Below are 49,143 nucleotides of genomic sequence, written 5' to 3'. Positions count from 1 at the left end.
GGAATCATCCACCTTTTTACGTTCCAAAACCTGGATGATATGCCAGCCGAAACCCGATTTTACCGGCTTGCTGATTTTATTGACGGCCAATTCATCCATAGCCTTCTCAAATTCGGGCACCAGTTCGCCGGAGTTTACCCAACCCAGATCACCGCCTTTAATGGCGCTTGCGGCATCCAGAGAATATTGTTTCGCCATACGGGCAAAATCCTTCCCGGCTTTTAATTGCTGATACACATTAAAAGCCTGTTTTTCAGCCTCGGCAGACGTCATACTTGCATCTTGCTTGAGCAGTATATGCCGTACATGGGTTTTAGTGACTTCGTGTTTTTGCGGTGCGCCGCCAATTTCTATCAACTTGATCAATTGAAAACCGTTTCCGGTACGCAACGGTCCAGCCACGTCGCCTTTTTTCATTTTAACGACCTGGCTGGCAAAAATTTCCGGCAATTCCGCGAGGTTGCGCATACCCAGATCACCGCCTTCCAAAGCAAATTCACCACTGGATTCGGCAATGGCCAGACGGCTGAAATCCTCGCCTTTTTTTATTTTAGCCAGTAATTCACGGGCTTTTTGCTTCGCTTTGTTTAACTGCTCCGTAGTAGGCTCCTCGGGCAAAGGGATAACAATATTCTGCAACTGATAAGTATATTGCGCCTTGTCCTGGTACTTGGAAGATTTCAGGAAATCCTCGACCTGTTGCGAGGAAATAGTGATATCCTTGCCCACAGCCTTTTGCTGCAGCCGGCTGATTAATATTTCCTTACGAAGGCTCTCGCGATACTGTTGCCAGTCCATGCCGGTCTTGCTGATTTCCTGACGCAGTTCCGATACGGAAAGATGATTGGCTGCGGCAATTTTATCAATAGCCTCATTAAGCTCGGTGCTGTCGATAGCCAAATTATTCTGTTTCGCCAGCTGTAATTGCAAATCAACGTCAATTAAATGCTGCAGCACTTGTTTACGAAGTGTATTCTCCGGAGGCATCTCCATTTTTTTGGCGATCATTTGCTTGCGTAACAAATCCACCTGCGAATCCAGTTCACTTTTCGTAATAACACCATCATTGACTAAGGCTACCACGCTGTCCAACGGTTGCGAAAAGACCATTGTCGGTATTAATAAAGCCAACATTACCATTCGCTTCAGCATCTACTATTCCTCTAATTTGTCTTTTTGCCCGCATTTTGGGTTAATTCTACTCATAATACAAGCAACTTTGTTCATAGTACGTCATCAACTGCATTATTTACAATCAAAATGATTCCAAATAACTCCATCTTACGCCAACAAACCTGTTGATGGCTTGCCTAATCTAGCACAATTACCGTCTGTCAGTGATGAAAACCATCGAGATAACCTGGTATATAGGTTTGTATCCTGCTCGCCGGATCATTGTTACCTACCGATCCCAATCCTTTCAAAAGAAATTGCAAATAAACGTTGTTATTATATTGCGGACGCAATTGATTGTTTAAGCTTCGAAAAGTTCGTCCTCCCATTAACCGGACAGCCCAACAACAGCTGTCGTATTGCAATCCGAGAAAAGACATCATTTCATACTGCTTGCTGACATTGTAACTATACGCTCCCAAGCTGCTCCACTGCTCATTAAAAGGCCATGCGTAAGCCAGCGTTATCTGGTTCAGGGAATTATCCTGTATATTATTACTCGAAGCGACCTGAGTGATATCGCCATTGACCAGATAATTATATCCCAGGCTGATAATATGATTGATTTCGGGCTGATAATGAAAATTCAGATGAGCATTGTTGGTGCTATGAGTGTAGGGATCCCAAATATAATCACCGATCACCGACCAGGCCGAATTGAAGCGATAGACAGCTCGGGAAGCAATGGGTGAGGATTTGGCCAGCGGCGATAAAAAGCCCAGTGTATCCGGGTTTTCAACGCAATAACCCGAGGCACTCTGACAAAGCAACACGTTTCTGTCCGCGAAATAACGAATCTGACCCACCGCCAGGCTCGCTTTTTCCACACCGCTTTCCTCAGAAATCCATCTTGTGGTCACCGCATAAGCAAGTTGATTAGCATCACCAATACGATCGTAACCGGAAAACCGGTTGGTTCGGAACAACTGATCCGTATTAAAAATCATATACGCCGAGTCATAAACCGGTATGTTTGTCTGATTTTTAAACGGCACATACAGATAATACAGTCGTGGTTCCAGTGTCTGGATCAAGCCATGATTCAAAAATCGGGTATAACGTTCAAAAAATAGTCCGCTGTCCAAACTGACTCTTGGAATGGTTCGGCTGAAATGTTCATTGGCTATGCTGCCCATGTCAAGCGCATTATAATAACTTCCGGTAAGCATCGTTGTGCCGGCAATATTGCGCCCCGCACTTCGGACATCATAATAATTTTGCACCAGCTCGACCGACGGTGTTATGTAACCCCAGGGTTTATTCTGTGGTAACGACAAGACGGGATTGAAATAATATCGGGGCCCCTGGGGTTGAAGAAGAACATGGTTTGGCCAATTGAAATAATCAAATTGGCCATGGAGAGTCAAATTACCGTTGAACGGCAAATCATCATAACTGCCGATAGCCAATAATTGCGGCAAGCGCTCGTAAATATCGCTAATCGGCGATAAATTCACAGGCTGCAACGTTTGATAACTTTGCACCATGCTGCGAAATAACCAATGATCCGTAGTATAGGAGATATCACCCTGACGCAGCAATTGCCGTTCGGTGAGAAGCGCTAGGTTCGTACTGAAATCCTGCAGATAATAATCATCAGATACCTGCTGGACGTTAATATTCATCCGCAAACCAGGATAAAACTGTGTCGCGTTCTGCACCTGAAAAGACCACCGGTTGTTTGAATTGCCCTGCAACTGCGGAAATTCCAGGCTATTATCGTTCAGAAATTTCTGATAGGCGCGATCGTCAGGCAAAAAATTGCCGCTTATAACACCGGCCGACTGCTCGGTTAGAAAGCGGAACTGCCCTCCCATCATCAAACCACGACGAGTGTAGACATGCGGTATCAGAGTCGCGTCATAATTAGGGGCAATATTCCAGTAATATGGCAGGGAAAAATCTACCCCTCCCACGTTCGATGATCCAACCACCGGCATTAAAAACCCGGATTTACGCTCCCTGGATGTGGGAAAACTTAAGTACGGCGTATAAAAAACAGGAACATTTCCGATCAGCAATTTAGCATCACGAGCAACTCCCGTCGCGCTGGCCTGATCCAGTTTGATGGACTTCGCTTCAATATGCCAGGCTCTATCCTGTGGAGCGCACGTGGTATAAGTGGCTTGTTGCAATAAATAATCCTTATTGGCAAACCGCTCAATCAAGCTGGCTCTCCCCCAGGCAGGCAGTACGGCACCTGGTTTTAGCGAGGTAAACCGATACAACACATCTTCCACATGTCCCGAGCGATCCTGCGGATTAATACTGGCTTTTCTGGCTATCATGAGCCGTCCGGGCTCCAGATATGTCACTTCCCCCAACAGTTCAATTTTGGTCACCTTATTGGATTGGGCGTCACGATAGACATAAGCGGTCTGGGCATTCACCACCCGCCCGGTCTGACGCACCTCCACATTGCCGGCCAGTCTGGAGCGTCCCTGCTGGTATAATGACACGTCATCAGCCAGGATATTCACCTCATCCTCATCGCTGAGCGGTGCAACATCCAGCGGTTGATATGTGCCCAGACATAACGACTGATCCGGATTGGGCTGCCAGCCTAAACATTGGGCAATTTTAGCGCGACGATCGTCATCCAGATCGATATTGCGAGGAATAACGCAGGCTTGCACCGGTTCGATGACCGTAGCACCTGCGCGCAAGGATTGGTGGTACAGCATGGTGGAAAAACAAACGGCAACAATACCAATAGCCGGGAGCCATTGCCGTTTAATGACCGAATTCAATCTCAAAATAACGCCCTTCAACCGCATTGGCAGCCGTAAAACGAATTGTCGACAAACCCTGATGTTCACCGTCACCAAAATACCTTATGATCCTGGAGCACAACGTGCACGGAATTCAAATCATTAGCCTGGTTTGGCCAACCGTCTGTTGACATTTGCTTTTTCGCAACGAAAATGATGCCGAATTACGGTAATGAAAGCAAATACCAACAGCCCTAAACAGGCATGTTACGTAGTCAAGCTCGGGAGTATAACATGCAAAATCGACAAAACGCACTGAACAAATGGCTTAAGGAAAACCTCCATGTTGACCATTTTTCATTGACACCGTTAACCGGCGACGCCAGCTTCAGACGCTATCTACGCCTGCGTTATTCCGGAGTCAGCCGGATTGTTATGGACGCGCCGCCGGACAAGGAACCTTTGCGCCCTTTTGTTTATATTGCCGACCTGCTGCGTCAAGCCGGTGTACATACCCCTGAAATTTACGCGTATGACAATCAGGCGGGATTCGCATTGCAGGAGGATTTTGGCGACACACTTTTGCTGAGCTGTCTAAACTCCGATACCGCCGATGCCTTGTATGGTAAAGCCATGGATACTCTGACCCTGCTGCAAGCCTGCCCGACAAGCGACGACCACAACACGCTGCCTGTTTTTGATCAACCATTCATGATGGCTGAAATGGAATTATTCAGAACATGGTTTGTGAAAGGTTATCTGCAATTAACTCTGGATCAGCAGGAAGAGGCACTGATCACCCAAACGTTTCAAACGATAAGCCAGGACATTGCCCGGCAACCGCAAGTTTTTATCCATCGTGACTATCATTCACGAAATATCATGATACTGGAAAACGAGCGTTCTCCGGGCATTATCGATTTTCAGGATGCCATGCTAGGTCCAGTCACCTATGATTTGGTATCCTTGCTGAAGGATTGCTATATACAATGGCCGCGCGAACGGATCAGCCGCTGGATCACCGACTTTTACGAACAGGCACCGCAGGCAAACCAAATGCCCCTGCCTTTGTTTACCAGTGCCTTTGAACTATGCGGATTACAGCGCCATTTAAAAGTTTTAGGTGTGTTTTCACGCCTGTATCTGCGTGATAACAAACCTGATTATTTAAAGGATTTACCCCTGACGCTTCATTACGTTCGGGACAGCCTGGAATCCCGCCCCGGTTTTCAACCTTTTTATCAATGGATGCAAACGAGGATCCGATTACCATGAAAACCGCCATGATTCTGGCCGCAGGTCGCGGAGAACGCTTAAAACCACTGACAAACAGCATTCCCAAGGCCATGTGCGCCATTCAGGGAATACCACTTATTGAATATCATGTTAAAAATCTGGCGAAAAGCGGGTTTCAGCGCATCATTGTCAATCACGCTTATCTGGGCGATCAGATCCGCAGGTATCTGGGAGACGGAGGAGCGTGGGGCATTGATATTTGCTATTCTCCCGAACCTCCAGGTGGGCTGGAAACCGGTGGCGGCATTTATAATGCGTTGCCCTTACTGGGAGATCAACCTTTCCTGACGGTGAACGCAGACATCCTGACCGATTATGATTTCAGCGCCCTCACGATTCCGGACTCATCGCTCGCCCATCTGATACTAATCAATAATCCTGTCCATAACGCCGGCGGCGATTTTGATTTTGGTCATGATAACCTGCTTACCAATAACCGGCGTTACACGTTTCTTGGCATTGCCTGTTATCGTCCCCAGGCTTTCTCGCGCTGTCGTCCGGGTCGGTATTCCGTAACCCCGACTCTCCGCACTCTCGTGGATGAAGGCAGCGTCAGCGGCGAATTGTTTGCAGGGCACTGGCTGGATATTGGATCGATGGCTCGCCTTAATCAGACTAATGAATACGGTTTCAAGTCATGAACATCCTCTTCGTGAACATTCGGGCTTTGTATACGATAGAGCAAGAGGCCGGCTTTTGAAAGCCTGCACCAGCATCGCGCCCTTGTGTCGCGGACAAACTGCGGCACTAGGCTCTGTGAACCAAAATTTTCACAGCTGCAAATGCGGCTAATTGGCGCCATTGTGTCTTTGAATTCGTTAAATAGAGCCCGCTATTCGCCTCATTCAAAGACACAATGGCACTCAATTATCCACATTTTTGCTTTGCGAAAAAATTGGTTCACAGAGCCTAGGGCTGGGTGAATAGTTCGGACGAATTACCCTTTCATGCCGGTACCGGCTGACGGTTCTTCCGGTTCGTTCTTCGTCTCCGGGGCGGTAGTTCCCGTTGTTGCGGCTGTAGATGCCGCCACTTTCTCTTTGGGCGCTTCCCGAGGCTTTTGTTTTGGAAATTTGTGCTCCTGAGCGGTAAAGGTAATTTCCTCGCCTTTCAATTTGCCCTCCAGAAATTTCTGGAAACCTTCCTTGGGATCATTAATCTGCTGGGAAACCTTTTTGGTATCCGCTTTGACAGGGTTTCCTGCCTTGTCTTTCAGTTTTTCACCATTACTGTCGCATTCATAGATGATACTGCCTTCACTGAGGTACCCCTTATCCGCAAGCCAGGCGTTGAAAATTTTGTCCATATAGGCAATCGCTTCCGAATTCTCCTCGGGATCCAGTGATTTCCCATCCACACTATAGCCTCGAACCAGTTGGGCGATATCACTAATGGCAAAATCCATTTTGAGCGCGCCTTTAACCTGCTCTTTCAGTGACGTCAGGGCATTTTTGGAAATATTACCCTGCATGTTCCTGAAATCACTGCCAGCCGGTGCTTCGCCGGCCCAGGTATCTCCAATCGGCGTCATTTGAAAATAAACGTTTTGTTCAAACTCACGGACCGTCTTGCGAACAGCCGCGGATGATTCGTAAATTCCCTTACCGGCTTTTTTTAATATATTTTCAAATTGCTCGCGAGAATAGGTGGCTACTTCCGGAGTTTTTTTCGCAAGTTCGAAAAGTTTCCTCAGATCTTCCTTAGTCGGTAGATAGATTGTTGCCTTTGCCATTTTACAAACCTCGTCTGGTATATAAATAAAGTATATACGGTCAAGCTTTCCTTAACATTAACAAAGGTAACCTGGTGCCGGTTTTACTCAGGCAACCAGGATCCTAATCAAATGGATTGGGCAGTTTGTCGGCCACGGAAGCATATTTTTTATTACGCATGGATTCAAAGGTAAATTCATCCACCTGCATGGCATCCCAGCAAGCATGCTCGATGGCCACCAAATCATCCATGTCCTGCTGCGACAATTGCCCGTTACTGACTTTCTCAGCCAATTTTCCAGTAAGTGCTTGAAACTTATATCGTTTGAGATCAATGATTTTTTTGTAGAGATCGCCTTTTTCAATCAACATTTGCAAGGTATTTTCCATTTTATCAACGGGTTGACGACGATCGCCGGACAGGTAAACGCGCTTTTTAACAGCGTTACGATAATGGTTATTCCCCATCATGATTTTCGCCAGTCGATGATCAAGTTTATCGCAAGGGTAGCGCATGGTCTGTCCCAGAGGGAAGGCCAGCAGGCGCATGCAAACCCCCAGAAATCGTTGTGGAAAATTAGCGCACAACGCCAGCAAAGCTTGTTGCGCATGATAAAAACAATAACGCACCGCCCACTGGGCATGTACTTTCTCATCCGTATTTTTGCCGTGTTCCTCGTAATTACGCAACGCCCCCATGGCCATATAAAGGTACGACATGCCGTCGGCCAGACGCGCCGATAGCCGCTCCTTGCGTTTTAAATCACCGCCAAGAACTATCAGGGACAAATCAGCCATCCAGGCGTAAGCATGACTCAAACGCGCCAGACGTTTGTATTCTCTTTTCAAATCATTATCCGGAGCCTTGATAAAAAGGCCGCCAGTCCATCCGGAACAGATCGTTTTGGCAAAATTACGCATAAAATAATGAATATGCTGCCAGAGCAGGGTATGAAACGCGGCCTTGTCTTTCCGGGAAATGGCGTAAAACTCCTCACGCACGAAAGGATGGCAAGCCATGGAGCCCTGACCGAAAATCAAGAGATTACGGGACATGATGTTGGCGCCTTCCACGGTAATAGATACCGGCACCCCCAGATAAAAAGAGGTGAGGTAGTTACGCGGACCGACAACAACCGCCCGCCCGGCATGAACATCCATCGCGGCATTGACCGTTTTTCTCGCCAGTTCGGTGTTAAAATATTTGGTGATTGCCGAAGCGACGGACGGCTTTTTGTGTTGATTAACGGCAGCAACCGTCAACAGGCGGGTTGAATTAATCAGATAGTTTAACCCGGCGATTTCAGCAAGCTTTTCCTGTACCCCCTCAAATTGCCCGATCTCCACATTAAACTGGCGACGTATGCGCGCAAAGGCTCCAGTGGTTAAATAAGCGATGGTGGAAGACGCCGCGCCCAAAGCCGGTAAAGAAATGGAACGGCCTATGGATAAACATTCCACCAGCATATGCCAGCCGCGACCGGCATTTTTCTGGCCGCCGATGATGGTGGAAATGGGCACTACGATATTGTCCCCGCGCAACGTTCCATTCATAAACGGTTGCTCCGCCGGCAAATGGCGGTTGCCGATTTCAAGATTTTCCGTATCTCTGGGAATCAATAAACAGGTGATTCCTTCCTCGCCTTCTCCTTTCAACAGGCCATCCGGATCTTTCAGGGTAACCGCAAGACCAATCAGGGTGGCAACCGGGGCTAAGGTAATCCAGCGTTTGTTCAGGTTATTAATACGCAGACACAGCGTTGTTTTACCATCTACTTTCTTTTTAATAACGGTGGCTTCAGACTGGATAGACGTGGCGTCACTGCCCGCGCCCGGCTCGGTTAAGGCAAAGCAGGGGATATCAATGCCCTTGGCCAGATTGGGCAGATACTGTTTCTTTTGCTCGTCGGTACCATAATAATGCAGCAATTCACCGGGCCCCAGCGAGTTAGGTACCATCACGGTGACAGCAGCTACTCCGGAACGGCTGGCAATTTTCATGACGACATCAGAATGCGCACGCGCCGAAAATCCCTTACCGCCAAACTCCTTGCTGATAACCAGACCCAAAAAACCCTTTTCCTTTAAAAAAGTCCATACGTTCTCTGGCAAATCCCCTTCCTGCATGACAGACCACTCGTCCAGCATGCCGCACAACACCTCGGTTTCATTATCGAGGAATCGCTGCTCTTCTTCCGTCAGTTCCGTAGAAATAGCATGGAGCTTCTCCCAATCGGGAGAACCGGTAAAAATATCCTGCTCAATCCATGTATCGCCGGCGTTTAACGCTTCCTCTTCGGTTTTGGTCAGTTTGGGAATGGATTTTTCCGCACGCACGTATGCAAAATTACTGATGGCGGCACGTACCTGTTCCACGCGGATAACCACATCAATGGCAATCAGAACCAGTGCGATGCTTAAGGTAGGCAGCCAGTGCATGCCCAGCAAGCCGGTAGCCAGCAGAAGATAGACCACGCTGCCGATTTCCCATACGACAGGTTCCATAGCGCGGTAGAGCACCACAAGAGTAAACGCGAGATAAATAATGAATAACAATGTGAGCATGGTAATCTCTTCCTTTGTATTGCGTAAAACAGCGAGATAATTGTTGTATAGAGCTTAGGCTCCGTGAACCAAAATTTTCACAGCTGCAAATGGGGCTAATTGGCACCATTATGTCTTTGAATTCGTTAAATAGAGCCAGCTATTCGCCTCATTCAAAGACATAATGGCACTCAATTATCCACATTTTCGCCTTGCGAAAAATTTGGTTCATGGAACCTAGGCTCCGTGAACCAATTTTTTTCCGATCGAAAACAAGGCAACTATTGTTGCACAGCAAATAATAATTTCCTGTAGCCCGTCATGAAGGCGCAGCCGTAATGCGGGATAACCTTCCTAATTGGCACATCAAACCCGCAATAGGCCACAGGCCTCCTTACGGGCTACGGCTTTTCCGCAAAAAAATGGTGCGAAGAAAATTTGGTTCACAGAGCCTAGTATATACCGTTAACGAGGTATATTGCGAGAGAGAAAACGCATCAAAACAATGAGTTTTCTTGCGACGGGTTCGTCCTTTTCAACTCATCGCTTGCCTCAACGACCGGTTGCTTCGACTGAATAATATTCTCGGGTCTGGAAAAGAAGCCGTTTCTTGAGCTTGCCAGGCTGCCTGAATACTCATGAGGTCCAGGTATCATGACGAATGATTTGATGGCCTCATCAAAATCCACCATGCTGTCCATCAATCGTTCATGCTCGTCGGAAACCGGTATAGTACTCTCCCGTTCCATCAAGATAAAACTGGACGACATGAGGTCAATGGATTTACCGACCGATTGCGACATAATATCCATTTTGGCCGATCCCTCTTCAGGCGATGAACGCCCGAACAGGCAGCCTGCGCCAGCCACCAGCCTGAAGAAACCACTGACCAGATAAGTACCGTACCCCTTGGATGACTCTGCAGCCACAGAAGGATGCGTTTTGGCATAATAGGCCGCCATGTCGACCCGCCCGTTCGCATCGAGGGAAGGTTGTTCCGGCAGCACCTCTATCGGTAACTTGCCCTTGCCTTTGTCCACGCGGTTCCCAATCCGTTCCGGCGCAGGTTCATCCTCATGGATACTCTGCCCGATTTCATTGATCGTCTTGAGCGATTGATACAGGTTTTTAATATGCTCATAGGCCGCTTTATAATCGTTCCGTGTATTCCTGTAGGCCTCGGTATTACGCACGTCATTGAAAGACAACTGTCTATCCAGCTCGTCGCGAGCGTCATCCATGGCTTCTTCCAATTCCGCATAAGCTTGTTCCAGATCTTCGGGTAGCATTGCCTCCGGATGATTCAATTGTTCATCCACCAACCTTTTCATGGTCTGCAAACGGGTTTTTAATGTGTCCAGCACCGCTTTTTCTGTCGTGATCGCCTCCTCGGAAGGATAAACCTTGATTGCCTCGCGAATACGTTTGAGAGGCACCAGGGCCAGCAGGGTGGTCGCTTTAGCCACCAGATAATCGGTAAACACAGTTTTTAAGGCTGCCAACCCTATACATTTTAAGGTCACCAGCGTTATCAGACCGATTTTTTTGGGCACGGAATAATCACGATTATTGGCAATGTCATTGAATTCCTTACGGTGATACCAGATTTCAAAGCCAAGCTTCACGGTGAAACGGATTGCTGCAACGACCGCCAGCGCGACCAGCCCGTAAACGCTCGCCGCACTGCCTACCGCACCGGCGATGCCAAGTGCGGTAAACAGCGCTTGCGTCACACCGCCGCCCGCTAACAATGGGGCAATCACTGACGCCCAGAAAGCCACCAGGCTGATTCCCTCATAGAGCATGGCGCCAATTTTATAAATCAGGCGCGGGTAATTGTTTTTTGATTTGTCGTACTCCACCGCAGCGACGGTACGCCCTAATTGCCGCTCTTGCTCATTATCTTCTAACCGGCGCTCACGTTCAGAGAACGCTTGCCCAATCCTGGTTTGAGTGCTGCCTAACACCTCCTGCAACCGTTGCAAATAAAGCCTGGATGCCGTTTCGTGCGCCGGTTTCAGATTGCGCATCAACGTTGCGGGGGTCGTTGATTTAGGATGAAGAACGATAAAGCTTTCATCCAGACCGGCATCATGAATGGAAACGGTTTCATCTTCCTTATCCTCGGGTTTGGTCATTTCCATTTGCTGAAGAACCCGGCTTAACAATTCCAGTCCCTGCTGCTGCAATTCATCTCGCATCCCCGTTCCCAGCTTTTCGGAAGCGTCAAACGCCATAAGAAGAAAACGATTGATAAGCGCCATACGGATCACCATGTCATTGCCCGGATCACTGAAATCCAGATTGCTTATCAGAAATTGCAATTGATTGTTTGTCTCTTCCAGTTGATCCGCCTTGTGTTCCTTTTTAAACAGTTCCTTGTCAAAGTCCTCAAAAGCCCTCACCAAATCATCGATTTTGCTCTCGGAACCGCCTTCTTCCTCAGGATGGTCGAGCAATGCCTTAAACAGGAAGCGCAGGCATTCATCAGTCTTCATCTCAGGATTTCGTTGTTTGATGGCCCGATACTGCAAATAATACATGGCAAAGGCATCACGTTTTTCAGGCGCAACGTCACCCCGGTTTTCAGCCATGGCGTATTCGTAGGCCCCGGCTTCAACTGATTTTTGAATTTCGATGCCCAGAAGCGGGTAGAGACGGTTTCTCGCCGCTTCCACGACCTCTTCGGCTTTATCGGCTACGATGCCGCCGTATTTCTTTTGAAGAGACTCCAAAGCTCCTGCAAGCAAAGCCTTCGACGGCCCACTCTGAAAAACCTGAAAAGCTATTTCTCCCAGAAAAGGGTAAGGAAACAGTTTGACGACCGTATTTTTATCAATATTGCCAATAAGGTCCAAAGCGGCTTTGTTGACAAAATTCTGGCTCCAGTCCCACAGGGATTCGCCGCCGGTTCCAAGGCCGATGAGCTGGTTAACAAGCTCATCCATGATTTCTTCCTGACGGGGCATGATATTGGCAAGCGCCAACGGATCACTTAACACCGGCATTAATTCCGGGACAGGATGATCATTCAAATCGTTAACAAATTGTTGCTGCGCTTCATAAATGACACCCAAATCCGTGTCTTTTAAATAATAAGTCAGCAAATTATCCAGAAAATGGCTATCAAAATTGTCGCTTTCCGACGGCCAGACATGCCAGGCGAAGCGAACGAGCTTGCCGGGCAAGGACAACATAGACATGTCAGTCAGATTTTTCCTGGCCTTCTCCAGGTCTTCGCCATTGAGCAGGCTCTCTATACCTTGAGCGAACTGATCCGGATAATTTTCAATACTAAAGCTCAGTTCATCAAGCTTGGCTTTAAGAACTTCAATGTATTTAATCTTGTTAGCACACAAGCGAGATAAATCAGATCCCTCTTCACTCAACTCCTGCAACAATTTACAGGCATCCAACTGTCGTTCCAAACCGCTACTGATTTGTTCAAGCACCGGTTTTACGGTGTGTAACGAATGTTTGATGGTTGCGATTAGTTTCTGATGAGGCGTTTCGCAAATTTCCCATGCGGGTGCTTTTGCCTTGCCGGATGAAAAACCATTCAAAGCGGTTTTCAAGGATTTTGCCACGTCAAAGGGAGGTTTGATGGCCACAAATTCGTCACTGTCCCCAAAGCAGTCTTTGAGCTGGCGAAACTCTTTGGATGATAATAAAACTCCTGACTTTAATTTTGAGTAAATATCAGACAGATTTTTAACATAGGCTTTATTAACTCTGATTTTCGGTTCAGGGCGATCAATGACCTGCTCCAGAAGCGGTATAAATTGCCTTTGCATAAACCGCAGCAAAACCCTTTCCGCCGCCGGCTGTAAAAATTCGTTGCCAAAGGCCGTGATGCTTTCATTGCCGACTTCTTTAACCATCGCCAATGCCGCGGTTAACTCTTTCAAAGCAAGTTCCTGCCTGGCAATATCTATCTCTGTGTCATCATCAAACGCGGCTTCCAAATCCTTTAAACGATGAATCATGACCAGCATGTCAAATTGTGCAGGCGCCACCGCCCCACGCAAGGATTTTGGCAACGCATCTTCCGAATCGAACGCCGAGGTGGCGAAAGCCTCGATCCTTTCGGCCAATGGCTTTTCCAGTTTTATGTCAGCAAAAAATTCTTCCAGTTTTTTATACTTTTTATAATCGACAGAAAGTCCTTCGGTGGTTTTTTGCAACTCCCCCATGTACGCATAAAAAAAACGTTCCCGTAAAGCGTCGAACGAATCGAGGGGATCATAAATACCACCGGCTTTAGCGAGTTCAAAAAAGGACAGGTACGCCAAAATCGATTCAACACGAACTTCAGATTTTCCGCGTGCAATAGTAGACAATACTTTTCGGTAGGAATCCGGTTCATTAAAATACTGCCGGACGGATTCGGGAATAAAATAAGCCACGCCATTGTAAAATATCCCGAATCCCTGGTTGACGGCGGCAGCCGTTTTTTCCACTACGCCATTGACTTTGCGCAGTTGTTCGTAATATTTTCGTGCTTCCAGCAACCAGGGCGGCAGCAAATCGCTGTCAAGCGACTCTGAAACGCCGACTATCTGCTCAAGGTTGGAAAACATTTTTCCGATGCCTTCCATGCGATCGACAATATTGTCTTTCCGAATCACATCGATGGTTTCATAAGCCAAACCCTCCACTCCGGCAGCCAGGTTGGCACATTCCTGAATCGGTTGCAGCAAGGTATTTTCCACGATGGATTGCAGGGAATCGAAATGCACGCCCATCGATGCCAGCAACTCCTGACGGGCACGGCTCATCTCAGGATTTTTTGCAGGGAATATGTTTTTCTTGCAGCGTTCCAGTAATTGATTATTTTCAATAACCTGATTCAGAAACGGTAATAATTCCCTGGAAATAGTGTCTATTAATTCACCGTCTATCGGTAATTCCGGCATGGTGATTTGAACGGCAATTTTTAACGCCTCAATCGAAATACCTGAGGCAACCCCCTCTGCACCGATCGCCTGATCCATGGTGTCCAGAATGGCGGTGAGCATCTCCGTGCTTTTTTTAGGCAAATAATTAACACCCTTGTTTTCAGCCATCCGGATGCAGAATTTTTCCAGAACAAAGGGCAGGGCCAGTAATGAATCCAGATAGGTGATATGCGCTTTAAGGGCCTCAACGTATTTTTCCAGAGAGGGGTCCTCAATTGGACCTCTGTAGATGGATTGATCAATCGGCGTATTCATCAGCTTCTTGATAGCCAGCTCACTGTTTTTCCGCGCTTTATCCAGATTGCTCAAATAGCCGGTTTTGAGCAGTTTGATAGCCCAGGGATCCGCTTTCGCCCGCACCACCTCATCAACGATACTCTGGGCAAAATCGTTCAACTCTCTCTGCAAGGATGTACTGAGCGGATCTTCCCAATACAAAGGCTTGCTGCTGACGGCCTGGCACAATTCATCCCATTTATCAGCCTGCAGAATCGTTTGTCGTCTGAAGGCAATATGCAGATGAAACGCATAGGTTTCGGAAGAAACTTGAGCGTTATCCAGAGTGAAACCACATAAATCCAGAATAAACTGACTAAGGCTTTTTTTGCTATCGGCTATTAACATCACAACTCTCATAACCGGTATGCCGGACATACCCAGGGTTCAATTAAATATAACCAGTATAAAGACCAATTATTAAGAGAATATGATGAAAGAAAAATTAAAAACCACTTTGCCCGTATTAAATACAAAAAATCATGGGAAAGATTAGACAGTCGCCGCTCCTATTGCCATCCATCCATGAATAGACTAGCGTAATAGTTTGTTTCACAAGGGTTTTAGTATGAGCACACGTCTGGTATGGAATTTTGAAATTGATACGGGCAGCAAAATCCCATTCCCGTCACTACCTCATGCCGACAAGGAGTCACTGCGGTGGGAATCACGTTTTTTCTGGCCAGAAGACGCCATCATTACCGTGCATGGATTGGATGAGACATACCTGAATCTTTCCCATTATGAAAGCAAACATCGTAGCGATACCTATTACCTGCTCGCCGATTATGATTTTAATCTGAAGCAAAGACGCGGGGAATGGCTTTATAAACCCCTCCTGCAAGAGAGCGAATCGCTGCAAGGATTCGGTAAAAAAATAAATGTGCGTCTGTTGTCCCCCGACACGCCAATACCTGCCGCGTCAAACATATCCGCCGGTCAGCTGCTCACCTTGCTGGAACAGAACTCAAGACCCGTCACCGTGGAGAAAGAAGCGCTCATCTATCGATTTGACAGCAAACCGACAATAAAAATGGAATTATCGCGCCTTGACACGGATCTCGGCACTTTTTTCAGCGCCTGCGTCGAAGGCCGCTGCGCATCGCTGGTCACGCAAATCAGCAATCATCTTTTTCCCAAACAAACACCCTGTGGTTATGTGCCATTTTTAAAGCAAGAGATTATTCATGATTAAAACACTGTTCGCCATCATGTGCAGTTTCGGGAAAATCGGTTTGATTTCCCTGGGCGGTGGTAATTCCATGCTGAAATTAATCGAATACGAAGCGGTTACCTATCGTCATTGGGTGGCGCCCGAGGAATTCATTAATATGGTCAGTTCCACATTTCTGTTCCCGGGTTTAACCGCTGTGAAACTCTCCGCACTCATCGGCTATAAGGCCGCGGGGATTTCGGGGCTGCTACTCGCCGTTGCCTGCATCAACTTACCGGGATTATTACTGGCTCTGGTCGGTTATCGGCTTCTTATCACCCACCATGGTCCGGTAACTCACAAAATTATGGTCTCGGTTCAATATGGCGCGCTAGCGTTGCTGGCTGCCGCCACGTTTTCCATCGGGCAGGGCGTTGTCGGGGTCTATGTGTCGTTGCCGATGATCGTCGCTTCCCTGTTATTTTTTCTGGCGCTGGTCTATCTGCAATTATCACCGTTTTGGGGGTTTATCGGGTTTATCGGTATCTGTTTTTTTCTGGTACGATAGACTCTGTGAACCAATTTTTCTTCGATCAAAAACAAGGCAACTATTGTTGCGCACCAAATAATAATGTCTTGTAGCCCGCCATGAAGGCGCAGCCGTAATGCGGGATAACGTTCCTAATTGGCACATCAAACCCGCAATACGGCCGCAGGCCTCCTTACGGGCTACTACTTTTTCGCAAAAAATGGTGCGAAAAAAATTTTGTTCACAGAATCTGTGTGCCTGGCAAGACTATTGCTTGTGTAAAATGAAACAGAATGTAATAAATACCTAAGAGGGAGAGCCGTCGTGAGTGATGCTCTGGACAATCCGGAATATTATATTAACCGGGAATTCTCGGCCCTTGCGTTCAACGAACGGGTATTCCTGCTGGCGAAAAATGAGCGGATCCCACTATTGGAACGCATGCGCTTTCTGTGCATATGTTCCGGCAATCTCGACGAATTCTTTGAAATAAGGGTCGCGGGCCTGAAAGAAAAAATTGCCTTATCCACCCATCAGGTAAATATTGATGGCTTAAGCGCGGAAGAAATCCTGTCGCATCTCAGCAAGAAAGCGCATTTGCTTAGCGATGAATTGTACGAGGTTTATAACAAACAGCTCCTGCCGGCCATGCGCAAGGAAAATATTTATTTCCTCAACACCAGCGAATGGAATGACGATATACAATTATGGGCCAAACACTATTTTAAAAACGAAATATTACCCATATTAAGCCCCATCGCCCTGGATTTAGCCCATCCTTTCCCCCGTCTTTTTAACAAAAGCTTAAATTTTATCATCGCCTTGCAAGGCCGGGACGCGTTTGATCGCAGCATCGATTACGCCGTCGTACACGCACCACGCTCCCTGCCGAGGATGATTCACTTGCCTTCCGAATTATGTACCGACGGGAAAATCTATTTTGTCCACCTGTCCTCCATAATACAGACCCACATTCACCGCCTGTTTCCTGGCATGGAAATTAACGGTTGCTATCCCTTTCGCCTGACACGCAACAGCGATCTGTTTTTACGCGAAGAAGAAATTGACGATTTGGCCGTCGCCATGCAAAGGGAATTATTTTCCCGACATTACGGGCATGTAGTCCGTCTTGAAATAGACAAGCAATGTCCGGCTCCTATCGTGGGTTTTCTTCTCCAGAAACACCATCTTCATCATGAGGACAGTTATTATTGTGCGGGGCCGGTTAATCTGCAACGTTATTATAATGTAGTCAACAACATTGACAGGCCGGATTTAAACTATCCGCCTCTTGTCGTTCAGTACCCCTTTCTGGGACAGCAAAAACGCAATCTGTTTAACGTCCTTGATGAACGCGATATCCTGCTGCACCATCCTTACCAGAGCTTTGATGTGGTGGTTGATTTCGTACGGCAAGCAGCCGCCGATCCCAATGTGCTTGCCATCAAGCAAACGTTGTACCGTACCCGCTCGGATTCAATGATGGTACAGGCCCTGATTGAAGCGGCCCGCTCCGGCAAGGAAGTGACCGCGGTCGTCGAACTACGTGCCCGTTTTGATGAAGAATCCAACCTCAAGCTGGCCAACACCCTTCATGAAGCCGGCGTACTGGTACTCTATGGGGTGATGGGTTATAAAACACACGCCAAAATGACACTGGTCGTTCGTAAAACCCACGGAAAACTGAAACGCTATGTTCATCTGGGCACAGGAAACTACCATGAACAAACAGCGAAACGCTATACCGACATCGGTTTATTAACCTCGGAGGCCGCGATAGCGGGGGACACCCAGATTATTTTCCAGCAACTCACCGGACTGGGCAAAACCGTAAAACTGAAAGCCATATGCCACTCCCCTTTTACCTTGCAAAAAAACCTGTTGCAGCAGATTGAAGATTGCATCAACGTCGCAAAAGACGGTAAAGACGCTGAAATACAGATCAAAGTCAACGGCTTAACCGACAAGACCATGATCAAAGCCTTGTATCGAGCGTCCCAGGCAGGCGTCAAAATTATCCTGCTGGTACGCAGCCTGTGCTGTCTGAAACCCGGTATTCCAAAGATTTCCGATAATATTCGCGTGATCTCGATTGTCGGTCGTTTTCTGGAACATCATAGGATCTATTATTTCCGCAAGAATGAGGAAGAACTTTATTTTTGTTCCAGTGCGGATCTGATGGAGCGCAATCTCTATAGCCGTATTGAAATTATGTTTCCTATTCTTGATGAAAATTGTCAAAAACGCATCAAGAATGAAATCCTGAAAAACTACCTGAAAGACAACAGCAATGCCTGGGAAATGCAGGCCAACGGCAGTTACAAGGCGTTAACCGGCGGTAACTACAGCGCGCAGGAAAAATTAATCCAGCAATACGCAACCAAAACTTCCTGAGCGATTTTTCCCAGTACTGTTTCCATTTCATTTTGCAAGGTTCTGTCATTCCCGCGAAGGCGGGAATCCAACTATCTGGTGGCGCGTGCCATTATAAAAATGGATCCCCCGCCTTCGCGGAGATGACACAAAAATAGAGCACAATGTTCAACACCATCTTGCAAAATTACATGGAAACAGTACCAGGCTCCGTGAACAAAAATTTTCTTCGCACCATTTTTTGCGAAAAAACAGTAGCCCGTAAGGAGGCCTACGGCCGTATTGCGGGTTTGATGTGCCACTTATGAACGTTTTCCCGCATTACGGCTTCGCCTTCATGACGGGCTACAAGACATTATTATTTGTTGCGCAACAATAGTTGCTTTGTTTTCGATCGGAAAAAATTGGTTCACAGAACCTAGGTTCCGTGAACAAAATTTCTAATTAGTTGAAAAAAAGGCAGTTTCTATAGTGAAATACGATTTGCCGTCGAAAAATCACTAAAAAACTGCCAAAATGAATAATAACATATCAGAGCAAGTATGGAACCGACTCTATTCTTTTTTGCGAGGAATAAAAGGTCTTCATACACAAGAAGAAAAGAGATTGCGCCGATTTATAGAAGGGATTTGGTATATATTGCGGACGGGATGTCAATGGCGTCTTCTTCCTGATTATTATGGGCATTGGCGCCAGGTTCACAGACGATATAAAGCTTGGTCTGATCGAGGCATTTGGTCTGAATTAATGTGTTCAGTCAGTGATATTGATGATCAGGCCGTTATGATCGATGCAACGATTGTGCGTGCTCATGCTTGCGCATCAGGCTATAGCAAACAAGGAAACGAAGCTCAGGCACTGGGCCGTAGTAAAGGGGGCTTTACTACCAAAATACATGCTGTGGTTGATGGGTTAGGTAACCCTATTCGATTTACTCTAACAGGCGGACACAGAAACGACATTACTCAAGCGGCTGAATTGCTAAAAGAACAGCGCAATACATTAGTACTTGCTGATAAAGGATATGATTCACAGCCATTCATTAGCTCCCTGAAGAGTCATAATTGTTGTCCGGTGATCCCATCGAGAAAGCATGTAAAATGTCCAAGAAAAATTGATAACGAGGTCTATAAAGAGCGGTTCTTAATCGAAACTTTTTTCTCAAAAATAAAGCATTTCCGCAGGGTTTTTTCACGTTTCGATAAAACCATTTCAGCATTCTTAGGGTTTATTCACTTTGCCGGAGCGCTGATATGGATGCGTTAGAAATTTTGTTCACGGAACCTAGGGCGTGTCCTCATTCTGTTTCACGACTAAAACCTGTACTAATTTGCTCAAATTACAGTTTGAATTCGTCAAACAGGGCTGGCTATTCTCCTCATTCAATCTGCAATTTGCGCTAAATTATCCCAACTTTTAGCTCGCGAAACAGAATGAGGACACGCCCTAGATCATTAACGTCTTGTGGTGTTTTCCGGGTTCTTCCCTGGCCAGTTTCGGTACCAGATAACCGGGGAGCAAGGTTTGCAACCGGCGATAAATTGCCAGGGCACGCTCTTTGGGGACATCAAAATGGGCCGCACCGGCTACCTTATCCAGAAGATGTAAATAATAGGGTAATATCCGGCAATCAAAAAGCGCCTCGCTCAACTCGGCCAACACGTCCGCATCGTCGTTAACGCCTTTAAGAAGTACGGATTGATTCAGCAAGTGACATCCCGTCTCCACCAATGCCAGGCAGACATCCCGCACGGAATTATCAATTTCCCGCGCGTGATTACAATGAATAACCACGACTTTGCGTAAAGGTATTTGCCGTAATAATGCAAGAAATGATGAATTAATACGCTCCGGCAACACCACCGGAATGCGGGTATGAAAACGGATGGTGCGTACATGAGCAATATCACTCAGAGCCGCCGTCAATTCGCTCAGCATCCTGTCGGAAGCCAATAGCGGATCACCCCCGCTTAAAATCACTTCATGAATCGACGGGTTATCGCGAATATAATCCAGCGCCACGCGCCATCCTTCACGGCCGGGGTTATTATCATGGTATGGGAAATGGCGACGAAAGCAGTAACGGCAATTGATTGCGCACACACCCGTCGCCGTCAACAATACCCTTCCCGGGTATTTATGAATTAATCCTTGTACCCGATTGGCTTTTCCCTCTTGCAAGGGATCCGATTCATACCCGGAGACATCCTGCAATTCCGCCCTCACAGCCAGCACTTGTAACAACAGAGGATCACAGGGATCACCCGGTTGCATGCGAGCGGCGAACCCTCGTGGCACGCGAGTCCGAAATTGCCTCTCTGCCGCAGCACAAGCCGGATCGGCAGGTAAATCCAGATACTTAAGAAGCTCATCCGTTGAGGCAAAACCTTGCGCCAGAATTTTTTGCCAACTCACCGAAGCATCTCGCATTAAATGTACAAAATTGGTAAACTGCGTGAACTTTAGCGAAAATAAAACCAAATCTCAACTGCGGAGCACGAATGGCTATCTATAGCACCAACGAATTTAAAAACGGTTTGAAAGTAATGATCGATAACGCGCCTTGCAGCATCGTCGATTGCGAGTTTGTCAAACCCGGAAAAGGGCAGGCTTTCACACGCGTTAAAATTCGCAACCTGAAAACGGGGCGCGTCGTTGAGCGAACTTACAAATCCGGCGAAACGCTCCCTTCAGCCGATGTTGCTGATGCTGAAATGCAATACCTGTACAACGATGGCGAACACTGGCATTTCATGGTGCCTGACACGTTTGAACAATACGCCATCGCCACCGAAACGCTTGGCGATTCGGCACAATGGTTAAAAGAACAGGACATCTGTGTCGTCACTTTATGGAATAATGAACCCATTCAGGTTTCTCCGCCTAATTTTGTCGTATTGGCCATCACGGAAACCGATCCCGGATTAAAAGGGGATACTTCCGGTGGCGGCGGCAAACCGGCCACCCTGGAAACAGGAGCTGTCGTTCGTGTACCGCTTTTTGTGCAAACCGGCGAATTGATAAAAGTGGACACGCGTACCGGAGACTACGTATCGCGTGCAAAGGAATAAGCCTCTGTTTACTATGGTTGTTGTTCATTCCAGAACAGCGGCTTTTTTTCATTCGCGCAGAGCCTCCTGGCCGCAACAAGGCCAGGAGGCTCATATCGCTACGACGAAACTTCTGTTTACTTACCAACCCGGACCAAAATAACTGCCATAATAGGTTGTGCTGTTACTGTACCCGTATGGGTTACCCCAACCTGCTCCCCAATAATAACGATTCCTCCAATAAGGCTTGTAACCATAATAACCGACTGAATACACATAATCACTATTATAGCCGGGAGAATAGGTGGCGGTCGTGACCGAGCAGCTGCTCATCATAAACGCCGATATCAAAACCGCCATGGACAACAGAAACGTTTTCATGATCGCATCCCAGCAAAAAAATGGTATATTAAGTATAAAATATGATCATTATATTTACAAATAGATGGTTTTATGGACTTGAAATATCAACATACTCGAGGTTCCGGGTATTTATCTATTTCAGACTGTAAAAAGGGTTTGACTGGTTGATTTTTTGTGTATTGGGTTGCCAGTCTGGCAACCCAATACGCAGGCACCGGAATTATTTGCATACGACAAGGGTATAGAACTTAAGTTCCGTGAAGCAAATAATAATGTCTTGTAGCCCGTCATGAAGGCGAAGCCGTAATGCGGGAAAACGTTCATAAGTGGCACATCAAACCCGCAATACGGCCGCAGGCCTCCTTACGGGCTACTGCTTTTTCGCAAAAAATGGTGTGAAGAAAATTTTTGTTCACAGAGCCTAGGCTCTGTGAACCTAGTGACAAGGCAGGCAACGACTTCCTGAGTCTCTGAGCCGTAACTTAGACTTATTGTGGCGATCTATGCCAGGCTTAAGGTTTTCCTAAAATTCCAGGAATGCACACCACCCCGCAAATCAATCTCCGAATCCGAAATTTGATTTTGGTTCAGCCAGGAGGAGCCATCACCTATATGTTTTATAATAGACCAAAAAGAGTATTTTTGGTACTAATCCCTGAAGTTCTCAAACTGCAAGGGCATTTTAATATCGGACTTTTTCAGCAAGGCGATGGTATCTTGCAAATCATCCCTTTTCTTACCGGTTATCCTGACTTTATCACCTTGAATAGAGGTCTGTACTTTCAATTTGCTGTCTTTAATAAGCTTGACAATATCTTTGGCCGTCGGCTGATCAATGCCTTGTTTAAACGTCATGTTCAGTGAAAAGGTTTTACCGCTGTGCACGGGCTCATCTTCCATATCCACACCAAACGTGCTGACACCCCGTTTGGTGCAGTGATTGCGGAACAAATCCTCCAGTTGCCGCACCTGAAAATCCGATTCCGCCTTAAGCGTTATCGTCATTTCCTTCATATCAATACTGGATTGCACCCCGCGAAAATCAAAACGGGTTCCCATCTCACGCACCGCGTTGTCCACGGCATTCTTAAGTTCTACTTCATTAATTTCCGAAACAATATCAAATGATGGCATCGCTTACCTGCTCCATTTTTATTGGGGTATAGGAAAACAAGGAGGTATTTTACATGAAAAAAAACCTTCCTGCCCGATTATTACGAGGTATATCCTGTATAAACCGGATACCCAAGATAAACCGGATACGGCGGGAGTTCCTCCGATTGCTGAGGCATCATGATTACCTCCTGCTTGACTTCAGGCACAATAACATCCCTGGCCGCGGCCACAAAATCGTTTACGTCACTGACCTGACTACCTCGCCACAAACGAATATTATTACGGCCCTCGACAATGGCCGCCGAGGTAATAACGGCACCACCAATCAACATGACAAGCGCTACCGCCAAACCGCCGAAAGGTCCCAGCGCCAGAGCGGAAAGCCCTCCCAAAACCGCAAGACCATAGAACATAAATCCTGCTCCAACCCCGGCTGCAATCGTGTCTGCAACAAGGTTGGTGGCGGCAAAAAATCCCACACGCGGCCGCTCGATCAGGACGTTTGTGACTCGATAGGCATGAGCACTGAATAACCCCAGGTTATCTTCCGTGGGATATTGCAAAGTCTGAACCCCTGCTTCCAGCAGTTGCTCGACCACCTTGCTTTGCTTGTAATAAATGCTTCTCAATTCGTCAATCGACTGTAAAAATCTGACGCCATCCTGAGCCAGTTTAATTTTTTTTAACCGCTCCTGTTCGTTCAAAGCCTTGCAATTCAGTGCATCCCAGAGATTTTGCTGTAACAAGTCGGAAAACTCCTTACGCAATTGCTTATAATCCTTCACACAGATCTCCTTGTACTCGTAGTTTTCTCCCCAGACAGCTTGTCAACCTGTGCATAGCTGTTGGAACGCTTCGGCGTTGGATATTTTCAATAAGTTTCAAACCAATTGCAAGGACTACCAGGTAAATCAGTGATTTGGCCAGGGTGATAGTTTACATTAAAATTCAACCATATTTCAGGATTCCTGAACGTCTCCCAAGCGGCATATTCCGTCCCTTTGTTTTAAAAAATGGCACATATCCTATGTATTGATTGTTCAAAAAGTAATAAAATAATGGCCATAGTACCTATAGCATTTGATGAGACGTTGTCATGAATCAGTCAGAAAAAAAAACAAACCCTTACATTGTCGCCTCTTTCTATAAATTCACCCCGCTTCCGGATTATGAGTTACTGAGGCAACCTTTATTGGATGGCATGATCCAGTGCCACATCAAAGGCACCCTGATCCTGGCAAGTGAAGGAATCAACGGCAGCTTTTGCGGCACAAGAGAAAATATAGATCGCTACAAGGCTTTGCTGGGAAATGTCCAGCCGGCGTTCTCTAATATTCGTTTTATAGAAAACGATAATGATTCCAATCCGTTTGATAAATCCAAAGTCAAATTACGAAAGGAAATCGTCTCCATGGGCGTCGAAGGTGTTGATACGGTGGAAAACACCGGTGTGCATGTCAAACCGGAAGAATGGAACAAACTGATTAGCGAGGAAGACGTCCTGGTCATAGACACACGCAACGATTATGAAATTGAGTTAGGCACGTTTAAAGGCGCCACCAACCCCAAAACGATTAACTTCCGGGATTTTCCCGAATACGTTCGCACCCATTTAATGGGTGAAAAAACCAAAAAAATAGCTATGTGCTGCACAGGCGGTGTCCGTTGTGAAAAATCCACCGCTTATCTGAAACAATTAGGTTTTGAAAACGTCTATCAATTGGACGGGGGGATATTAAGTTATCTGGAATCCATGCCGGAAGAACAATCCTTGTGGGTTGGCAGCTGCTTTGTATTTGACAATCGGGTAGCCGTGGATAACCAGTTAAACCGCTTAAGTTCCGGCACCGTTGATCTGGAGTGGAAAAACAAATTCCGCGTGAAACAATTTGATGATAATTCGATGTAGGTTGTTGAAAAATCGCTACCTGTGATAGAGTTCCACCATTTATTACTCACGATGGTTTTGATGAACATGACAAATAACAAACCGGCTCTTTTTCTTTTCCTGTCTGTCCTGTTACCCGGTTTCCTGCCCGCCGCTCAAGCGGCGGAGTTGACTGCCATTGAACAGGAAATCACCAAAACCGTTACAGAACAGGCTTCCCGGCAACTATCCCTGCTCGAACAGCTGGTTGATATCAACAGCGGTACGGACAACAAGGCCGGTATTCATCAGGTTGGCGAACAATTACGTACCGAATTAAAACAACTGGGCTTTAGCACACAATGGGTCAATCCACCGGCCAGCATGAAACGGGCAGGGAGTCTTGTCGCCACCCGCCAGGGTTCAAAAGGCAAAAAAATTCTCCTGATTGGTCATCTGGATACGGTGTTTTCGGCCAATAATCCATTCCAGCAATTCGTTCGCCATAACAACGAGTTGGCCACCGGCCCCGGCGTTATTGATAACAAAGGCGGGGACGTGGTCATGCTCTATGCCTTAAAAGCGTTGCATAAGGCCCATGCCCTGGATGACGCCACCATCACGATTGTGCTAAGCGGTGACGAAGAAGACGCCGGCAAACCCGTTGCGACATCAAGAAAATCTCTGATAGACGCAGCAAAGCAAAGCGATGTCGCCCTGGATTTTGAATGGTCGCTCTCTGCGGATACGGCCACTATCGCCCGACGAGGCGTCAGCGGCTGGCTGCTTAAAACGAGTGGCAAGGACGCCCACTCGTCTGAAATCTTCCAAAATTCGGGAGGATACGGTGCTATTTTTGAAATAAACCGCATCCTGAACGACATGCGCAATGAATTATCCACAGAGACCTATCTGTCTTTTAACCCCGGCCTGATTCTTGGCGGCGACAAAACAAAATTTGACAGTATCCAGGGTACGGCGTCAGGAAGAAAAAATATCATCGCCAAAGTGGCCATTGCCGAAGGCGACTTACGGTTTATATCGGATCAGCAGAGAGCCAAAGCGGAACAACGCATCGCCGCCATTGTCAACAACCACTTACCGGAAACCACGGCGTCCATTCAATTTGAAGAAGGGATCCCCGCCATGCCGCCCACGGCAAAAAATCAGGAATTATTAAATCTCTATAGCCAAATCAGTAATGATTTGGGATATGGCCCCGTCAAACCGCTGGATCCGGGTTTACGAGGTGCCGGGGATATCTCTTACGTCGCATCCCTGGTGGATGCCAGCCTGGCCGGCCTTGGCCCCATTGGCACGGGGGCACATTCGGTGAAGGAAAAACTACAGGTGAGCTCGTTGACCATGCAAACGCAACGTGCGGCCCTGTTGATATATCGCCTAATCAACTAGTACTGTTTCTATTTAATTTTGACAGGTTAACTGTCATTCCCGCGAAGGCGGGAAACCATTCCTGATGTAGCTCAGTGCTTGATTCAGTATGGATCCCCGCCTTCGCGGGGATGACAAAAAGACAAACACTCTGTGCAAGCCAACCTGTCAAAACTAAATGGAAGGGGTACTAGCCGGCAGCAAACTGCAAGAATATACGCTAACCTGAGAATAACAGGATATAGCGATGGACCGGAAGCATGACCCTATTATCAGCGGAGCAACAAGCGCTTCTCGATGCCTTTAACCAGCATGTGCATGCCGAACTGCAAAAGGATTTGGATACGACGCTGGCAACCATGACCGAGTCCCCTCATATCAATAACATCCCTACCACCATAGGAGGGACAGGGCTGGAAGGTGTCCGGCAATTTTACAGCAGCCTCATTCCCGCCGAAAAATTTTTTCCACCGGATACAGAAATGATTCCTGTTTCACGGACCATAGATCAACATCAACTGGTCGATGAAATCATTTTTAAATTTACGCACACGACAGAGATAGGCTGGATGTTGCCGAATATGCCACCCACCGGAAAAAAAGTCGCTATTCCTCTGGTTGTTATCGTCGGATTCGCTGATGGCAAGGTCACACATGAGCATATTTACTGGGATCAGGCGAGCGTTCTTGTGCAAGTAGGATTATTAGACCCAACAGGATTGCCCGTAAAAGGCGTTGCAACCGCACAAAAAATGGAGGAATTACGGCAGCGTTCACAATAACATACCCTTCTCTGTTATAGCGGGGTGTCGTGACTATCGCATGCACATGATTGCTGACACGGGCGATCCGCGCTTTAATGATGTCAATCAAGCTGTAGCTATATAACCGTCTGGATCCTTGCATTCCTTGCAGTATCCTCTACAGCCATAATTGTGTCAGATGGTGGTTTAAACAAACTTTGGGTTGTTAACAATCCCGCGCCAACCCCTATAGCACCACTGATACTCATTACCACTACGGTCGCCGCTTTAGCGCCTAACACACCACTGATAAAAGCACCGGGTCCTGTCCAGATCCCGGCGGCAAAACCAATGGCAAACCCTGTCATGGCGGCGATAAGCGTCACCAGTGCCGACACGGCTACAAAAGAGACCGCTTTCAAGACCTGTTTTCGACCGGTAGAGGCAGCGTTCGCTACATGATGACGACAATTATCCTGGAAGGAGACAATGGCATCCTGCCTGGATTCAAGGGTGCCCGGGGATTGCAGATTCCGCATTAATTCGTCGATCTCGTGTGAAATATTGCTGGCTTGTTCCTCCGGGAGATTTTTAGTGGCGCGTCGCAATTTCTGGATGGATTGATGCAATGGCGCAACAGCCTTTTGACACATGCTGCTTACAAGTTGCCCGATACCCTCTCCGGATTTGGCGGAGACCAGGAAAACAGGCCCTGTATGCGCCAATTGCTCACAGATTACGGAAATATTTATTTGATCAGTGGTCCGGTCGCGTTTGGTTCCCACCAGCCAAAGCGTGGTTTCCTTATCAATGAAACTCGCCTTTATTTGGGCAATATGCCTGGCAATTTCACCTTGATTCGACAAATAAGAAGATAAATCGAAGCAATAAATACATAATTTTGCATCTTTTAAAAAAGTCGGCCACATGAACTGTGATCTCGGACTACCACCGACATCCCAGATACAAAACTGCATATTTTCCCTGAAAGAAGTATGGTACATGGCACCCATGGTCGTTTCGTATTCTTCATGAAATTCATCACGACAAATTCTATTGACAATCGCAGACTTGCCTGCCTCATGTGAACCAAGAAATACAACATTAAATCTGTTTGACGGGCCAGGCATTCACAACAACCACGAATGAAATTTCCATGGCGACACTATACAATAACAAAACTAAGTGTTCAATTTATCGTACGTACAGGCCCGGTTTTGACTCGAACATACCGTTTGATGAGACAGCGCATACTGGTTATTGAATGACGTGTTGTCAGTGACCGTTATCTGTTGTAGCCTTATGCTTTTTTTCAATTTAATCGCGGCAGGATTGATGCGATATGGCCTTGCCACGCTATTGAAATAACAACAGGGATTGTCCATGAGAAACAAGATTGTATTCTTCTCTTTTATCACACTGTTTTTATTTTATACTTCCGCCTGCACCGCTATTTCCCCTGTTAAAAACGGGGAATTTCAGCACCTGATTGACGAATTCAGAATTGCCAACCATATTGGCGCCATCACCCTGGCGGTCAGTTTTCCCGGGGAAACGGCTCCCAGACTATTTAACAGCGGTGAAACGGAAACCGGAAACGGCATTCCCGCGAATATCGGCAGCCTGGTTCAAATTGGCAGTCTGACCAAATCCTTTATAGCCGCCATGATCCTGAAACAGGAGGAACGCGGCGCGCTCTCCCTGAACGACAAGCTGGGAACATGGCTTCCCGAATACCCGGACTGGGCTGACGTATCCATTAGACAGTTATTAAACCATACCAGCGGGATCTATAATTACACCGACTCGGAGGAGTTCAGGCATTTTCTCCTTGCCAACCCTGACACTTATCTGAAACCGGACACCCTGATTCATTACGCTGCACAAAATTCGCCTTATTTCGCGCCGGGTGCAGGATGGCATTACAGCAATACAGGGTATGTGTTACTGGGCAAAATTCTGGAAAAAATAACCCGAAAGCCCCTGGATATACTGCTGAATGACACGTTGCATGATAATTTGCGTGTGCCGCTCAATAATACTTTTTTTGTGCCGCACCTCTGCTCAAAGGAGATCCGCCAAAGAATAATCCATGGTTATTATTTCTTTTCCCCTGATCAACCTCTTGATATCACCGATTACAGTCTGTCGTGGATGAACTCCGCCGGCGGCCTGGTATCAAACACGTACGATCTCACTAACTGGATTCGAGCCTTGTTCAGCGGAAAAATCCTGCAACCTCAAAGTTTCGCCCGCCTGACGGAACTCGTATCCATACAGAGCGGCCAACCGCTGCCGCAAGTCAACGGCGTGGATACAACGGGCTATGGGTTAGGTATTCAAGCCTGTAAAACGACTTTCGCCAATCTTGACACCATCTGGTGGCATTCGGGAGGGACCGCCGGCTACAAGACCTTGATGATGTGGCTACCCAATCAGAAAATTGCGATAGCGGTATCTTTCAATCAAGTCATGTCCGGTCAGGAAGCCGTGCCCCTCTCTCCTGACACCGTCTTGCCGAGTGCAATACTGCGATTGATTTCAGAGCATACCTGAGGCTACATTTACAAAAGGAAACAACACGATATGTTCTTCAAACGCATCTGCCTGGCGATGTTGGCCTTAATCATGATAAGGCCAATTTACGCGTTGCCCACACACGACTACCAGATCTGGAGCAACATCACGACAACAGGACACCTGAACCATAAAATAAAATACTGGCTGGAGACTCAGGAACGATTTGGCAGCAACGCCTCTCGTCTGTCGCAAATGCTCGCCAGACCCGGCATCGGTTATGTTCTTTCATCGCATAGCAGTCTCTGGCTGGGTTATGCCTGGATTTACACCACATTCCCTTTTGCGTCCTCTTCCTTCGATGAAAACCGCATCTGGCAACAATTTTTATGGAGCAGGGATTTTACGCGCCTGAAATTCATCGGACGAACCCGTCTGGAGCAACGGTTTATTCAAAATGCCGTCCATACAGCCTGGCGTTTCCGACAGCTCGCCAAAATAGAGATTCCACTACAACCGCAATCAAAATTTAATTTCATCTCCAGCGACGAGGTTTTCATCCATCTTAATAATTTTAATAACAACAACAATCAGGGCATGGATCAAAATCGATTTTTTGTCGGCCTGGGTTATAAACCAGGCAAAAATATTCTTATGGAAATAGGTTATCTTAATCAAGTCATCGTCCGATCAGGTTCCAGTAATTATACGGGCCATTCCCTGTCACTGAACCTGTTTTTAAATTATTAAGTCTATACTTATCTTTAGGTTCTGCGAACAAAGTTTTTCGCAGAACGAAAATGTGGGCAATTGCAGCTGTGAAAATTTTTGTTCACAGAACCTAAAATAAGACTGCGCGGGAGATGAGATGCGTATTGCCGTTTCCGGAACACATTCCCTAGGGAAAAGTACCTTCGTATGGGATTTTATCAAGGCTTATCCGGACTATATCCGGGAAGAAGAACCCTACAGAGCGTTAAGAGACAATTACGACATTAAATTTGGCAAGGATTCAACACGATTTTGCAACGGCATTCAATTGTATCAAAACATCAGTCGTGTCAAACAATATTGCAAGCCCACGGACAAGGTTATTTTTGACCGCTCTCCAGTTGACTATATTGCCTACTCCCTATACACCGAACACTATCAAAAAACCGACCTGGACAAGAAGTTCGTGGAAAGCCTCATCGAGCCGGTGAAAGAAGCGCTTGCCTTTATTGATTTGCTGGTTTTTGTGTCTATCAACGACAAGCATCCCGTCGCCATTGAAGACGACGGCATACGACCTGTAGACGAATCCTACCGAAGAGAGGTGGATGATTTTTTTAAACAGATTTATTTTGAAAACAAATTTGGCCTGTTGTCGATAAAAAACCCGCCGATATTAATGGAGCTTTGGGGGGCGCGGGAAGAACGAATCAGAAAAATCAGTCAATGGATAGCAATGATTCCAATGAAACAGAGAAATTGAACGCCGTCTTGTTTCTGTCGGTTACAGCAGATAATATAATGGCGCGGGCGGAAGCGGAACATTTATAGTGAAGCGTTTGAAAAAACAGGACAAATTCACCATAAAAACCTTTCGGCTATTATGGAAAATCTGGTTTGAATAACCTGGGGCGTGTTTTTAAAGCAAGGAGCGGACTATGCGTGTGAGTCGATGTCTTTGGCAAGGTGCCATTTCCGGTATTATTGCCGGTATTGTTTTTGCTTTCTTTTTATACATGGGTGGCATGCTGGAAACTCTGGGAAGCATGATCAACATGCCCACTAAAACGGGAGGCTTTCTGGTTCACGCGATAGTGAGTATTGTCAGCGGTATCGCCTTTGTCCTGATTTTCGGCTGGCTCATCCACTCCTGGGCTTGGGCTATCATAATGGGACTGCTGTTTGGCTTTGGTATGTGGGTTGCCGGCCCCATGACCTTCCTGCCGTATTTTTCAGCGGGGGAACCACTCTTTTCCAAATGGAATATCGCGGCCATACAACAAAATATTCCGCCTCTGGTTGGCCATCTTGTTTATGGTTTTGTATTGGGTGTTGTCTATTACGCGTTCAAGCGACACAGGAAGTAACCCGCAATTCTTGCAATCGGGCCAAGAAAGCAACTTAACGTCTTTCCTGGCCCGGATTTATTCATCCCATTGCGGCTTTTGACGAGCCTGTTTCCGTTGACCCTGCTTTGATTTTTCATCAAGCATCTTTTGCCTGGCACGTCTGGAGCGTCTTTTCTTTTGACGTTTTAATCTGGCAATTCTCTGCTGTTCCCTGCTTTGTTCATGGCTGATCATCGCATGCCGTTTTTCACAGAGCCGTAAGCGAGCAAAATACCGGTTTTCTTCACGACTCCGACTTTCCTGACATTTTATTTCAATTCCGGAAGGCAGATGATGCAAATACACGGTAGAGGCTGTTTTATGTAAATTCTGACCGCCTTTTCCGCTGCCGATAATAAATTTCTCAACAACATCATCCTCATGAATCTGAAGCTGCGTCATCCAGTCATTCAATCGGCTCCATTTATTTTTGTTAATCATCAGAGTTCATCAATTATTCAGGCTTTGGGGGCAAAAATTTCTGCAAATCTTCAATCAAACAGTTATGCAACCCTTTTTTCATTTGACTATCCATATTAATCACAAAATAAGACCCCATATTATAGACTCTTAAAAAAATGACACCCTTCTTTTTAAAATTGACATCTTGTTCCGATGAGAGCCAATCAATATAATGATTTTGGACGTAGTCATCGTCTACAATTTTATTTATGTATGTATAAACAATGATATAAGGGATATCCCGAGGCAATAGGATGCGTTGCTGGATAAATTCTTTTTGCCAAATTTCAGTGATAGCGCCATAGCTCATGTTTTTAAAATAGCAGGTCAGAATATCTTGCATTTGCCTCGCCAGCTCTTGTGCTGACAGATTCTTGCTATCAAAAAAAACAGGCAATCCTGTCGCCAGATTAGTGATTAGTTCTTTAATATCGGGGACGGGAAAGTTTCGATTGGAAAAACTCATATAAAAATACAGCTTTTTAACACCTGATCGCTGCGAAATAATCCGATGCAGCAAAAGAGAAAACAAAACGCTATAAGGGAAATCCTGAATTTGATTGCTACGGGCGAACTCATCCATATTATTTTTATTAACACAAAAAATAGTATGTTTTTTACACAAACTGCCGTTAAAAAAAGGATCCAACCGATTATATTCTTCCGGATCAATAGGCGACAACATTGATTTTAATTTGTTTATATTTTTTGGATCAGCCGGCCATATTTGATTCGCTTGATTTAAATGCTCAATCTCCTCCACCTGTTTTAAGGATTTTATTTTATAAGCACCGTCATACCTTCGAAAAATTTCTTCGCGAATCATCATTGTTGACCAACCGTCAATTACAATATGATGATAAGCCATAATCAAAAAATACTGCCCTTTTCTCTTTTGTATGTAGGCATTAAACAGCCTGTCGGCATGGATACAGGTTTTTAATTTACCAATCGCATTTCGGCCGGGGAAAACAGGTGCTCGAAGCCTGAAGCCTGTTTGCATCGTGGTACGCGCGAAATAATAATCGTCATCAATCAGCACCAGCTTGCTGCTCAGCATAAAATGATTGGCAATCGTTGCGGCAATCGCAAGCTCTAACCGGTTAATATTGATCTCCCCCTTGAGGGCAAAAGAGGTGGTAATATAATGACCGTCCTGACGAGCTCCCTGTAATTCGTGTTCATACAAACCGCGTCGAATCGTATTGAGCTGCACGACATCACGAAAACCGGATGGTGTGACATTGTGATCCACAAGACAAGAAGCGATATTTGCAATGATCATGTCATCAGTAATTTTTGACACATCCAGCCATTTTCCGGTTAACTGCCAGAATGCTTCTGCCATGTCCATGTAGTCTATGGATTCAAGCCCGAGATCAACTATTCTGGCCTCTGCATTCACCCTGTTGTCCCGGAAAAATCGTTTGAAATAATCATATATGGTGGATATCGGTTCGCGAACAAACGCTTTTTTAATAGTGGAGTAATCTATCTTGCCGCTGCAGGTAAGCGGGAGTTCTCTGGAAAAAAAATACTCGCAGGGGTGCATATACCCCGGGAGATGTTGCTTTAATGTCTGCTTCACATGCCTTAATAATTCATCGCTTTCCGGTGCACCGCAAATGAGCAGATAAATGTTATTTTTATCCTCACTTGTAAACGTAATGAAATTTAAATGGTTCCGGCTTTTTTTTAAAATGTATTCAATCTGGTCCAGATTCACGATCTGACCATAACGCTTGACGATTCGCTGTGCTCGTGAGATATAAAACAGTTCCCGATCACACCGTTCGACAATATCCTCAGTTTTAATAAAGCGCTGATTTTCAACGGTAATATATCTGCTTTGGGTTAATGCTGGATCCAGATAGGAGGTGGATATATCGCCTGCAACATACAATTCATAACCCTTGGCACTCGGTAATAATTTATAGGAACACCCTGCCCGCAATTGCCCTAAATGAAGCCGCTCCTTTTCCAAAAGAGATCCGGTGACTTTTTTATAAAATGGAACCAGGCATTCTGTTGCTCCGTATAAATTGTAAAAAATGGTGTCCTGTTTTATGCGCTCGAACCATAAATCGATGTCTTGAAGATCAAGGGGTTCTCCACTTAATAATGCCAGACGAACCGATGTCATAGCGGAGATGAATCCACTTGTTTCAATATGGCGCAATAACATTTTGAACAGTGTTGCCGTGACATTCAATACGGTAATTTCATTTTGAACAAGCGTATTGACGAACAACTGCAATTTATTAGCGGAGAAATTGTTCGCAAATACGACATTTGCTCCTGACAGCACAGGCACAAATAATGGTCTTAGCGAAGCCACGAATGACAATTCCGTGGTAAACAGGACGTGGTCTTTATTATTCAGATTAAACTCATCAACACACCATACTATATACCTCAGCAGTGTAGCATAATGATAATGAACCGCTTTGGGTTGTGCGGTTGTCCCGGAAGTAAAAAAAACAATACCAGGGGAAAGACAAAACGTCTGGTGCCTTTGCAAGGGCCGATAATAATAAAAACTTCTATCCTCTTCCTCAACCAACCGATTTCTCAATTCATGGTCACAGTGACTTGCCAGCCCCGGTTCAACCAGCAACAAATCAATTTGGTAATCATTCAGATATCTTTGCAGTAATTCCGGGGATGTGGACGTATGTACAGGAATATAGGTTTTATCGCTGATCACCAGCGCGTAACACAGGCACAAGGTTTCAATGCCGGGTGTGCTGATAATGACAGCCGAATGAACATCCAGTTGATTAAGCCAGTCGATATACTGCCTGATTTTATCACGACACCGCTCTTTATTGATAAGGTTGACGCCATCCGTCAATGAAAAGTGAGACTCGGGAGAAAATAATGCGTCAAGTAACTTCCTGGCTAACTCATTCTTGACCTGCATTGAAACAACACTCCTATTCTGCTTTGATACAATCACCATCAGGGCTGACTGCCATTTTCCGGTGTAAAATGAAACATTGAGAGCCCCTAATCATAAATTTAGTTGAAATTGAATGCTTTATCCAAATGGTTACCGATTTTCAGAGTATCATGAGAAAAATAGGATTGTTCCCTTATTTTGACAGTATTTCCTTTCTTTTATATTCTCGATAATATCACTATATTCAAAGATGTTTGATAATGACCTGGCTTAAAAAATGGTTCTCGAAACAAAGTAATGATGAGCATCAAAACGCATCTACGGCAATCACGCCACCACCTGAAAAAAAACAATACAATAGCAGGTTCTACGCGAATTATTTTTCCCTCATCGCTGACGGAGCGCGTCTTAAACTGGTGGAAGCCATGTTTCGTCTCAACTTGTTTGATTTATTTGAACATAAAACCTGCGTCTCTGAACAAGAGATTATAGAAAAACTGGCATTGATGCCCATTAGAGCCAAAAAATGGCTGCATCTCCTTTGCTCCGAGCATTTTTTAATAAAAGTGAGTAACCAGAACCATCAACCGGCTTATCAATTACCTGAAGAATTCCAGCGACTCATCCGTAGCGACGGTTGGTGGGCCATGAAGTTTTTTTATAATATCTGGGCAGTCACTGCCAATGAGAATTTAACCGGTGTGTTGCGTTACGGCAAAATCAAAACAACCGCCCCCTGGCCTCCAAAATCGGCGCAACAAGCAGTATGGCTTGAAGAATGGATGACCAAAACAGCAGACATCACCACACAGTGTATACTGGATAACCTCGATTTTAACAAGGTGACCAACATCCTGGACGTTGGCGGCGGCGAAGGCACTATGGCCTGCGCGTTTGCATCCGCCCATCCTCATTTAAAAGCCGCCGTTTATAACCTGCCAATATCGGCGGAAATGGCCAGGAAAAAAATAGCATCCCACGGATTAAGTCACCGGATCGATGTCATTGAAGGGAATTTTATTACAAACGATTCCTTTCCCTTGGGATTTGATTGTATTTTGTTTGCGCGGGTTCTGTTTGACTGGAATGAGCATCACAACAGAAAACTGTTACGAATGGCTTATCTCGCCTTGAAAAAAGGCGGCCTGGTAGCCATATGCGAAACCCTGAAGGACGACAATAATGATTTGTGCCTCTCGTGCGAATACCGCCATATTTTTAACGATGATTTTGACGCGCATGTCATGAAAACGGAAGCAGAGTACCGAAACATGCTGGAAGAAATCGGCTTCACACTACTCCCTGCTAAAAAGGAAAGACACGGTTACTGCACATTATTATTGGCTCGAAAATAGGGTATGTCAGCTAGTACCATTTCCATTTGGTTTTGACTGGTTGGCTTGCTCAGAATGTTTGTCTTTTTGTCATCCCCGCGAAGGCGGGGATCCATACTGAATCAAGCACTGAGCCACATCAGAAATGGTTTCCCGCCTTCGCGGGAATGACAGTTAACCTGGCAAAATTAAATGGAAACAGTACTAGCCGTGAACCAAAATTTTCCCAGCGTCAAATGGGGCTAATTGACACATCAAACCCGCAATACGGCCGCAGGCCTCCTTACGGGCTACTATAAATGGTGCGAAGAAAATTCTGTGCGCAGAGCCTAAAGAGTGGCGCCAGATTTTCCTCGTCAGGATAATCGGATCAAATCGGTGATTTTACCATCGTTGCGCTCCAGAAATTGTTCAACAATCCGGTTAAAGCTGTTTGCTATCTGCTCCTTGCACTCGACCGTTAATGGCCCGTTGATGGACAATTGATAGTCGCCGTACTGATTTTTTGAAAAATAAATCCATAAGGTTCGATTACCGATAGGACGATTCATACAGCCGAAATGACTGGAAAAAGTATAATCAATATCTGCAAAACGCCTGTTGTGACTCTCTTTACTAAAAAAGCTTGGCGTATTACTAATGAGAATCCGTAAACCGTTCGGCTTCTGTAAGGGGATATTTAAGTGAAATAATTTATTGAGACGATACTTGATTGCAATATATTTTTTATTGGACATGGAACGGCTCAAATACCGCAGGTAATAGTCAATAATGGTTTTATGCAATTTACTCTCTTTAAATTTTCCGGTTAAAAAAAGTTTGTTGAACGCAAATACCAGCGACTGGCCAAAGGATAATCCCGCCCCCTTCAAGCCGCTGTCTTTAATAAAATGAGAGCATTTTTGATAGGGCGCCGTTTTTAACAGCTGTTCCTCGATAGACGTGACCAAATCTATAAACCGGTCATGCTTATTAAGGGTAATATTGATCCTTTTGTATTCTGAAAATAACCCGACCACCGATTTGTATTGACTGCCTTCCCGCCCGCTATGGATGAGAATAACAGGAATTTTATTTTGCCGGCTTAGCTTGTAAAAGACCATTTGACATACTGCGACTATCCCGGTGCTGATATTAATATTTTCAGCTTTATGCCATGCCATAAATGCTTCAATCAATTGCGACTCAACAGGGTAATGATACAAATGCTGCGACTGATTGGCCGCGTCCGGCAAATGATTTGCTGTTCCAAAATGAAGCAGGCTGTAACCTTTATTATAAGCCTGCCAAAAATCCATTTTATCGGACAGGTTTTTTTCATAATGGCGATTATTATTTTTCACATAATCAAAATAGACATTTTTTTCAGGGACCGGCAACAGTTTTTTACCGTGGGTCAATGCCTTGTAACTTTCCTTAAACTGATTAAATACCATATCACAGGAGGCATCATCCACAATGATATGAGGGATCACCAGATGCAATTCGTGCAAGTCATTATTAATTTTATAAAGATAGACGCGTATCAAAGGCTGTTGCGACAAAGGAATAATACGCATGATGTTGTTGTAAAATTCCATGTTCAGAATGTCTGCTTCATTGCTTAAAGACAAGTCTTCGTAAATGACTTTAAATTGTCCCTGCCTTTGCAATGTCTGTACGGGTATTTCGGGATTGAATTTTATCCAGAAGGCACTGTGCTGCCGCACAACGACATCGAACGCCTGAAACAGGTAATCCTGATTCAATTTGCCATGCAAGCGCAATTGCATACCAATATTGAACCCGTAATCCAGTTTGTTGAATACCCAGAAAATGTATTGAAAATCGCATAACGCGACATCCTCTTCTCGGGATTTTTCCGGAAGAGACGCTTTTGTTGCCGGCTGCAGGACTTGCTGTAATTCCCCGGCAATATTTCTCGCAATCCTGTCAATGGTGGGATCATGGATAAAATACTCTATGGATAAGCTTAAGTTCGGGCATTGCAGCTTGTCATGTATGCGATTTCTGATTTCTATAGCCATAAGCGAATCCATACCCATGGCAAACAGATCATCGTTGACATGGATGTCTTCGATACTATCCAGAATTAACACATCTGCGGTAATGGCGCATAAAGTCTGGTTCAGTACACGAATACGCCCTTCGTTCGGCAATTCGCAGAGAGCATTTAAAAAATGCTGGCTGGACGGCTCCCTGTTTTTGACCAGATCAGACAACCACCTTTGTCTTGGCACGTGCTTGTAATAAATATCCCAGTGAACGGGACACGGAGCAATTTGCGCCCATGAACCGGTCAGCAACACGTCAAGAACATCAATCGCGTCTGGATCTAACGGGATAAACCCATGCTGTTGCAGCGCGCCGGTCAGGCTTTCCGTCATGCCGGTGGCGCAAAATGGCCCCCAATTAATAGCGAGTGCGGGTAATCCCCGCCGGCGACGCCAGTGCGCCAGTCCATCTAAAAAACCATTGGCCGCGACATAATTGGACTGTCCCCTGGCGCCTAGCACGGACGCGGAGGATGAAAACAAGACAAACATATCCAGGGGAATTGGTTTGGTTAATTGATGCAGAATCAGGGCGCTGTCCATTTTCGCACTCAAGACACGCTGCACATCGTCGTCACTTAAATTGACGATCAAACCATCCTGAATGACACCCGCCAGATGAAACACGCCTTTCAATGGTTTGAAATCGCGATGAATCGTGGCAATAACCTCTTCCATCTGCTGATAATTGCCGGCATCCGCCTTATAGTGGCTGACGCGCACCTTCTGTTGTCCGGCACGATCCATGAACGCCCTGAGATCCGGTGCACAGTCTGCTCTGCTGACAAGAATAATCTCTGTCACGCCTCGACGGATCAGATATTCCATCAACGGCCTTGCCAATCCGCCTGTTCCACCCACGATAAGATAACTGGCCCGGGCGTCAAAAAGCGGCGCTTGCGGCATGGTTCGGCCAAGTGGTTGCTTTTTTCGCAATCGGGGCAGATACAGGGCGTCTCTGACGGCCAACTGCGTTTCCTCACCAGGGCCATTAAAGAGATAGTTCAGGGGATCCGGCAGGGTACCGCCTTCCCCCAAATCAATGGCATAATTATGCCCGAGATCAAGTTCGTTTCTAAAACTCCTCCAGAAAGCGCCGGCCATGGTATGGTAAGGATTCACCTCGTTATCAGGATGAATGGCGTAAGCGTTTTCAGTCACCAGGGTAAAACTTGCGGGACGCGATTTAAACAAAGCCTGACAGCATTGAAAAAGATCCTGGAACTGCCCCTGTTCATACAGAAACAGTATATGTTCATTGGCTAGCGCCTCCATGTTCCGAGGACTTGCCACAAACTGATAATCGAGATTGCCCAGTATTTTTTTCGCCCTGGCCTCATCGGAGGATACCACCAAAAACCCGGGCAATCGGGGTTGGGCGGTGATATTGGTTTTAAGCGGACTCCAGGTGATCTGATAGAGATGCTGCAGGAGAAATTCGTACGAAATAAAATGATTCGGCGTCACCTTTCTTAAGATCAACCCTTCAAGCCAGCCGATTAAAAACCCTGAACTGTCATACAATTTTATGTCGCAACAAAGTTCATTCTCATACCCGGTATTACGTTTGATGACGTAGGCCCAAACCATTCCCGGCGCTTCCTGAAAAACCGTCAGGCGGGTAAACGCATAGGGGACATACGTCGTATTCTCAACACCGTTTATTCCCAGCAGCAAAATACTTTGCATGGCTCCGTCAAGCAGAACGGGATGATAAAAATAACCGGTTTTGTGGCTTGCCTTGGTCAAGGACACTTTCGTGAGGATACGGTCTGTCTGCACATATCCTTCCTTAAGAACCTGGAACTCGTTACCGTACAGCAGGGATCGCTGGTCAAAATGCTCATAAATTTGTGATAAATCCACTTTCTGCTCAAATGAAGATTTCAACGCATCCAAATCAACTGATTCCGGTGCCAGGGAGACGGTCTTATGTATTTCCATATCGGCATACGCCTGCCACTGACCATCCTGTCCGGCAAAAATGCGGATCTGGTATCGCTCCTCATCCCGGACTTTTACCTGTAACTGAAAATCCTGATCCTGTCTGGGATATAATGGCTGTGCAATATTAAATTTTTCAAGACAGAAAACGTGACGCTTGAAAATAGCTTTAGCGGCCGCCAAACCGGCTTCAATATAGGCTGTCGCCGGAAAAACGATTTTGTCAAACACACGATGGTGTTTGACATAACTTAAATGTTGTAAATCCAGCTTCTGGTTAAACAGGTACTCATTGCCCGGCAGGGAAAACATCTGCCCCAGCAGAGGATGTACGATGTCGGCAGGCGTTGTGCTGTCGCTTTTTTTATCCGGCCAGAACTCAACCCTGTGAAAAGGGTAATTGGGCAGGACTACTTTTTCAAACGCATGGCCAAGGCTTTTATAATACGACGACCAGTCCACTTGTTCGCCTTGTAAATACCTTGCCGTCAAATCCGGGAGTTCACCGTGTTCCGGCAAATCAAGCGGCTGATCATTGCCATGCGAGGACAAGGCAAACGCCCCTTTGCCCATCAGGCGGCTGGCTTCGGCAGCCGTTTTCGCGGCAACAGCCAGGCGATAGGGGTAATGCTCTCGGCAAAGTGCCGCGGTAAAACAGATCTCACCAAAATCATCCCCGGTGGTTTCCAGATACTGTTGATAGCGTCGGGATAAATCATCCAGAGAAGCCCGCGATTTGGCGGAAAGAACAAGGACATACGGGTGAACCGGCGCCCTTGTTTTGACAACCGTCTCATCCGGAAATTCCTGAAGGATAACGTGCGCGTTCGTGCCGCTAAAACCAAAGGCGTTGACACCGGCACAACGGAGTGCCCCTCCTCTCTCCCAGGTTATGGTTTGTAATGCGAACTGTGTATCGCCAGGTTTTATATTGGGGTTCAATTGATGAAAATGCAGGTTTTTGTAAATCTTCTTTTGCTGTAACCCAAGGACGGTTTTAACAAGACTCGCAATTCCGGAAGCGCTTTCAAGATGGCCGATGTTGGTTTTTACCGCCCCCAGATACAAGGGATTATCCTGACCGCGTTCACAACCATAGACGTTGTTAATGGCGTGCACCTCAATGGGATCGCCAAGCGGCGTTCCTGTGCCGTGCGCCTCGATATAACTGATGTCATGAGCGGATAACCCGCTTTGCAGAAGCGCTGATCGCATGACCGCTTCCTGGCTTTTACCGTTAGGCACCGTCAAACCGGCAGACTTGCCATCGTTATTGACCGCCGAGGCTTTGATAACCGCCAGGATATGATCCTTGTCGCGTTTCGCATCGGCTAACCTTTTTAACACTATCACGCCACAACCTTCCGCCCGGACATAGCCGTTTGCGTTTTTATCAAAGGTTTTACACTGGCCATCAGGTGACAACGCTTTGGCCTTACACAGCGTGACATTGGATTCGGGCATGAGCAATACATTGACGCCCCCGGCCAGGGCGTAATCGATTTCATGATTATTTAAACTCCGGCATGCGTAATGAATAGCCACCAGAGAGGAAGAACAAGCCGTATCAATACTTAACGACGGCCCTTTCAAATCAAAGGTATAAGCCACTCGTCCCGGGATCAGATTCAAGACATTGCCGGTAATGGAAAACGCGCTTAACTCCTCACTGGAAAAACCGGATTTTTCCAGTTTGGCATAATATTCATTGGGGCCGACTCCCGCAAACACACCGGTCAAGCTGCCACGCAGAGAGGATGGGGGATAATTGGCGTTTTCCAGAGCCTTGTATGAACATTCCAGAAAAAGTCGCTGCTGCGGCTCCATCAATTTCGCTTCGCGCGGGCTGATACCAAAAAAGCCGGCGTCGAAGCACTTGATGTTGTCTATCAATCCCAGTTTATTGACATAGGATTTTCCCGGCGCATCCATGTCGGGATCATAATACTTGCTGTTGTCCCAGCGCTCGAGAGGGATGTCTTTAATACCATTCAAGCCCTGTTCAAGCATCGTTTCAAACGCAGCGACATCATGAGCCTCCGGAAAGGAACAACTCATACCGATGATAGCAATGGCCTCGTCTTTCTGTTCCACCGCAACGTGCGGCTGTTGTTGTGTCACCAGCTTTTTATCAAGCTCCGAGGCCAGATAGTTAGCCAGTTTGTTAATGGACGGATAGTCAAAGCCGATGTTAACCATCACTTTCACCGTCGGTTCCAGTTTTTTCTTAAGCTCGCTGGCCATTTCGGCTATCATGAGGGAATCGAAGCCTATTTCAAAAAATCCTTCGTCTTCCTCCAGTTCCTCCGTGTCCGGCAGCTCGAGAATCTCCTTGCAGACAGCCCCTATCATATCCTTGCAAGCCTGCAATCTTTTATCCGGATCTACTTTCAGAAAACCGTTTAGCCATGGTGATAAATCGTTATTGACAGATAAAACGACCTCCTTTATTGCGAGATCGTCAGCCAGAGCCTTATAAAACAGAGACTGCGGTTTTGGAACAAAATCGAGCATAAACGTAAGATAATCCGGAGAGATAATCGCGACATGATCAAACTGGCCATTAATTAATACCTTAATCAAGGCATGGCCTTGTTCATTAGTCACCAGAGCCTGTTTGAGAGCCGGATTACGGGCGCGCTCATTGGCCATGCCAACCTCACCCCAGGGACCCCATTGAATAGCGGTACCGGGCAATCCCCGCCGTAGCCGCTCGGCAATTAAAACATCCAGGAAGCTGTTGGCTGCGCTGTAAACAGACTCCTTATTGCTGCCAAATACCGCGGCAATGGACGAGTAAACGACAAAAAAATCGAGATGGCAGGATTGGCTTAACTCGTGCAAATACCAGGCTCCCCGTAGCTTGGCCTCAAACAGGTAATCGACGTCTTTCTCCTGATGCTCAACCAGCGGCGCCTTAACGGCCGCTCCTGCGGTATGAATAATACCCTTTAGCAACCCATCGGAATTAATATCCGAAAACAAGGCGCGCAGCGCCTTTTTATCAGTAACATCCACACTTATTGTTCGGATAACGCGGCCGGGAAAATCCTGCTGAATTTTTCCGATGGCCGTTTTGATCGCCGGCTTGTCAATATGTCTTGAGACAAGAACCAGTTCCCTGGCGCCGGCTGAAAGCAGCGCCTGGGCAGTCACCAGCCCCAATCCACCGCCACCGCCGGTAACAAGGTAACGTCCCTGCCCGTACAGTGATCGTTTTTTATCTGTCAGGGCGATTTTCAGCAAACGAGGCGTCATGCGCCGGCCGGAACGATAAGCAACCATTTGTTCATAAAAAGCACCATGATTGCAGTGAATCTCATCAACGACCTGCGCAAAATAACGTTCATCGTGATTATCATCCCCATCAACGAGTATGGTGTGACATTGCGGCAATTCCAAAGCCAGCGTTTTGCAAAATCCAATGAAAGGGCTATGGCTGATATTCAGTTCACCGACAGCGAGTTCGGCAATGGCATTGGTCGTCAACACCATTAAGCGTAACGCCACACCCTGTTGATGTAGCTGTTTCACCAGATTTAGCAGCTTTTTGAGGGCATTTTTCTGGAAATCAATATTGGCATCAATATCATCAATTGGCGGAGAATCCAGCCCCACTGCAAAAATAATCCCTTGCAATGTATCGAGGCCGCAACCCTCTTCTTCCAGGACGATTTGCAACCCTTGCTTTCTAAAACCGGACGCTAATTGCCGATCACCTATCAATAACCAGTTATTTTCCTGCGGGTGACTATTATTTTTATCACAAGGCCGTTCCTGCCATTGCAGCCGGAAACCCCAGTCTCTGGGTATCAAATCATCTTTTAACCGGGCTTTTTCCACCCAGTAGATATCTCTATCAAACTCGTACAAAGGTAAGTTGACTTTATGAAACGCGTGGCCAAACGATTGATAATAATCAGACCAGTTTATGGCAAAGCCTTCCTGATAAGCCGTCTGGAACTGATCCACCGTGTGGGGCAAGGAGGCGGCTTCTTTCTCTTTTTTAATCCGGGCAACAGCATATTGCTTTGCGGCGATGATGGCTGCGGCTTGCCTTGCGGTATCGGCTTTGATGGCGACTCGAAACAAGAAATGGTTGCGGCAGGTCGCCGCCGTGTAACAGATATCGCTAAAATCGTCTTTCGTATCGGATAAATAGTTTTGATAGCTCGACAATAATAAATCAAGGGAACGCTCGCTTTTTGCCGATAACACCAGCAAAAAAGGCCCGGGTATCGAGCGGTGCTCCGTTTCCCGTTCAGGCGCCTGTTGCAATATCACATGCGCATTGGCACCGCTAAAACCAAACGAACTGACACCCACATATCTTGTGTCCCTCTCGTTGAGCCAGTCTACAGTCCGTAATGGAATAACGGCATTTTTCAAATCAATTTCGGGATTGAGCTTTTTGAAATTGAGGTGCTTGAACACTTTGCGTGCGTTAAGACTCAGCACGGCTTTGATAACGCTGGCGACACCCGCCGCGCTTTCACTATGACCAATATTGGTTTTTACCGAACTGATGTAAAGCGGCTTGTCCACACTATGACTGTCACTGAAAATTCGAGTCAGCGTGTTGACTTCTATCGGATCGGCCAAAGGCGTACCGGTGCCATGGGCCTCAATACAATCGATATCAGCCGGCGACAATTTCGCTTTGGCCAGCGCCGCGCGTATCACTTCTTCCTGGGCAATACCGTTTGGCACCGTAAACCCGCCGCTTTTTCCGTCGCTGTTGACCGCCGTGCCTTTGATAACCGCCAGAACCGTGTCATTGTCCTTGATGGCAGTACTCAAACGCTTTAACACGACAACGCCGCAACCTTCACTGCGGGCATAGCCATCCGCGTCGTCACTAAAGGTCTTGCAGCGGCTCTCAGGCGATAACATTCGCGCTTTCGACAAGGTGATGTTCGAGTCAGGCGTCAGTAATATATTGACACCACCGGCTAACGCCATATTACAATCACCTGATTGCAGGCTCAGACACGCGTTATGAATGGCCGTCATCGAGGAAGAGCAGGCTGTATCGACGGCCTGAATGGGGCCGTGCAAATCAAAGGTATAAGCGACCCGGCCCGCCAACGCGTTCAAAACATTTCCCGTGGCAAAATAGATATTTAAATCTTCCAGACTGACGCCCTGATTGGCCAATATTTTGGGATATTCATTCGTACCGACCCCAACAAAAACGCCGGTCTTGCTGTCTTTGATAGCATCCAGAGAAAGATTGGCATGTTCTATGGCGTGATAGCAGGTTTCCATAAAAACGCGCAACTGGGGCGACATGAACCTGGCTTCCCTTGGACTGACATTAAAAAACTCCGCGTCAAATTTTTTGATATCGCCAATCAAGCCCAATTGTTTAATATATAATCGGCCAAGGGCATTCACATCGGGATCATAGTATTTCTCATTATCCCATCGCTCCAGGGGTATATCGGCCATGCCGCTTTCGCCGTTTTCCAACAGGGATAGAAACGCATTGAGATTAGACGCTTGGGGGAAACGACAACTCATCCCGATAATGGCTATGGGTTCCGTGTTTAAAACATTAATCGACGGTTGCCTGGCCACTGCGGCAGGGTAAATACGCAGGTATAAATGTCTTGCCAGTTTATCGATGGAGAAATGAAACGACGCAAGCACATCGGGTATGTGAACGCGCGGTGACAACAGATCGTGAAGCTTTTGGTCCAGAGCCTCCAACAGTGGTTCGGTGAATCCCAGAATTTCAAAATCATGATACTCATTCACCCGCTCTTTTTTTAAAAGCGTCTGTACCATATCGGCTATTCTGGTTTTAATGGCCGTCACTCGCTGTTCCTTGGACTGGTGATATAACGCATCCAGCCAATGGGTATTGGTTGTTCCCGGTTCATGCCAATAGGGTTTTTCATCAAAACAGTACAGGGGTAAATCAACGTGACGGCCGTGCGTTTCATCCCCGTCCAGAATTATGGTGGCTCCGGACATATAGTGTTCATAAATTTCCCGGGCATCATTGCGTACGGTTTTGATGCCTTTTTTGACAGTCACTTTGCGCAAATCATATTCCTGCGCGTTAATTTTTTTAATTAACGTGTCCTTGTCAGGCGCTATGATGGCACAACGGTATTTGTAATGATCACGGCCATTGATCAAGGTGTAGCAGATATCACTCAAACACGCCCGGGATTCCTGCAAATAGCGTACGTAGGTGGCCATCATTTGTTTTAATGACGCGTCACTGTTTGCGGAAAGAACAAAACATTGGGGTTCGGTCGTTTCCGTCAGGGATTCCTGGATTTCACTATCAGGCGCCTCCTCGACAATGGCACTGACGTTAGTACCGCTAAAGCCGAAATTGGAGACTTGCGCGTATCGCCTTTTATTTTTTTGTTTCCTGAAAGGCGTTGCTTGCACAGGAAAAAGAGCGGGAATACTATCGGGCTCAATGGAATCGTTAGGGGTTGAATAATGCAAATTAGGTGGAATGGTCTCATGGCTCATCGCACCTATCACCTTAACAAGCGACGCAATGCCGGATGATGCAATGGTATGTCCCAGATTGCTTTTTAACGCCCCCAGCACCAATGGTTTTTCTTTGCGGTGATGGCCTTCGTGCACACGGCGGATGGCATTAAATTCCACACTGTCGCCAACCACGGTGCCTGTTCCATGGGTTTCAATATAATCAATATCGCCGGAACGAAGATTCGCTTGTTCCAGCGCGGCCCGGTGCATGGCAATTTGAGCGTCAGGGTTAGGCGCCACCAGCGTCGTTCCATCCCCATCCTGATTCATGACCACGCTTCTGATGAGTGCGTGGATCGTGTTCCTGTCTTTCAGGGCCTCGCTCAGCCGCTTGACAATAACAACGCCACAACCTTCGCTGCGCACAAACCCGTCGGCCGCACGGTCGAAACTACTGCATTGGCCCCGGGCGGACAGCATGTTGGCTTTGGTTAAGCCGATAAAATTTTCCGGGCAAAGATTAAGATGAACCCCACCCACTATGGCCATGTCACATTGCCGGGCCGCCAGTGCCGTCGCTGCCAGATATAGGGCCGACAAGGAAGAGGAACAAGCCGTATCCACCACCAGACTTGGCCCCTTTAAATTCAAAAAATGGCTTAATCGTCCTGCCGCCGCACTGTTTGCCGCTCCTATCTGCGTGTATTCATTAAAGCGGATATTATCCTTATAATTGAGGTGACTGTAATCTTGCGAGGAAATACCGCAGTATACGCCGGTGTTTGATCCATTAAGCGAACGAAGCGTGATGTTGGCATGATTTAGCGCTCGAACAGCCACCTCCAGAAAAAGCCGGTGCTGTGGATCCATTTGCTTGGCTTCCACAGGCGGTATTCTAAAAAAATCAGCATCGAATAAATGTACGTTTTTTAAAAAGCCGCCCAGTTTCGTGACGATTTTATCCGGCTTGCTTCTATCGGCATCATAATATTCATCGCTATTCCAGCGCTGCCCGGGTACTTCTTTAATTGGGGTTAACCCTTGAATCAGCATCTCATAAAACGAATGAATATCGTCGACATCGGTAACAATTCCGGGAAATCGGCAATTCATGCCAACGATTGCAACGGGTTCCTTCAGAACGCCTTTTACATTGTCCGGCTGATTTTTTTTTACCATATACATCATGCCCTTATATTGCCTGGCCACGCTTGAAATCAGCTCCGCAGAAAGGAGTGCTAACAGCAAAAAATAACCATAACCAGAGGGAATCGGCTGATTAATCGAAAAAAATATCTTCTCATTTCAATAGATATCTATCAAGAAAACATTAGGCTCCGTGAACCAAGGGTATGCACTTATCTTTTTATCGGCTGCAAATTGGGATATCTACAAGCCCTGATTATATTATAGTTCAGGCATCGGAACTTATTCGTGATCATCAATAGCCGTTTTTTTTATAAAAAATTGTCATATACAGCGTTTTTTTATATCCTCAGTCTTACCACTCCAAACAGAAACCTACAATAATGTCATGGTTCAAAGCATGGTTAAAAAAATTTGGACATCAGGCACCTGATAACATTCCAAAAGTGATAATCCCCCCTCAAAAAAAGAACCCTAACGCGGAGTTTTACAAAAACTATTTCTCGCTCATCGCCAAAGGCGTCCGGCTTAAACTGGTCGAAGCCATGTTCAGTCTGAATCTCTTTGCATTATTTGAAAACAAAACCCGCGTTTCCGAAAGCGAGATCATAGAAAAACTGGGGTTAATGCCTGTCCGCGCTAAAAAATGGCTGCACCTGCTTTGCTCCGAGCGTTTTCTAATCAAAGTGACCGGCAATGATTATCAGCCGTCCTATCAGCTGCCTGATGAGTTCATCAAACTCATGCGCAGCGACCGATGGTGGGGAATACAATTCTTTTTTTCTACCTGGCAAGTGGGTTCGGATGAAGATCTGACCGATGTATTGCAATCCGGCCAGGTTAAAACAAGCGTGTCATGGCCTCCCCAAACGGATGACGAAGCCTGGTGGCTGGAGGACTGGATGACAAAAACGGCGGAGCAGCCCGTTCAGGCTCTGCTAGAAAGCATCAACTTCAAAAAAGTGCACCA

Annotated in this window: 29 protein-coding genes (2 of these 29 cut by a window edge); 16 read left to right on the top strand and 13 right to left on the bottom strand. The window is 46.4% G+C overall.

Features of this window, described 5'->3' with window-relative positions:
- A protein-coding gene (locus tag CKW05_RS01555) for a peptidylprolyl isomerase (RefSeq protein ID WP_058482699.1) crosses the window boundary here: on the bottom strand, window positions 1-1,152 show its 5' portion. Its footprint begins 129 nt before the window's first position; 1,152 of the gene's 1,281 nt are visible here — the first part of the coding sequence; it begins with the start codon at window positions 1,150-1,152; its stop codon lies off the left edge, out of view.
- A gap of 182 nt (window positions 1,153-1,334) precedes the next feature.
- Window positions 1,335-3,857 (bottom strand): LPS-assembly protein LptD, encoded by a 2,523-nt coding sequence (locus CKW05_RS01550; protein WP_231950732.1) that lies wholly within the window; start codon window positions 3,855-3,857, stop codon window positions 1,335-1,337.
- Between the two features lie 321 nt (window positions 3,858-4,178).
- Here CKW05_RS01550 and CKW05_RS01545 point away from each other — a divergent pair, with 321 nt between their 5' ends.
- Together CKW05_RS01545 and murU are read left to right on the top strand one after the other, a co-directional pair.
- Complete coding sequence (locus CKW05_RS01545; RefSeq protein WP_058482701.1) at window positions 4,179-5,159, top strand: aminoglycoside phosphotransferase family protein; 981 nt, start codon at window positions 4,179-4,181, stop codon at window positions 5,157-5,159.
- The gene (murU, locus tag CKW05_RS01540; RefSeq protein ID WP_058482716.1) at window positions 5,156-5,821 is read left to right on the top strand and encodes an N-acetylmuramate alpha-1-phosphate uridylyltransferase MurU; all 666 of its coding nucleotides are present in this window, start codon (window positions 5,156-5,158) and stop codon (window positions 5,819-5,821) included. The genes CKW05_RS01545 and murU overlap by 4 nt, the downstream gene beginning before the upstream one ends.
- Before the next feature lie 296 nt (window positions 5,822-6,117).
- Here the strand turns inward: murU and CKW05_RS01535 are convergent, their stop codons facing one another.
- The 3 genes from CKW05_RS01535 to CKW05_RS01525 all read right to left on the bottom strand — a co-directional run bounded on the left by CKW05_RS01535 (window position 6,118) and on the right by CKW05_RS01525 (window position 15,030).
- Window positions 6,118-6,912 (bottom strand): hypothetical protein, encoded by a 795-nt coding sequence (locus CKW05_RS01535; protein ID WP_058482702.1) that lies wholly within the window; start codon window positions 6,910-6,912, stop codon window positions 6,118-6,120.
- A gap of 103 nt (window positions 6,913-7,015) precedes the next feature.
- Complete coding sequence (locus tag CKW05_RS01530) at window positions 7,016-9,457, bottom strand: acyl-CoA dehydrogenase (protein WP_058482703.1); 2,442 nt, start codon at window positions 9,455-9,457, stop codon at window positions 7,016-7,018.
- A 476-nt stretch (window positions 9,458-9,933) separates the two neighbouring features.
- Entirely contained in the window at window positions 9,934-15,030 is a 5,097-nt protein-coding gene (locus tag CKW05_RS01525; protein ID WP_133141204.1) for a hypothetical protein, read from the bottom strand.
- 208 nt (window positions 15,031-15,238) lie between these two features.
- Here CKW05_RS01525 and CKW05_RS01520 point away from each other — a divergent pair, with 208 nt between their 5' ends.
- From CKW05_RS01520 to CKW05_RS01500, 4 genes are all read left to right on the top strand, one after another.
- A complete protein-coding gene (locus CKW05_RS01520) occupies window positions 15,239-15,865 on the top strand; it encodes a hypothetical protein (protein ID WP_058482705.1) in 627 nt (208 codons plus the stop codon).
- Entirely contained in the window at window positions 15,858-16,391 is a 534-nt protein-coding gene (locus CKW05_RS01515) for a chromate transporter (protein ID WP_058482706.1), read from the top strand. Before CKW05_RS01520 ends, CKW05_RS01515 begins: the two co-directional genes overlap by 8 nt.
- A 285-nt stretch (window positions 16,392-16,676) precedes the next feature.
- Window positions 16,677-18,746, top strand: a complete 2,070-nt coding sequence (gene ppk1 / locus CKW05_RS01510) for a polyphosphate kinase 1 (RefSeq protein ID WP_058482707.1) — start codon at window positions 16,677-16,679, stop codon at window positions 18,744-18,746.
- Between the two features lie 495 nt (window positions 18,747-19,241).
- On the top strand, window positions 19,242-19,991 hold the full coding sequence (locus CKW05_RS01500; protein ID WP_058483223.1) for an IS5 family transposase: 750 nt from the start codon (window positions 19,242-19,244) through the stop codon (window positions 19,989-19,991).
- 180 nt (window positions 19,992-20,171) lie between these two features.
- Here CKW05_RS01500 and epmB read toward each other — a convergent pair whose 3' ends face one another.
- Entirely contained in the window at window positions 20,172-21,155 is a 984-nt protein-coding gene (gene epmB / locus CKW05_RS01495; RefSeq protein WP_095140683.1) for an EF-P beta-lysylation protein EpmB, read from the bottom strand.
- A gap of 71 nt (window positions 21,156-21,226) precedes the next feature.
- Here epmB and efp point away from each other — a divergent pair, with 71 nt between their 5' ends.
- Complete coding sequence (gene efp / locus CKW05_RS01490) at window positions 21,227-21,796, top strand: elongation factor P (RefSeq protein ID WP_058483248.1); 570 nt, start codon at window positions 21,227-21,229, stop codon at window positions 21,794-21,796.
- Between the two features lie 120 nt (window positions 21,797-21,916).
- Here efp and CKW05_RS15275 read toward each other — a convergent pair whose 3' ends face one another.
- The 3 genes from CKW05_RS15275 to CKW05_RS01480 form a co-directional block, all read right to left on the bottom strand.
- Window positions 21,917-22,156, bottom strand: coding sequence for a hypothetical protein (locus tag CKW05_RS15275; RefSeq protein ID WP_126339403.1), 240 nt, complete (start codon window positions 22,154-22,156; stop codon window positions 21,917-21,919).
- Window positions 22,157-22,786: 630 nt separating this feature from the next.
- Window positions 22,787-23,272 (bottom strand): YajQ family cyclic di-GMP-binding protein, encoded by a 486-nt coding sequence (locus CKW05_RS01485; protein ID WP_058483249.1) that lies wholly within the window; start codon window positions 23,270-23,272, stop codon window positions 22,787-22,789.
- 80 nt (window positions 23,273-23,352) lie between these two features.
- Complete coding sequence (locus tag CKW05_RS01480) at window positions 23,353-24,039, bottom strand: hypothetical protein (protein WP_058483250.1); 687 nt, start codon at window positions 24,037-24,039, stop codon at window positions 23,353-23,355.
- 311 nt (window positions 24,040-24,350) lie between these two features.
- Between CKW05_RS01480 and trhO the strand changes: the two genes are divergently transcribed.
- The 3 genes from trhO to CKW05_RS01465 all read left to right on the top strand — a co-directional run bounded on the left by trhO (window position 24,351) and on the right by CKW05_RS01465 (window position 27,295).
- The gene (gene trhO, locus CKW05_RS01475; protein WP_058483251.1) at window positions 24,351-25,163 is read left to right on the top strand and encodes an oxygen-dependent tRNA uridine(34) hydroxylase TrhO; all 813 of its coding nucleotides are present in this window, start codon (window positions 24,351-24,353) and stop codon (window positions 25,161-25,163) included.
- 66 nt (window positions 25,164-25,229) lie between these two features.
- Window positions 25,230-26,534, top strand: a complete 1,305-nt coding sequence (locus tag CKW05_RS01470; RefSeq protein WP_058483308.1) for a M20/M25/M40 family metallo-hydrolase — start codon at window positions 25,230-25,232, stop codon at window positions 26,532-26,534.
- A 239-nt stretch (window positions 26,535-26,773) separates the two neighbouring features.
- Window positions 26,774-27,295 carry an ester cyclase gene (locus CKW05_RS01465; RefSeq protein ID WP_058483252.1) on the top strand — a complete coding sequence of 174 codons (522 nt, stop codon included), beginning with the start codon at window positions 26,774-26,776 and terminating at the stop codon, window positions 27,293-27,295.
- Window positions 27,296-27,393: 98 nt separating this feature from the next.
- Here CKW05_RS01465 and CKW05_RS01460 read toward each other — a convergent pair whose 3' ends face one another.
- Window positions 27,394-28,386 carry a GTP-binding protein gene (locus CKW05_RS01460; protein ID WP_058483253.1) on the bottom strand — a complete coding sequence of 331 codons (993 nt, stop codon included), beginning with the start codon at window positions 28,384-28,386 and terminating at the stop codon, window positions 27,394-27,396.
- 253 nt (window positions 28,387-28,639) lie between these two features.
- Between CKW05_RS01460 and CKW05_RS01455 the strand changes: the two genes are divergently transcribed.
- From CKW05_RS01455 to CKW05_RS01440, 4 genes are all read left to right on the top strand, one after another.
- Window positions 28,640-29,812, top strand: a complete 1,173-nt coding sequence (locus tag CKW05_RS01455; RefSeq protein WP_058483254.1) for a serine hydrolase domain-containing protein — start codon at window positions 28,640-28,642, stop codon at window positions 29,810-29,812.
- A 30-nt stretch (window positions 29,813-29,842) separates the two neighbouring features.
- Window positions 29,843-30,523 (top strand): DUF2490 domain-containing protein, encoded by a 681-nt coding sequence (locus CKW05_RS01450; protein WP_065238390.1) that lies wholly within the window; start codon window positions 29,843-29,845, stop codon window positions 30,521-30,523.
- Between the two features lie 118 nt (window positions 30,524-30,641).
- Window positions 30,642-31,247, top strand: coding sequence for an AAA family ATPase (locus CKW05_RS01445; protein ID WP_058483255.1), 606 nt, complete (start codon window positions 30,642-30,644; stop codon window positions 31,245-31,247).
- Window positions 31,248-31,422: 175 nt separating this feature from the next.
- Window positions 31,423-31,851: a hypothetical protein gene (locus CKW05_RS01440; protein ID WP_058483256.1), complete on the top strand. Its 429-nt coding sequence runs from the start codon at window positions 31,423-31,425 to the stop codon at window positions 31,849-31,851.
- A gap of 57 nt (window positions 31,852-31,908) precedes the next feature.
- On the opposite strand, the gene CKW05_RS01435 is transcribed toward CKW05_RS01440, so the two are convergent.
- Entirely contained in the window at window positions 31,909-32,313 is a 405-nt protein-coding gene (locus CKW05_RS01435; RefSeq protein ID WP_058483257.1) for a peptide chain release factor family protein, read from the bottom strand.
- Between the two features lie 13 nt (window positions 32,314-32,326).
- Window positions 32,327-35,257: an AMP-binding protein gene (locus CKW05_RS01430; protein ID WP_231950656.1), complete on the bottom strand. Its 2,931-nt coding sequence runs from the start codon at window positions 35,255-35,257 to the stop codon at window positions 32,327-32,329.
- A 239-nt stretch (window positions 35,258-35,496) separates the two neighbouring features.
- Between CKW05_RS01430 and CKW05_RS01425 the strand changes: the two genes are divergently transcribed.
- Window positions 35,497-36,591, top strand: a complete 1,095-nt coding sequence (locus CKW05_RS01425; protein WP_058483259.1) for a methyltransferase — start codon at window positions 35,497-35,499, stop codon at window positions 36,589-36,591.
- A gap of 335 nt (window positions 36,592-36,926) precedes the next feature.
- On the opposite strand, the gene CKW05_RS01420 is transcribed toward CKW05_RS01425, so the two are convergent.
- Window positions 36,927-48,206 (bottom strand): SDR family NAD(P)-dependent oxidoreductase, encoded by an 11,280-nt coding sequence (locus CKW05_RS01420; RefSeq protein ID WP_058483310.1) that lies wholly within the window; start codon window positions 48,204-48,206, stop codon window positions 36,927-36,929.
- Between the two features lie 350 nt (window positions 48,207-48,556).
- Here CKW05_RS01420 and CKW05_RS01415 point away from each other — a divergent pair, with 350 nt between their 5' ends.
- Window positions 48,557-49,143, top strand: partial view of a methyltransferase gene (locus CKW05_RS01415; RefSeq protein ID WP_058483260.1) — the 5' portion only. The gene runs 514 nt beyond the window's last position; 587 of the gene's 1,101 nt are visible here — the first part of the coding sequence; its start codon is at window positions 48,557-48,559; the stop codon falls past the right edge of the window.

The organism is Legionella spiritensis (genome assembly GCF_900186965.1).
Classification (GTDB): Bacteria; Pseudomonadota; Gammaproteobacteria; order Legionellales; family Legionellaceae; genus Legionella_C; species Legionella_C spiritensis.
Note: the sequence above shows the minus strand (reverse complement) of the source record. Positions and strands in the feature narration are given on the sequence as shown.

What these genes read in the sequence shown, in the direction of transcription:
- CKW05_RS01430 (WP_231950656.1), bottom strand. Translation starts at nt 35,257, where the DNA reads ATGCAGGTCAAGAATGAGTTAGCCAGGAAGTTACTTGACGCATTATTT.
- CKW05_RS01515 (WP_058482706.1), top strand. Translation starts at nt 15,858, where the DNA reads ATGATTAAAACACTGTTCGCCATCATGTGCAGTTTCGGGAAAATCGGT.
- CKW05_RS01485 (WP_058483249.1), bottom strand. Translation starts at nt 23,272, where the DNA reads ATGCCATCATTTGATATTGTTTCGGAAATTAATGAAGTAGAACTTAAG.
- CKW05_RS01530 (WP_058482703.1), bottom strand. Translation starts at nt 9,457, where the DNA reads ATGCTCACATTGTTATTCATTATTTATCTCGCGTTTACTCTTGTGGTG.
- CKW05_RS01550 (WP_231950732.1), bottom strand. Translation starts at nt 3,857, where the DNA reads ATGCTGTACCACCAATCCTTGCGCGCAGGTGCTACGGTCATCGAACCG.
- CKW05_RS01500 (WP_058483223.1), top strand. Translation starts at nt 19,242, where the DNA reads ATGAATAATAACATATCAGAGCAAGTATGGAACCGACTCTATTCTTTT.
- CKW05_RS01420 (WP_058483310.1), bottom strand. Translation starts at nt 48,206, where the DNA reads ATGGTAAAAAAAAATCAGCCGGACAATGTAAAAGGCGTTCTGAAGGAA.
- CKW05_RS01535 (WP_058482702.1), bottom strand. Translation starts at nt 6,912, where the DNA reads ATGGCAAAGGCAACAATCTATCTACCGACTAAGGAAGATCTGAGGAAA.
- CKW05_RS01460 (WP_058483253.1), bottom strand. Translation starts at nt 28,386, where the DNA reads ATGCCTGGCCCGTCAAACAGATTTAATGTTGTATTTCTTGGTTCACAT.
- CKW05_RS01470 (WP_058483308.1), top strand. Translation starts at nt 25,230, where the DNA reads ATGACAAATAACAAACCGGCTCTTTTTCTTTTCCTGTCTGTCCTGTTA.
- CKW05_RS01520 (WP_058482705.1), top strand. Translation starts at nt 15,239, where the DNA reads ATGAGCACACGTCTGGTATGGAATTTTGAAATTGATACGGGCAGCAAA.
- CKW05_RS15275 (WP_126339403.1), bottom strand. Translation starts at nt 22,156, where the DNA reads ATGAAAACGTTTCTGTTGTCCATGGCGGTTTTGATATCGGCGTTTATG.
- CKW05_RS01445 (WP_058483255.1), top strand. Translation starts at nt 30,642, where the DNA reads ATGCGTATTGCCGTTTCCGGAACACATTCCCTAGGGAAAAGTACCTTC.
- murU (WP_058482716.1), top strand. Translation starts at nt 5,156, where the DNA reads ATGAAAACCGCCATGATTCTGGCCGCAGGTCGCGGAGAACGCTTAAAA.
- efp (WP_058483248.1), top strand. Translation starts at nt 21,227, where the DNA reads ATGGCTATCTATAGCACCAACGAATTTAAAAACGGTTTGAAAGTAATG.
- CKW05_RS01465 (WP_058483252.1), top strand. Translation starts at nt 26,774, where the DNA reads ATGACCCTATTATCAGCGGAGCAACAAGCGCTTCTCGATGCCTTTAAC.
- CKW05_RS01435 (WP_058483257.1), bottom strand. Translation starts at nt 32,313, where the DNA reads ATGATTAACAAAAATAAATGGAGCCGATTGAATGACTGGATGACGCAG.
- CKW05_RS01440 (WP_058483256.1), top strand. Translation starts at nt 31,423, where the DNA reads ATGCGTGTGAGTCGATGTCTTTGGCAAGGTGCCATTTCCGGTATTATT.
- epmB (WP_095140683.1), bottom strand. Translation starts at nt 21,155, where the DNA reads ATGCGAGATGCTTCGGTGAGTTGGCAAAAAATTCTGGCGCAAGGTTTT.
- CKW05_RS01425 (WP_058483259.1), top strand. Translation starts at nt 35,497, where the DNA reads ATGACCTGGCTTAAAAAATGGTTCTCGAAACAAAGTAATGATGAGCAT.
- CKW05_RS01525 (WP_133141204.1), bottom strand. Translation starts at nt 15,030, where the DNA reads ATGAGAGTTGTGATGTTAATAGCCGATAGCAAAAAAAGCCTTAGTCAG.
- CKW05_RS01545 (WP_058482701.1), top strand. Translation starts at nt 4,179, where the DNA reads ATGCAAAATCGACAAAACGCACTGAACAAATGGCTTAAGGAAAACCTC.
- CKW05_RS01450 (WP_065238390.1), top strand. Translation starts at nt 29,843, where the DNA reads ATGTTCTTCAAACGCATCTGCCTGGCGATGTTGGCCTTAATCATGATA.
- trhO (WP_058483251.1), top strand. Translation starts at nt 24,351, where the DNA reads ATGAATCAGTCAGAAAAAAAAACAAACCCTTACATTGTCGCCTCTTTC.
- CKW05_RS01455 (WP_058483254.1), top strand. Translation starts at nt 28,640, where the DNA reads ATGAGAAACAAGATTGTATTCTTCTCTTTTATCACACTGTTTTTATTT.